Below are 56,605 nucleotides of genomic sequence, written 5' to 3' on the forward strand. Positions count from 1 at the left end.
ACCTGCGACCCTCTGTTCCCAAAACAGATGCGCTACCAGGCTGCGCCACTCCCCGCCTTCGCCACAGGCTCCGGCGGGCAAGCCCGCCATATCTGCCGAAAAAGCCGTCGCCCATTAGCCCGCTCTGTAACAGGGGGCAAGGACTGGCTTGCCAGTCGAAGCTCCCGCAGGGAGCGAAGGCTGGTGGGCCCGGAGGGACTCGAACCCCCAACCAAGCCGTTATGAGCGGCCGGCTCTACCATTGAGCTACAGGCCCCACCGGTTTTCGCGGCATCGCCCTGCCAAAGCGCGCGGCGCTTAGCAAGCGGGTTTCGGTATCAGGCAGGACCATTCCGTTCCGATGCCCGCGCCCGGTCCGCCGCAGCGATGATATCGCCCGCGCGTACGGCGGTCACGCCCTCGCGGGCGAACAGCTCGAACACCCCGTCCCACCAGGCGTAGAAGGCCTTCAGATCGTCTGCATCGCGCACATAGGGCGTATGTCCCGGGACCACAGACGGAGAATGATAGGACAGACCGATGATCGGCGCGCCATCGTCGATCAGCCGCCGGATCGCGTCCAGCGCCAGATCCAGCGGATAGTCCTCCGGCGTTAACGAAACGCGCTGCAACAGGCGCGTGCGCGCGAGGAAGGTGCGCCAGAGCGGCAATCGCTCGCCCCATGCGAACATCGGCATGCCAAAGCGGCGCAGCGGTCCCACAAAGGTCGAGGTGAGCGGTAGCTCCAGCAGTGTCCGCCCGGGTCCGGCCCAGAAGACATTGGCCCGAAAGCGCGAAAAGTCGGGACCGCCCTCGCCCGAATAGTCGAACAGGGCGCGCGCGGACGTATCGAGGCGGTATCCTTCGGCCTCGAGCAGCGCCGCGCTGTGTTCGCCGATACCGTAGCGGCCCGCGCGGTAGAGGATCGGCCGCTCACCAACCCGGTCAGCGATCCGCTCCGTCAGGCGCTTGAGCTTCTGGCGCTGCAGCTCGACCGGGAGATTTCCGGTGAAACTGGTCCGGCCGGACACTTCCTCCTCGAATGGCGGATTGACCCAGGGGTGAAGCTGGGTGCCGATCTCGCACCCGTCCTGCGCGTGCATCTCGGCGATAATCGCCGCGCTGCGATCGTTATCGACGATCGGATAGTCCACCATATAGGCCGGCAGCGCACCGGCTTCACGAAAGAAGCGCTGCGCGTCGGGCAACCCCTCCATCGCCGTCACCGCGACATTGTCGCGGCTCAGCGGCTGCTCCCAGTCGAATTCCTCCTCGGTATCGACGAAGATTACGTAATGCGGGCCGAAATCTTCGGGCAACGACGCATAGGCTCTCGGATCGGCCGGACGATCAATGCGTCCGACGCGGCGGTCGGGTCCGTCGCGCGCGACGCGCCTGCGATCTGCGTTATGCTTATCTGCCCCGTTCACCGGGCAAGGCGCTAGCATCATTTACCGGCAAGCGCAGGACAAATCTTCCGGGCTCCACATCGAGCCGGCCGTCCACCTCGTGCGCGATGTTGCGGACTAGCCGTAACGCGAAACCGAGACCGAGCGCCGGGGCGTCCGGCCAATCCCCGTCCGGCGAATAACCGGGGTCGAGTAGTTCGGACTCGGGCTGGCCGGTCAGTATCGCCGGCCGATCGAAGGCGATGGTCACGTCGCCATCCACGCCATCGCGTGTGCAGCGGATGCCGATTGTTTCGCCGGGCGCCGCAAGCCCGACCGTGGACGAAAGGAGACGCTCGACCATCCGCTCGATAGCGATCGAGTCCGCATCGAGAACCGGGAGCCCCTGTTCGATGCGTACCGCAAGATCGACATCGCGCGCGCGTGCCTGGCCGACATAGTCGTCGTGCAACCGCTGGAGAATCGCTGCGACATCGACACGCTCCACATCGAGCGCCAGGCGATCGGTCTCGGCCCGCGCCGCCGTATCGATATCGTCGATGGACTGCAGCAGGCGGCCAGCCTCACCCGCAATCTCTGCGGCCCGCTCGCGATACAGCGTCGCGACCGGCCCAAGCAATTGGCCGTCGATCATCTCCGCAAACCCGATAATCGCGTTAAGCGGCGTACGCAGCTCATGGATCAGCTGGCGCAGCGAGTCTGCTTGTATGTCGGTGCCGAACAGCCCGGCAGGTTCCGCTTCGCGGCTCGCAGGGTCCTCGTCGCGGCGGGGGCGCCGCGCCATTCCCCGATAGCCCGCGAACCGGCCGTCATCGTCGCCGAAGAAGGGTACGGCCGATATCCGCCAGGCGCCGGATGCCGGCCCCTCCCCCGCAACCACGAGACGCGCATCGCGAAACGGCGCGCGCTGCCGGAATGCGCCGGCAGCATGACCATCGACGCCAAAGTCCAGCGCGTCCGCACTGAATGCTATCGTCTGGCCGATCAGGGCCCCGCGCGGCGCGCCCTCGACCCAGCGGATCACCCCGTCAGGACCGGCTTCGAAACGAAACTCTACGACCGGATCGCCGGCCGCCGCCGTTTCATGGTCAGTGCCACGAGATTTCCGGAACGCCTCGATACGCTCGACCAACATGCGAATCTGCTCGACATTACCCGCAATCTCGTCGGTTTGCGGCGCGTCAGGAATTGCGTCGGCCGCATCGAGCTCGAGTATATCCGCTTCGTTCTCGTCCGCCGCGGCCTTCCGGCTTTCGAGGATCATATCCGATGCGCCGAACCGTTCGAGCGCTTCACGAACCGCGGGATCGAGGTCTCGCCGATGCCGCAATAGCGCGCGGGAACTGGCGCGCATTTGCGGCAACATCTCGATCAGATCGTGGGTATCGGTCGTCGCATGCAGGACGACCGGCCGCGCGATTTCCGCCTCTTCCTCGGCGAAGAGCGCGTAGAGCCAGGCCGGCAGCGTTCGCCCTGACAGCGATCGGGCGGTCTCGAGCCTGATCTCGGCCGGAACCTCCGCCTGCCATTCGTCCAGCTTGGAAAAGGCGTGGACATGATCAGGGTCGAGCGCGACATCCTCGCGCTGTGCCAGGATGTCGACCAACTGCCGCCACAGCGATATCCGGGCCGCCGGCGTGTCGGCCGGTTGCGCCATAACCGTGGCCAACATGTCGTCAAATCGCATCGAAATCCCCGCTTCGGGCGCCGCGAGCCGCCCTTGGTACAGGAGATTTCGATAGCCGGGCAAAATGGTTAACGAAACCCGGCTTTTCTTTCTGTGCGATACTGGCACAATTGCTTTTCCGGGACATATAATTATAAGGAATCGCAGTTCCACGAAGGATTTGACTATGAAGTCCGCCTCGCCCGCGCTTGACGATATCGATCGGCTGATCCTCGCGACCCTTCAGGAAGAAGGGCGCATAACCAATGTCGAACTGGCCCGCCGCGCGGGACTTACGGCGCCGCCCTGCTTGCGCCGCGTCCGCGCGCTCGAAGACAGCGGCGCGATCAAAAGCTATCACGCGCGTCTCGACGAGCGGACGCTCGGCTACGGTATCACCGTTTTCGCGATGGTGAGCCTCAAGAGCCAGGCGGAAGACGATCTGCGCGCCTTCGAGGAACGCGTCGCCGCGCTCCCGCTCGTACGCGAATGCCATATGCTGAACGGCGAAATCGATTTCATTCTCAAGATTGTCGCGCGCGACCTTCAGCATTTTCAAGGCTTTCTGACATCGAGCCTGACGACGATCCCCAACGTCGAGAGCGTCAAGACCTCGCTGACGATCCGCACCGCGAAGTCATTGCCGGGCGTTCCCGTCGATATGGCGGAATAGACGGCGCCGGGCCTATAACCGGCCTCGCGCGGATCACCCGCCTGTCGGGACGGCAGGCGTCGCGGTGGGCGGCGCGGCTTGCGGCAGGCTGGCATAGGCCCGCCAGAGACGCGCAACCGCCGCTCTCGCACCAGTGACCTGGTCGAGCGCAGCGCTCGCACCGGCACGATCGCCGGATCGCGCCAATGCGATGCCGAGGCGCAGTGCCGCCAATTCGGCATCGACCCCGCCCTTTTCGAGCGCCGCGCGATATAATGGCGCGGCCGCCGCATATTCGCCGAGCGACATATATCCGTCGGCCGCAGCCATTGCCGCCTCGCCCGTGGCCGCGCTCATCGCCGATTCAGCCCGGCCCGGCAGCGCGCTGCGCAGGCTCTGCGCGGCCCGCGTCGTCCCGCGGTCCAACGTCGCAATCTCAGCATTGCCGCCATCAAGCATGCTGATCGCCCGGCCTGCCTGTACGATCCGTTCGATCTCCGCCGGCAGTTCCCGGCCATGGGCGACCTGCGCATAATCGCGATAGTCGAATTCACCGGTCAATGCGCCCGCCGCGTCCTGGAGGCGCCACAGGTCGAGCGCGGCTTCCGGATCGGCAGAATAGGCCGCCCGGTGCTGCACGATCACGTCGCGCCAGTTGCGCTGGGTCGGATGTTCGGCGACCAGCGACTGGCCGAAAGCGACGACGCGCGCTGTATCATTGGCTTCCTGCGCGAAGTGGATCGCGCGGCGATACCATTCGGCCGGTATCGTCATGCCCGCCGTACGGTGGATCGCGAAAGCGCGTTCAACCAGCGCGATCGCACCGGCATGATCGCCGCGTTCGTCAGTGAGGCTCGCCAGTGCCACGAAAACGCGCGGATTGACCGTTCCGCGATCGATCGCCGCTTGCAAGTCCGCGCGCGCCGCCTCGACATTTTGCGCGTGGTACGAGATGCGCGCGCGATGATAGTAGAGTTCCGCGCTCTGCTCGGCCGATAACAGCGGGTTGGACAGCAGTGCGTTGATCGCCGCCACCTGTGCCGCCGTATTGAAGGTGCGATTGGCGACATCGAGCTGCAGCGTCGCGATTACATACCGGTCGCCATCGGTGCGCGCAGCCCCTGACGCCTGAGCGAGAAACCCGGAGGCCGCCGGAAAATTGCCCTGCGCGATCGCCACCTGCGCCTGCTCGGATGCCTGGCGCACGTCTCGCGTCAGATCGTAATCCAGCGCCGTCGTTTGAGCGAGCACCGGCGCAACGCCTCCGGCTATCATCCCCGCAACCGCCAGTGCCAACAGTCTTTTCACTACGCCCACCTCATTTTCCAACTTCCAAAAGCGCATAAAGAAATGGGGACGGCGATACCATGTCGCCGTCCCCAAATTTTTTCCGCCTGTCCTGCCTCTCGCCCTATTCGGCGCTCGCAGGCTCGGCAGTTGCCGGAGCTGCGGTCGCTCCAGCCTGCTCGTCCAGCCATTGCAGCCAGAAAGCCGCATGCGGTTCGCGGTCCCCGGTCACGGCCTCGAATTCGGCACGCGCCTGATCCATCTGGCCCATCGAATAGAGCAGCGCACCCTTGCGCAGATGTACGGTCCCGGCGTCGACACCGCCCTTTTCGAGAGCGATGTCATAGAGCTCGAGCGCTTTCGCGTTGTCCCCGTAAGACGCATAAGCATCCGCGGTGTTGAGTGCCACGCGTCCGGCCGCAGAACTGCGGGCCTGGGCTTCCGATTCCGCAAGTCCAGCCTGGTCGGCGGGGATCGACGATGCCAGCTCGCTTTCGATTTCCTGATTGGCCGGGATCGCGCCACCGGCGCGGGCAGCTTCATATACGCTCTGCGCCTCGCGCGGCAGACCGCGTAGAGCGGCGAGCCGCACATATTCGTTGACGAGATTGGCGTCCAAGCCATTCGTTGCCCGCATCAGGCGCAGCACGTCGAGATTGGCCTGCTCTTCGAGCCGCGCCGCTGTCTGCAGAACGCGGAGAACCTCGTTCCAATTCTGCGGCGACGGATGGGACTGCAACAAAGCGGTACCGAATTCCACGACGCGCGGCACGTCGTTGGTCTCATATGCATTGCGGAACGGCACCGTATGCCAGCTCGACGGAATTTCCTGACCGGCCGCTCGCAGCGCTTCAAACGCCGCGCTCGCGCTGGCATAGCCAGCGGGATCGTTATCGAGCCGGAAATTGGCAAGCGCGGATTGAATAAGCGCGTCCGCATTGTCGGGATCGTACCGCAGCACATTCTGATACGCTTCCAGCGCGCCGGCAAAATCTTCTGAGCTGTTCGCCGCATTGCCGATGGCCAGCCAATAGACGGGCCGCTGCTCGATGCCGACGCGGTTACTTTCGAGACCAAGCCGCAGACCCGGAATCTGCGCAGCCTGCACCTGTTCGGCGGTGCCGCCTGCATTCTGGATACGGGCCGCCATCTGCAGCATGAGCTGCCCGATGATGAATCGGTCATCATTGTTCTGAATCATGGGTACCGCGCCCTGCAGCTGCGACAGGAGCGCTGTATTATCCGGCGCCGCCTCTTCTGACTCGAGCGCCGTTTGCACGGCGACCACCACGGCGCGTACCTCGTCGGAAATCTCGCCCGGATCGAATTCTTCCGCTTCTTCGGCGGCCTGTATAGCCATGGCCGGCGCGGTTGCGACGATCGACGCGCCGCCGAATGCCAGCGCCGCAGCCAGACCCATTGTTGAAACCCGTATCATGAAAATTGCCTCTCTTTATTGAATTCTCGCGCTCCAAACGGACCGTTCGATAGCCTGCTACTAACGGATGAGCCGGAGAACAAGTTGCGTTGGATGGCGCGTTTATGGTGATTGGCGGCTGAACCTTGCTTGAATTGTTCGTTTTCAATGGGAAAGCCACCTTTGACGAGGGCGAAGCAAGCCGGTAACCGGACGCCATGCTAGCATTGATCTCCCCCGCAAAATCCCTCGACTTCGACAGCGAGATTCGGTCTCTGGATTCGACCGAAGCGCGGTTTCCTGACGAGACCCAGCGGCTCGTATCCGCGGCGTCGAACCTCACGAAGAAAAAACTCCAGCAAATCATGCCTGTATCGGACAAGCTCATCGAGCTGAATTACGGCCGGTTCAAGGATTTCTGGGATCAGCCCGAACGTGCGGCTATCTTCGCCTTTGCCGGCGACGTCTATACCGGTTTCGAAGCACGGTCTCTCGACGACGAGGGCATCCGATTCGCCCAGGATCATGTGCGCATCCTGTCAGGGCTCTACGGGCTGTTGCGACCGCTCGACGCCATTCGCCCCTATCGCCTTGAGATGGGCACCAAATGGGCGCCGCGCTACAAGAAACTCACGGATTTCTGGGGCGACAAGATCGCCGACCTGCTGGCCGAAGATCTGGAGGCGGACGGATCGGGCGTCATCATCAACCTCGCCAGCAACGAATATTGGGCGGCGGTCGAAAACTCGCAGACTGTGAAAGCGGCGCGCGTGATCACGATAGATTTCCGCGAGGACGGGCCGAACGGACTGCGCTTCAACAGTTTCGAAGCGAAGCGCGCCCGCGGCATGATGGCGCGCTACATTTGCGAGAATCGTCTCGAGGATCCGGAAGCGCTCAAGGATTTCGACAGCGACGGATATCGTTTCGTAAAGGACGGTTCTGACGAGAATAGCTGGCGCTTCGTCCGTCGATGACGGGCAGCGCAGTCGTCATCGGCGCGTCGGGCGGGATCGGGCGCGCCCTCTCCGACGTGTTGGCCGATGAGGGTCAATATGACTGCGTCGTCCGGCTGTCGCGTTCCGGTGCCGGCGATGGCCGAATAGATCTTGAAGATGAGACCAGCATCGCCGCCGCGGCGGAAAGCCTCGCCGATGCCCCTGCCCTGTCGCTGATCCTGGTCGCCACCGGCATTCTTCATGACGGACCGACCGGCCCCGAAAAATCGATGCGCGATCTGGACGCGGCTTGGCTCGCGCGAAATTTCGCCGTCAACGCGATCGGTCCTGCATTAGTCGCCAAACATTTCCTGCCACTCATGCCCAAGAACGGTCCGGCGACGTTCGCCGCGCTCTCGGCCCGTGTCGGCAGCATCTCGGATAATCGGCTCGGCGGCTGGTATGGCTACCGGGCGTCCAAAGCCGCACTCAACATGATGATCCGCAACCTGGCCATCGAGCATAAGCGCAAGAATGATCGCGCGATCATCGTCGGTCTGCATCCTGGCACGGTCGATACGCCGCTCAGCGAACCTTTTCAGGGCAACGTACCGGCGAAACAGTTGTTCGATCCCGAGCGTGCGGCGCTGCAGTTCCTCGACGTCCTGGACGGGTTGAAGCCCGCCGATAGCGGCCATATCTTTGCGTGGGATGGCGAGGAAATCGCCCCCTGATACCCCCTGCCGCAATTGTGGATAAATCGGGCTTTCCGCTCGCCTAATTCCCGCAGTTTTGCTAGGCTTTTCATAAATATTTCACAATGGAAAGTGACGCTTTGAGCGACGACCAGACGACCATGGCGAACCCGTCGGACATAAGCCCGATCAACATCGTCGACGAGATGAAGTCGAGCTATCTCGACTATGCAATGTCGGTGATCGTGGCGCGCGCCCTGCCCGACGTCCGCGACGGCCTCAAGCCCGTGCATCGCCGTATCCTCTATGCCTGCCAGGAAGGCGGTTTCGTCGCCGGCCGGCCCTATCGCAAATCGGCGAAGATCGTCGGCGATGTGATGGGCAATTATCACCCGCATGGCGACAGCGCGATCTACGACGCGCTCGCCCGGATGACGCAGGATTGGTCCCTGCGCGTCCCGCTCGTCGATGGCCAGGGCAATTTCGGTTCGATGGACCCCGATCCGCCCGCCTCGATGCGCTATACCGAGGCGCGGCTCAACAAGGTCGCGATGACCTTACTCGACGATCTCGATAAGGATACGGTCGACTTCATCCCGAACTATGACGGATCGACAACTGAGCCGCAGGTTCTTCCGGCGCGTTTTCCCAACATTCTCGTCAACGGCGCAGGTGGGATCGCGGTCGGCATGGCGACCAACATCCCGCCGCACAATCTCGGCGAGGTGCTCGACGCCTGCCGCGCCTTTATCGACAATCCGGCAATCACCAATGCCGAACTCATGGAGATCGTGCCGGCGCCCGATTTCCCGACTGCGCCGCTGATCCTCGGTCGTTCGGGCGCCCGTGCGGCCTATGAGACGGGCCGCGGTTCGATCCTGATGCGGGCCCGTCATGAGATCGAGGAAAAAGCCGGCGACAAGCGCGCCATCGTGCTGACCTCCATTCCTTTCCAGGTCGGCAAGTCCGGACTGGTCGAGAAGATCGCAGAGGCCGCAAAGGACGACCGGATTGAAGGCGTCTCCGATATCCGCGATGAATCGAACCGGGACGGCGTCCGCGTCGTGATCGAGCTGAAGAAAAGCGCGACGCCCGAAGTAGTGCTCAACCAGCTCTGGCGGCATACACCGGCGCAATCGAGTTTCCCGGCGAACATGCTCGCGATCCGTGGTGGGCGTCCTGAAACGCTGATGCTGCGGGACATCATTCAGGCCTTTATCCAGTTTCGCGAAGAGGTCATTACCCGGCGCTCCAAATATGAGTTGCTCAAGGCCCGCGAGCGCGCGCATCTGTTGCTCGGGCTCGTGGTGGCCGTCACCAATCTCGACGAAGTGGTCCGCATCATCCGGGGGTCGGCGAACCCAGCCGAGGCCCGCGCCGCACTGCTCGCGCGCGAATGGCCGATCGGCGAAATCCGCCCCTATATCCAGCTCGTCGAGGCGGTCGAGACGGCGATAGAGGGCGACACCTACAAGCTCTCCGATGCTCAGGTCCGCGCGATCCTTGAACTGCGGCTCCACCGCCTGACCGCGCTCGGCCGCGACGAAATCGGCGCGGAGCTGAAGGAACTGGCCGAAAAGATCGCCGAGCTGCTTGATATCCTAGGCGACCGGGCGAAGCTCTACGCGGTCATGCGCGCCGAGTTCGATGAAATCAGCGAACAATATGCCACCCCGCGCGTTTCCGAGATCACGGCCGGCGATTTCGATATCGAGGACGAGGACCTGATCGCCCGCGAAGAGATGGTCGTGACCGTCACCCATTCGGGCTATATCAAGCGCACGCCTCTGGCGACCTTCCGCGCGCAGCGGCGCGGCGGCAAGGGCCGGGCCGGCATGGCGACGAAGGAAGAGGATGTCGTCACGCGGCTCTTCGTAACCTCGACGCACACGCCTGTGCTCTTCTTCTCGAACAAGGGACAGGTCTATCGGATGAAGGTCTGGAAGCTGCCCGAGGGCGGCCCGCAAACCAAGGGCCGGCCGATGCAGAATCTGCTGCCGCTCGCCGAGGACGAGTTCATCCGGACCGTGCTCCCCTTGCCCGAAGACGAGGCCGAATGGTCGAGCCTGCACGTCATGTTCGCGACGGCGCAGGGCAGCGTCCGGCGCAATTCGATGGATGCGTTCGAGAACATCCCCTCCAACGGCAAGATCGCGATGCGCTTCGCCGAGGACAGCGACGACAAGCTGATCGGCGTGGCGCTGCTGCAGGAAAGCGACGATGTGCTGCTCGCCACGCGCAACGGCAAGGCGATCCGTTTCGCGGCGACCGATGTCCGCGCCTTTGCGAGCCGCACCGCGACCGGCGTGCGCGGCGTCACGCTGAAGGACGACGATGCGGTCATCTCGCTGTCGGTGATGGGCGCGACAGGCACCGAGATCGAGGAACGCGACGCCTATCTCAAGGCCGCGCCCTGGAAGGATAACGACAACGAACCCGAGCTGCCGCCCGAAACCATGGCGAAGATGATCGCGGCCGAGGAATTCATCCTCACGGTGTGCGCAAACGGCTATGGCAAGCGTTCCAGTGCGTACGAGTATCGCCTGACCAAGCGCGGCGGTCAGGGCGTCGTCAATATCGACAATATCAAGCGCAACGGCAAAGTCGTGGCGAGCTTCCCGGCCAGCAATGACAGTCAGGTCATGCTGATCACCGACCAAGGCAAGCTGATCCGGATGAACGTCAGCGATGTCCGCGTGATGGGCCGTAGCACGGCCGGCGTAACGCTGCTCGACGTGGCCAAGGGCGAAAAGGTCGTGGGCGTTGCCCTGATCGACGAAGAAGAAGGTCCGGAAGACGCGGCGGAGGAAGCCGTAGCGGCGGAGATGGACGGCGAAACGCCGAAAGACGGTGGCGATTAAGGTCACACCCTCCGGCCAAGCCTGCGGCGCCACCGTGACCGGCGTCGATCTCACCGCACCGCTATCCGACAGCAGCGTCGCCGATATCCGCGCTGCCTGGCTAGACCATCACGTCCTGAGCTTCCCGGACCAGAAACTGACGGACGACGATCTGGAGCGTTTCACGCTCTATTTCGGATCCTTTGGCAATGATCCGTTCATCGCGCCGATCCCGGGCCGCGAACATATTATCGCCGTGCAGCGCGATGCCGACGAAAGCGCCCCGCTGTTCGCGGAGAACTGGCATACCGACTGGAGCTTTCAGGAGCATCCGCCGGCCGGCACCTGCCTCTATGGCATCACCATTCCGCCATCGGGGGGCGACACGCTATTCGCCGACCAGCACGCCGCGCTCGATGCGATGCCGGACGAACTGCGCCAGAGGCTGGAAGGCAGGTACGCCGTCCATTCGGCGAGAAACGCCTATGCGCCCGAAGGCATGTACGGCGAGAAGGACGAAGCCCGTTCGATGGATATCCGCCCCTCGGAGGATGCCAAGAAAATCCGGCTCCACCCGATCATCCGCGAGCACCCCGAGACCGGGCGGCCCGGTATCTTCGGTACGGTCGGCTATATCGCGGGGATAGACGGCATGGAGCCGGCCGAAGCCCTGCCCCTGCTGATGGAACTGCACACCTGGCAGACGCAGGATCGATTCATCTATCGCCACCGGTGGGAACCGGACATGCTGGTGATGTGGGACAATCGCTCGGTGCTGCACAAAGCGACCGGCGGCTATGACGGCCATGACCGGTTACTCCACAGAACCACCATCGCCGCATATCGCCAATCCGCCTGATCGGCAGCTAGTCTGCCAAAAAGAACGGGGGAGAAGATCATGGGCAACATGATGGTCATCGGCAAGGTCATCGATATGCGGAGCCTGCTGGTCGCCGGACTCGCGGTGCTGTCGACATGGTTCTGCCTGCGCTACGGGATCACCGGCAATTTTCCGCTGACGCTTATCGCCACAGCCATCGTCTTTCCGATCGTCTTCGCTATCGGCCATGCCTTCAAGCGTCGGGAAAAGGCGCTCGACGACTACGGGATCATCAAGGCCCATGGCCGCGCGCTCTATTTCGCGGCGCGCGATTGGATGCCGAAGCGCGACGACTCCCTTTTACGCGATATCGAAAGGACGCTGGGCACGCTGCTCGTCGCGATCCGCGACATGCTGAAAAGCCCGGTCAGCGACTTGGAGCAATCGGAGAGGCGCGTGTACGCTGCCTTTTCCGAACTGTCCGAGTTCGTGAAAAGGCTGCGCGAAAACGGCCTGTCGGCAGGTGAATGCTCGCGCTGCAATCAGTTCGTCAGCAAGATGATAGTCTCGTTCGAGCAGATCAAACATATCTATCAGTATCGCACGCCGCGCACGCTGAACGCATTCAGCGATTTCTTCATCCTCGTCCTACCGGTGCTTTACGGCCCCTTCTTCGCCTATGAGGCCGAGAATTACTCCCTGCCAATCGTCTATGCGATGCCGATCCTGTTTTCGATCATCCTCGTCGGCCTCGCCAACATCCAGGATCATCTGGAGGATCCGTTCGATCAGATCGGCGAGGACGATGTGGCGATCAACGCCGAAAAGTTCGTCGCCCTGCTGAGCTGCGAAACCGAGGCCGCGCGGTCGTCGTGTACTGCCTAAGAAGGGCAAGCGTTATGGGGTGCGGTCTGCGGCCAGCGTTCGCACCACGCCGATCGCGATCATTGCCTGGCCGGTAAAATAAAGCGGCCAGATCAACAGGCCCGGAACCATGGATGTCGCCAGCGGCCCCAACCGCGCAAAAATGAGCAGGTCCGATATGACGAACAGGATCGCCCCGATACCGGTCAGGTAGCGCGAGAAACGGCTGAGCCAGGCCAGCGCCGACATGAAGGCCAGCGGGGTCGCGTATAGTGCGATATCGGTTGCCATGCTGCGGTCGGCCGGCAGCATCCAGGATATCCAGATTACGGCCGGCACCAGCAGTACCGCCAATGCCTTCTGGCTCAGGCTCGTCTCGGCCCGGCGATTGCGAAAGAAGAGCGTGATCGCGATCAAATGCCCGGCCATGAAGGCCATCCCGCCCTCCACGAAGCCGACAGCTTCCAGCACGACATCGCCGCTCGCGCCGAGCGCCATCACAAGTGCCAGCAACCAGCCGTCCAGGCTGCGCGCCTGCATCGCCGCCCAAATTGCCAGCAAGCCGACGCCGGCACCTTTCCAGGCGATCCGCAGGGCGGAGGGCTCCACGAATTGTGAAGCCAGATAGTAGCTCAGGCCCGCAAGCAGCCCGAGCAGCAGCACGACACTAGCGACACCGCCAGCCGGCGCGTCCTCCCTGTCTCCAACGGTTTCGGTCATCGGATCCCCGTTTGCATCGGCCAAGGCATTAGGACAGCCTTTCTGCCCGGGCAAATCGGCAATGGCGGCAATCGGGCATTTTTGCTATGGTGACGTCATCGATAAAGGGGCCGATGCGCCCGAACAGGGCAGCACTTCAAAGCATCTGCATCGCGTTGGCGGCCTCTACAGGGGCAGGAGACATTCGATGAACAGATTATTCGCCGCGACCGCCTTGGCGAGCTTTGCCGGGATCACGCAAAGCGCAGGCACAGCCCCTCTCCTCGCAAAGGAAGAGACCGCCTATTCCGCCGAGACGCTGGCGATGCTCGATCCGACGCGAACTGCGAGGGCGATATGCGGCTCGTCGCTCGGCAACGATGCGCTGCGGGCACGCCTGCTGCTGGCGTCCGCGCTGCAGGATGTCACGCCCGAGGACGCGATGCCGCTTTACGATAACGTGCCAGAATTCGGTTTGGCGCTCTCAACGGACAGCGAGGAGGCGCGCGCCTATTTCGACCAAGGCCTGATGATGCTCTACGGCTTCAACCATGCCGGGGCGATCCGCTCGTTCCAACAGGCACAGCGGCTCGATCCGAGCTGCGCGCTGTGCCACTGGGGCGAAGCGCTCGCTTACGGGCCGAATATTAACGCACCGATGGATGCCGGCACCAACGACACCGCACTCGCAGCGGTCGCGCGCGCTTCGGCGCTGCGCGATGCCGCATCGCCGCTCGAACAGGCCCTGATCGACGCTGTTGCCGTTCGCTACTCCGCGGAGGCGGACTCGGACCGGACTGCGCTCGACATCGCCTATTCGGACGCGATGTTTGGCGCTGCTGCTGCATTCCCGGACAATGACGAAGTCGCGGTGTTGGCGGCCGAAGCGGCGATGGACACGAGCCCCTGGGACTATTGGGAAGCGGACCGCACGGAACCGCGGCCCCGCATCGGCGATGCGATTGGCCTGATCGAAACGGTAATGGCGCGCAATCCCGGCCATCCCCAAGCCGGTCATCTCTACATTCATCTGATGGAGAATAATGTCGATCCGCGGCGCGCCGAGGCGGCGGCCGATCGGCTCACGCAGTTCATCGCGCCGTCCGCCGGCCATCTCGTGCATATGCCCGCGCATATCTACTACCGGATCGGGCGTTATGCCGATTCCATCCGTTCCAATATCGCGGCGACGCGGGCCGACGAGGCCTATCTGGCCAGTGCCGGCGACAACGGGATCTACCGCTACGGCTATTATCCGCACAATGTGCATTTCATCGTGACATCGGCGCAGATGTCCGGCGACATGGCGACGGCGATCCGCGAGGCGAACCGCCTATCCTATGTCGTGAGCCCCGACATCGCCGAGCAGCTCGCCTGGGTGCAGCCGGTCAATGCCGCGCCCTACCTTGCGATCGCGCAATTTGCCGATCCGGAGCGGGTATTGGAGTTCGATCGGTCCCAGACCCGCCTCCCCTATGTCGAAGCGATGCGGCTCTATGCTCGAGCGACGGCGCAGGCGCAGTTGCGCGACGAGGCCGGCTTCGAGCGCGAAATGGCGGCGCTGACAACGCTGGCGGAGGAAACGGATTGGTCGCCAATGGTCGACCAAGGCGTCCCGGCGACCGATCTGGTGCAGATCGCACAGCTCGTAGCCCGCGGCCGCTATGCCTATGCGACCAATGACCTCGACGAGGCTATTCGCCTGTACCGGGCGGCGATCGAGATCGAACGGACGCTGCCCTATACCGAGCCGCCCTATTGGTATTATCCGATCAGCCAGTCGCTGGGTGCGGCCTATTATCGCGCGGGTCGGTATGACGAAGCGCGGGCCGCGTTCCGCGCCGCCCTTGCCCAGGCGCCGGCCAACGGCTGGGCGCTTTACGGTCTCGCGCGGACGGAAAGGGCGCTAGGCCACGATCCGGAAGCGGCAGCGGCCGAAGCCGCGCTCGAACGAGCCTGGCTCGGCAGCCCGAACTGGCTGCGCATGGACCGGATTTAAAGAGACTATCCGCTTTTGGTGTCGCACAGGCCAAGAGCTGGCGCTATGAAGATAGGCAGCGCCGGATCGCTTTCCATTGCGCAATGCCGATAGGCAATTACATTCCAGAATCGAGATGCAGCTTTCAATAACATGCCGTAACGTGTGAGCTTCTGACGATGACCGATTACCAAATTCATATCATCGGCGGCGGGCTCGCCGGATCGGAGGCTGCCTGGCAGCTCGCCGAGCAGGGCGTAAAGGTGCGTCTGTCAGAAATGCGCGGCGCCGGCGACATGACGCCCGCGCATCAGACGGAAAGGCTGGCCGAACTCGTCTGCTCGAACAGTTTCCGCTCCGACGACGCGGAGCGGAACGCGGTCGGCCTGCTGCATCAGGAGATGCGCGATCTCGGATCGATCATCATGCGCTGCGGCGATGCACACAAAGTACCCGCCGGTTCTGCGCTCGCAGTGGATCGGGACGGTTTTTCCGATGCCGTAACCGACGCGCTGACGCAGCATCCCAATATCGAGATCGTGCGTGAGCGGATCGACAGCTTGCCGGAGAGCGGTCTCACGATCGTTGCGACGGGGCCGCTGACGGCGCTGTCGCTGGCCGAGAACATCGGCGCGGCAACCGGCACCGAGGCGCTCGCCTTTTTCGACGCGATCGCGCCGATCGTCCATCGGGACAGTATCGATATGGATATCGCCTGGATGGCGAGCCGATGGGACAAGGGCGATGGCGACGATTACATCAACTGCCCGCTGACCAAAGAGCAATATCTGGCTTTCCATCAGGGCTTGATCGACGGCGAAAAGACCGAGTTTCGCGACTGGGAAAAGGATACGCCCTATTTCGAGGGCTGCATGCCGATCGAGGTGATGGCGGAGCGCGGCGTCGATACGCTGCGCTACGGCCCGATGAAACCGGTGGGCCTCGACAATCCGCACAACGCCACGCCGGAACATCCCAAAGGCCGCTGGCCCTATGCCGTTGTGCAGCTCCGCCAGGACAATGCACTCGGCACGTTATGGAATATGGTCGGCTTTCAGACGAAGCTTAAGTACGGCGCGCAAGTCGAACTGTTCCGGACGATACCCGGCCTTGAGAAAGCCGAGTTTGCACGGCTCGGCGGCCTGCATCGCAACACGTTCATCAATGCCCCGAAGCTGCTCGATAGAGAGATGCGCCTTAAAAGCGCGCAGCATATCCGCTTTGCCGGACAGATTACAGGTTGCGAAGGCTATGTCGAAAGCGCCGCTATTGGTCTGATGGTCGGGCGGTTCGCAGCGGCCGAGTTGCGCGGAGAAACGCTCTCGCCGCCGCCGGCGGAAACTGCGCTTGGCGCATTGCTCGGTCACATCACCTGTGGGGCCGACGCACGCGATTATCAGCCGATGAATGTCAATTTCGGCCTGTTTCCACCGCTCGCGGACCGCGTTCACAAAAAACAGCGTAAGGAAGCGATTACCGCCCGCGCGCGAACCGCGATGGCCGAGTGGATCGGAAAGACGGAGCGCAAGGCCGCAGCCTAGTTCTCGGCGAGCCCTGCCTCGGCAACAACAAGCATCAGACCGCGCATCGTACAGAGCGGTACATTCCCGTCATCCTCCCAATATTCTTCGAGCGAGTGGGCGCGCATGCTGATCCCGCACCGGGTAATCGTCACCGCCGGAATGCCCATCGAGATCGGGATATTCGAATCGGTCGAAGAGGCAACCAAACGCGGCTCGATATCTTCGGCGAGCAGCAATGCCTGCGCCCGCTGGACGAGCGAGGAATTGGGATCGCCCTCCCCGGCCGGACGCTGTCCGATCTGTTCGATCTCCACGGTCAACAGCTCGCCGGTGCCCCGGACGGCATTCTCCGCCTCCAGTCCGTCGGCCATGGCCTGCTGAAAAGCCGCGTCCAGCGCGGCGATCTTTACCGGATCCCCCGAGCGCATATCGACTTCGAACCAGCTTTCGAACGGAATCGAATTTACCGACGTGCCACCGCCCGTCCGGCCGATATTGTAGCTCGACCGCGGCCCGTCCTGCGTGATCGGCCGGGCGGCATTTACGAACCGCGTAATCGCACGCGCCGCGGCGTGATGCGGATTGCCGTCGCCGAAATCGCCCCAACTATGCCCGCCAGGCCCGCGAAAAGTCACCCGGTAGCGGTTTGATCCGACCGCGCTGTTTACGAGGCGCGCATCGTCCCCGCCGTCTATCGCGACGAAGGAATTGGGATGATCGGCACCGTCGCGGAACAGATGGCGCACGCCACGCAGATCGCCGAGCCCTTCCTCACCGATATTGCCGACGAGGACGATATCGCCCTGGGTGCGGATATCGGCGGCCGCAATCGCCGAGGCGAATTGCAGCAACATGATCGCGCCGCGCGTATTGTCGCCGATGCCGGGCGCCGTGTAGCGGTTGCCGTCGATCTGCACCGTTACATCGGTTTCGGCCGGGAACACCGTATCGAGATGCGCGGCGACCATCACCGACGGTCCGCCGCCGATGCCGGTCCGTGTCGCCACCACATTACCAACCGCGTCGATCTCGACCTCGCCGAAACCGGTCGAGCGCATCATTTCCGCAAACGCTTCCGCGCGCACCGCCTCGCCGAAGGGCGGTGCGGGAATTTCGTTCAGCATCACCATATCGCGCAGACGCGCTTCGTGGGTGTCGCGGATATGAGCAAAGGCAGCGGTCAGCCGCGGATCTTCGCGCATCATGGCGATTTCAGCACTATAGTCGATCGCAGCGTGCGGCGCTGACTCCTGCGCGGCGACGAGCGAGCTCAATGGAAACGCGACAAGCGCGGCGGCGATTATCCTGATATGCATTTGGTGACTGTTTCGCCCAGAGCCCGCGCCGTCAACTCAACAATTGCAGCGCGATTGTGAAGAGGCGGATCGCCGCGGCCGCGTCGTCGCGAATTCTTCCGGAGTCAGCGTGCCCGAACCGTCGGCATCGGCCCCGGCAAAGCGTTCGCTCGTCCGTACCGCCCATTCCTCGAAGGTCAGATAATTATCGCCATTGGTATCGAGGCGGCGGAAGCTGTTCGTGCGGGTGCTCATCATCTCGGTGCGCGTGATACTGCCGTCCCGGTTCCGATCGTAGCGGCCGAACCTGCGCTGTTCGCGCGTCAGCTCGGTCGCTTCCGGTGGCGGGGGCCCCATGCCGGCCGGTTCGGGCGCATCCATCGGATCGGGCTCCTCCACAGCCGGCGGCGGCGGCGCGGGCGGCGGCGGTTCGTCCTGCTGCGCGACGGTTTCCCAGATGAACAGCCCGGCGGCGATCAGAAGCATCGCAGACACTGCGCCGGCAATATATCGCCCCATATCGCTGTCCTCCCGGCCGCGATTTCTAACGTCTTTCAACCGTCAGCAAAAGCGCCTTCACCGGCCCGTCAATCGGTGCCACGCCATTCGCGCGACGCGACCGGGCGATCCGATGCGCCGGCGCGTTGTGCGGACATCGCGTTTCGCGAGTGCCGCGAGAGCGCCTATCGGCCGCAACGGTCTCGGCCAGCGCCCGGGCTCAACAGCATCCAACAGCCGAGCCGACATCGAGCGTGCGAGTTCGGCGATTGCAGGATCGCTGATCCGATGCGCAAGATCGGCCAGCGCCCATGCCCGCCCTTCCTGATCCGACCCAGCCGGTGCATCACCAGCAAGCAATTCGGCCGAGAGAGTAAACAGACGCCCGCCGCGCTCGGCGGCAAATCGATTGAGTTCCGCCTCGCCGAGCGGTTCCTGCAGCAAGGCATGCCAACCCTCGGCCATCGCACCCCAGCTTCCGCCGTCGCTATCCGTCGCCGTGAGGGTGGCTTTCACCCGCTCCAACAGCGGTTCTGCGCGATCCTCCTGGGCAGCCGTCGTAAGCGCCTCGCGCCACCACAGCAGCCGCATTTCCCCGATGATCGGATCGGTGGTTCCGGCGACTATCGCACCAAAGCGCTCATCGACCAGCCACAGTGCACGCAGATGCTCGCGCGCCTCGCGTTGCGCGTAGCTGAGCGCCAGTTCGCGCTCGGGATCGACAAGACGGTCCATGATGCTCCGTTCCTAGGGCAGCGGCTGAACATGGCAAATATCGCGTTAACCCTGCCGAGTGAGGTGCGCTTAAGTTTGTCCGTTCATACCGTTTCCCAATGTAGGTGAATTGTGCCGAAAAGGCAGGGGAACATGATGCATAAGTGGTTGAGAACGAATGGGTCGCGCCGATTCGCGAACTCGGCTTCTTTTCTGTCGCGATTGCGGCGCGATACGCGCGGCAATACGCTCGCCATGGCCGCCGCCGCGCTCGTGCCGATTGCCGGCATGATCGGTTCGGGCCTCGATATGAGCCGAGCCTATATGGCGCAGGCAAAGCTGCAAAATGCTTGCGACGCGGCTGCATTGGCCGCACGGCGCGAAATGTCCGGCTCGGTTTTCGACAGTGACGTTCGGACCGAAGGCGAACGCTTTTTCGATTTCAACTTTCCATCGACAACCATGAATGCGCAAAATGTCACGCGCACCGTGGCGCAGAGCACAAGCGACGACACGATCGTCGAAGTGAGCGCCAGCGCGGATATTCCCACTTCCGTCATGGCGCTGTTCGGGCGGGATTCCATTTCGATCAGCGTGTCGTGCGAAGCGAACCAGGATTATGGCAACAACGATATCATGGTCGTGCTCGACGTTACGGGCTCGATGAACAGTGCCCCGAGCGGCGGCGGCGCGTCGAAGATCAGTCGCCTGCGGACGGGTGCGATGGGTCTCTACCGTGCACTCGCCGATACGCCGAACACGCGCACACGCTATGGCTTCGTCCCCTATTCGATGAATGTGAATGTGGGCGGCATCCTCAGAACCCGCGATATCTTGCGCACGACCTTCTACCCGCAGGATGAAGATGGCGATGGCGATGAGGAGTATGTCGGTGTCGACATCAACGAAACCGAATGGTTCGACGACGGCAGTAGCAGGGGCGAGCGCATTCGCGCGTGGCGCGAAAGCGGACAGGCTTGTGTCGAGGAACGGCCGACTATCGGCAATTCCTACAATGACGGCGATTTCGATATCGATCTGACGGTTACGCAGGACGATATCGACCAGATTGCGAGTGCCTGGAACGACGTCGACCGTCAATATGGCCGTTGGGATCCTGACGAAAACGAGTATGACGATGATGGCTGGTGCCCCTCGCCAGCTACGCGCCTTAGTACCTATGGCAATGAAACGGCCTTTCAGGACGCGGTCAACGACGCGACTGCGATCGTCGCCGGTAATACCTATCACGATCTCGGCCTGGTCTGGGCGGCGCGGCTATTATCGCCGACCGGCATCAACGCGTCGCGCAATCCGACCGAATGGAACGGCATCCCGGTAGCGCAGCACATCGTGTTCCTGACGGACGGCGACCTCGTGCCGACCAGCAGCAACTATAGCAGCTTCGGCAATTGGAACTTCAATCGTCGGTTGACCGGTAGCGGCGGTCAGGAAAGCCGTCACATCGCGCGCTTCCTGTCGGCGTGCAGCGCTGCCAAATCGATGGGCATGACCATCTGGATCATCGCCTTCGACAATGTCGATACCGACGAGGTCGAACCGTGCGCGACGAGTTCGGGCCACTTCTATGTAACCGATGGCACCGATCTCGAAGACGTGTTCGAGCGCATCGGCGCGGGCATCGGACGACTGAGGCTGACGCAATGACGCTCTCGAAAACCACTTCCCGCCGGTTCGCCAGCGATGAGCGGGGCATGGCGGCAACCGAGTTCGGTCTGCTCGTCGTGCCACTGATGATCGTGCTCCTGGGTGCGTTCGATCTCGGTTATCAGAGCTATGTCCGCGCGCAGCTGCAGGGCGTTCTCAACGATGTCGCCCGCACGGCGGTCGTCGAAAACCCGGACTTTAGCGCCTACGCCGGTTCGACGACCGAAGAACGGATCGAAAACGCTATCGAAGAGCGGGTGAACGATATCGCCCGCAATGCGACCTACACGATCGAGCAGACGAGTTTCTACGAGTTTTCGGGGGTCGGAAACGCCGAAAAGTTGCTCACGGATGTAAATGGTAACGATCAATATGATCCCGGGGACTGTTTCGAGGATATCAACGGAAACGGTTCGTTCGACCTCGATGCAGGCGCAACGGGTCAAGGCGGCGCGGACGATGTGGTGTTCTATGAAGTGACCGTCAGCATGCCTCGTATTGTGCCGATGGCCAATCTCATCGGCATGCCGGCAAATTATACGATCAATGCGCGCGCCGCCGTTCGCAATCAGCCCTATGACGACCAGGCGGTGCCGCCGACGGTGTGTACGTGATGACCAGCAGAAAATTCTTCAACCGACTCGCAGCCTATCGGCGGCTCAAGAAAGACAGCGAGGGCATTGCCCTTGTCGAGTTCGCCTTCTCGCTGCCGATCGTGCTCGCACTGGTTTTCGGCGGCCTCGAGACCGCGAACTATGCGCTCGCGCATCTGCGCGTCAGCCAGATCGCGATGACCGTCGCCGACAATGCGGGCCGCGTCGATACGACCATGGACGAGGCGAATGTCTACGAGGTCTTTGCCGGCGCCAACCTGGTCGGCGAGGCACTGGACTTCGAACAGAATGGGCGGATCGTCCTATCTTCCCTGCAGCCAAACAATCAGACTGGCTCGGACGAGGGCCAGATGATCAACTGGCAGCGTTGCTGGGGCCAGCTTACGACGGCTACGCCCGCATATGGCGAAGAAGATGACGGCCGGACCGACGATTCGCTTGAAGATGGGATGGGACCTGTGGGCAACCAGATCACTGCAGCGGACGGAACCGCCGTGATGTTCGTCGAGGTAACGTACAATTATCAGCCGCTCATTCCGAACCTCAATATCCTGGGCACGCGCCAGATCCGCTACGAAAGTGCGTTCAACGTGCGCGATCGGACCAATCAGGATATTTCGAACACGCAGGGACTCACAGTCAACAGCTGCTAACGGCCTGATCGGCCAAGTCGGCTAGCGATACGATACCTGCTTGGCGGCAGTCACGACCTTGTCCGCGTCCACGAGCGCCAGCTTTTCGAGATTGGCGGCATAGGGCATGGGCACGTCTTCATTCGTGACCCGCACAACCGGAGCGTCGAGATCGTCGAATCCCTCTTCCATGCAGATCGAGACGATCTCGGAAGCGATGGAACAGGTCGGCCAGCCTTCTTCCACGACAACCATGCGATTGGTCCTCGAAAGGCTCTCGAGCACAGCCGCCTTGTCGAGCGGGCGTAGCGTGCGCAGGTCGATCACGTCGGCTTCGATCCCTTCTTCCGCAAGCTTCTCGGCCGCCTGAAGCGCGATGCCGACGCCGATCGAATAGCTGACGATCGACACATCGTTGCCGGACCGCACTGTCCGCGCCTTGCCGATTGGCAGCGCGTAATCCTCCAGATCGGGCACCTCGAAACTCTGCCCGTAGAGCAGCTCGTTTTCGAGAAATACTACCGGGTCCATCGTCCGGATGGCGGACTTGAGTAGGCCCTTGGCGTCCGCCGCCGAATAGGGCGCGATCACGACAAGGCCCGGCACGCTCGCATACCAGGGGCCGTAATTCTGACTGTGTTGCGCGGCGACACGGCTGGCTGCGCCGTTGGGACCGCGAAACACGATCGGGCAGCGCATCTGGCCGCCCGACATATAGTTCGTTTTGCCGGCTGAATTGACGATATGATCGATTGCCTGCATCGCGAAGTTGAACGTCATGAACTCTACGATCGGGCGGAGACCGCCCATCGCCGCGCCCGTGCCAACGCCGGCGAAACCGTATTCGGTAATCGGCGTATCGATCACGCGCTTTGCACCGAATTCGTCGAGCAGCCCCTGCGTGACCTTGTACGCGCCCTGATACTCGGCGACCTCCTCGCCCATCACGAAGACGCGGTCGTCGGCCCGCATTTCCTCTGCCATCGCGTCGCGCAGCGCTTCGCGCACCGTAAGCGAGACCATCTCCGTGCCTTCCGGTATCTCCGGGTCGGACGGGCGCGCGCTCGCTTCGGGCTTCGCTGGGGGCGCTATTCCTTCGTCCACTGGCTCCTGCTGTTTTTCCTCAGCTTCCGCCGGTTCGGGAGCAGCTGGCGCCGTAGCCGCCTTGCTTTCCGACGGCGCCTCGACACTGTCCGCGTCTTCGCCTTCCTCCGCCAGCATGGCAATCACCGTGCCGACCTGCACGTCGTCCGTGCCCTCGGGCACCACGATCTTCGCCAGCACGCCCTCGTCGACGGCCTCGAACTCCATCGTCGCCTTGTCGGTCTCGATCTCGGCCATGATGTCGCCAGCGGCGATCTCATCGCCCTCGGACACCAGCCATTTGGTGAGAGTCCCCTCCTCCATGGTCGGCGACAGCGCAGGCATCTTCAATTCGATGGCCATCAATACTGCTCCACCAGAACGTCGGTGTAGAGCTCCTCGGGCTCCGGCTCTGGTGAGCTTTCGGCGAAATCGGCCGCCTCGGCGATGACCGCCTTGATCTCCTTGTCGGTCGCTTTCATCTCTTCCTCGGAGACTCCGGCCGCGGCCAGATCGCGCTTTACCGCTTCGATGGGATCAGACTTTTCGCGCACCGACTGCACTTCTTCGCGCGACCGGTATTTGGCCGGGTCGGACATCGAATGGCCCCTGTACCGATACGTCTTGAGCTCGAGCAGGATCGGCCCCTTCCCGCTCCGCACCCAGTCCAGTGCCACCGTCGCCGCGCCGCGCACTTCGAGCACGTCCATGCCGTTGATCTGCAGGCCCGGAATGCGGAAGCTTTCGCCGCGCCGATAGAGCTGGTCTTCCGCCGAAGACCGGTTGACGCTCGTGCCCATCGCATACTGGTTGTTCTCGATCACGAAGATGATCGGCAGCTTCCAGAGTTCGGCCATGTTGAACGCTTCGTAGACCTGCCCCTGGTTTGCCGCGCCGTCGCCGAAATAGGCGAGGCAGCAGCCGCCATCCTCCCGATATTTATGCGCAAAGGCGAGGCCCGTCCCGAGCGGCACTTGCGCGCCGACGATGCCGTGGCCGCCGTAAAAGCGATGCTCGACCGAAAACATGTGCATCGAACCGCCCTTGCCTTCGGCGATCCCGGCGGCGCGGCCGGTGAGCTCGGCCATGATCGTCTTCGGATCGAGGCCATAGGCGAGCATATGCCCGTGATCGCGATAGCCTGTGATCACGCTGTCCTTGTCCCCGTCGAGCGCGCTTTGCAGACCCACGGCGACCGCTTCCTGGCCGATATAAAGGTGGCAAAAACCGCCGATCAGACCAAGGCCGTATAGCTGGCCCGCCTTCTCCTCGAAGCGGCGGATGAGGAGCATCTGGCGATAATATTCGAGCAACTCGTCCTTTGTGGCCTTGTGCCGCTCGGGTTCTGCCGGCCGCTCCCTCTCGGGTGCGGCCTTGGCAGCGGGCTTGCGGGCAGTGGATTTCTTTGCCGGAGATTTGCGCGGGGCGCGTTTTTTGGAAGCGGGTGCCTTCGCCAAGGTCAGGACCTTCCCTGTTGCTGACTATGCTGTCGGATATGGCCGAGCGGCGGTGATTCCGCAACGCCGCCGTATCGGGAAAGTCAGTCGATGACGACGATATGTTCGTCTTCGCGGATCTGGCCCGTATTACGGCGGACAAGCTCGTCGGCGAGATCGGGATCGACGCTGTTCGGATTGAGCAGTTCGACCCGGTTGGCGAGCCGCTCCCGCTCTTCGTTGAGCTGGGCCAGCTCGACCTGCCGCTGGTCATGCAACCGTGCATAATCGCCCCACGCGAAAAGCCCATTGGGGCCGAGCAGCGCATAGCCCGCGAAGTTCGCAATCACGAGTATCGCCAGCGCCGGCGCGGCGGCCGACTTGAGGATGTTGGCGAGGGATCGCGTGCGCGTCATGCGATTCTTGAATCACATGCGACTCGTGGATTCAAGGGGGATTCGCAGATCGATTCGCTTTTGCGGCGAATGGAATCGGGCGAGCGATGAATGGATTCTACCGCAGGATATCGCGCCCCGCATAATGCGCGACGCCGCCCAGTTCCTCCTCGATGCGGATCAGTTGGTTATATTTAGCGAGCCGGTCCGAGCGGGCGAGGCTACCGGTTTTGATCTGACCGCAATTGGTCGCGACCGCGAGGTCGGCGATGGTTGCGTCCTCCGTTTCGCCTGAGCGGTGCGACATGACAGCAGTATAGTTCGCACGGTGCGCCATCTCGACGGCTTCGAGCGTTTCGGTCAGCGTACCGATCTGGTTGACCTTGACGAGCAGCGAATTGGCGAGGCCCTTTTCGATGCCCATCCCGAGGCGCTCGCTGTTCGTTACGAAGAGATCGTCGCCGACGAGCTGGACCGTATCGCCCACCGCATCGGTCAGCGCCTTCCAACCCTCGAAATCGTCCTCGGCCATGCCGTCCTCTATCGAGAGGATCGGATACTTGCCCGAAAGATCGGCGAGATAGTCCGCCATCTCGGCCGGCGAAAGCGTCTTGTCCTCGCCCGCCATCACATAGCTGCCATCCTTGAAAAACTCGGTCGCCGCGCAGTCCAGCGCGAGCATCACATTATCCCCGGGCGCATAGCCCGCTTTCTCCACCGAACGCAGAATGAAATCGAGCGCGTCGGTCGTCGAACCGATATTGGGCGCAAAACCGCCTTCGTCGCCGACGGCCGTGCTGTGCCCGGCATCGTGCAGTTCCTTCTTCAGAGTGTGGAAGATCTCCGCACCCCAACGCACGGCCTCCGCGATGCTGTCCGCACCGACGGGCATGACCATGAACTCCTGAAAATCGATCGGATTGTCGGCATGCTCACCGCCATTGATGATGTTCATCATCGGCACTGGCAGCGTCGCCGCGGATGTGCCACCGACATAGCGGTAAAGCGGCAGGCCGCGCGCTTCCGCTGCTGCCTTGGCAACCGCGAGACTCACCCCGAGAATGGCGTTCGCGCCGAGCCGCGCCTTGTTCGGTGTGCCGTCCAGCGCGATCATCGCATGATCGATAGCGAGCTGTTCCTCGGCATCGGCATCGCGCAGCATCTCGGCGATCTCGCCATTGACGGCCGCAACCGCCTTGGACACTCCTTTGCCCAGATAACGATCATTATCGCCATCTCGCTTTTCGTTCGCCTCGTAAGCGCCCGTCGAGGCGCCAGAGGGCACCGCGGCGCGGCCAAAGCTGCCGTCTTCCAGCGCGACATCCACCTCCACGGTCGGATTGCCGCGGCTGTCGAGGATTTCGCGGGCGCGGATATCGGCGATTGCAGTCATGGAGAAACCTTTTCGATTACGGGCTATTTACCGCAGACCCTCTATCCATGCTGCTTCGGCGACGCAAATGCTGTAAAGTGCGCGAAACCGGGAACATCATTGCGTTTTGTGCGCTTAATACACAGATAGGCATTTCGTTACGGAGGAAGAATGATGGCTAGCAAGAAAAGCGACCTGCCCGAGGGCACCGACGCGGTGATCGATGTGCCGGCTGAAGAAGCCGAAAAAGGCGCGGTGACCAAAGCGAAGGAGCGCATCAAGGACGAGGCGTCGAACCTGAAGACGCAAGCGACGCAGCAGGCCCGCGAATATGCGACCCAGGGCAAGGACAAGGCGACCGGCGCGATCAAGGACGTATCGGCGGCGATGGACGATGCCGCGAAATCCGTCGACGAGCGGCTGGGCGAGAATTACGGCGAATATGCTCGCATGGCCGCAGGTGCGGTTTCGAGCTTTGCGGAGAAGATCGAAGCGAAAGATGTCGACGACATGGTGCGCGATGTCGAGAATTTCGTCCGCCGCAGCCCGGCGATCGCGATCGGCATTGCGGCTGTGGCGGGGTTCGCCATCGCGCGGCTCGTTAAATCGGGTCTCGGAGATACGGACGAAGCATGAGCGATCACCACGCCGATGACGCGACATATCGGCAGGTCGTTGCCGGCCTGCTCGAGGATGGCGAGCAGTTCGCGAAGTCTCGGCTGAAGCTGTATCGCGCCATCGTGCTGTATCGCGTTGCGCAGGCGCGCAAGGCTACGGCGCTGATGGTGTTGGCGCTCCTGATCACGGCCGCGGCGCTGGTTGCGCTGCTGATGGCAGTTGTGCTCGCGCTGGCCGAGATCCTCGGACCATTGGCCGCGGGCATCGTTGTCTGCGCCGTGGGACTCATAATCGCCGGCCTGCTGATCTTCTGGGGTCTGCGGACATTCCCCGATCTCGACGAAAAGCTGTTCGACGACGATGAGTATGACGTCGCGCCGTCTTTGGCGGCAATGGACGACAGTGCCACCCCGGCGACAACGGACGAAAGCCGATGAGCGCACGCGACCGATTGGAGGAAGCGCGCCGCACGGAGCGCGAGGCACGGGCCAACTGGTTCCGTTCACTGGAGATCGCCCAGTCGCGTTTCGCACCGAGCGCGATCGCAAGAAATGCGGCCGAGAAAGTGAAAGACGGCGCAAGCAGCGCGGTCGGCGAAGTGACCAAAAGCGCGCGGAAGCGGCCGGGTACGATCCTGGCGATCGGCGCGGCTGTCGGATTGCTCTTGTATCGCAAGCCCATCGCATCCGCCGTCCGCGCGAAATTTTCGAAGAAGGACGCAACCGGCGAGGATTTTCGTTCGTTACCCGAACAAAGGCTGACGGAAGACATCTCCGAGGATGATCCGGCGCCGGTTACGATTATGACCGAGGAGGTTTGACCATGACCATCAAAGATACTGCGGCAAAGGCCAAAGAGACTGCAGCCAAAGCCGGCGAAACGGTCCGCGAATCCTATCGCGCGACCCGTGCCCGGGCCGAGGATGCTTATGAGAGCGCGGCGGCGCGCACCGGCGAACTGTACGCTTCAGCGCGTGAGCGCGCAGCTGGCGCCGGCCGGCGTACTGCCGATACAGTGGAGAGCAATCCGCTCGCCGCATTGGTCGGTGGGCTCGGCATCGGGATGCTGATCGGCGCATTGCTCCCGCGCACGCGCCGCGAGCAGGAATTGCTCGGCCCCTATGGTAGCGAGATCACGGGCCGCGCCCGCGAAGCCGCCGAAGCCGCCAAGGCGGTCGGACAAGAGAAGCTCGACGAACTGGGTTTCGTGAAAGACACCGCGCGGGAGACCGCACAGAAGGTGATGGACGAAGCCAAAGCCGCAGCGAGCGAAGCGAGTTCGGCCGCGGTGAAGAAAGCGCGCGGCGAGGGTTGACTGTCGGAGCCATTACCGGGCAGTTCAATCGCGGTTCAGCCATGATCGGCTAACTCTGCTAACGTGTTCCAACGACAGGGTTTTACGATGAAAATACTTAGCTTGCCCAAATTCGCTCTTGCTGGCGCCATGGCCGTTGCGGCCATCGGTACGCCCGCAGTAACGGCTCCGGCCAATGCTGCTGTAAGCCAGTCCAGCCCGTCGGCTTTTGTCGAGAGCCTGGCGGAAGATGGTCTCGCCGTTCTGCGCAGCGGCAGTTCCGCGGAGCGTCGCAGCCGTTTCCGTTCGCTGCTCGGCCAGCATTTTGCAGTCGAGGAAATCGGCGATCGCCTGATCCGGCGCTGGCGTGACGACATTACTGCAAGCCAGTATCGCGCCTATCAGCAGGCGCTCCCCGGCTTCATCATGGGTACCTATGCCGACCGGCTCTCCAACTATTCGCGCGCCGATGTCGAAGTGGTCAATACCCGACAGAATGGCAGCACCTATCTCGTACAGACGCGCATCACCAACCCGGGTTCGCGACCGGTGTCTGCGATCTGGTATCTGACGCGGTCCGGCGGGAGCTATCAGGTCTATAATATGCGAGTGGCGAATATTAACCTGACCCTCAACCAGGCACAGGATTTCGACAGCTATATCCGCCGCAACGGCTTTGATCGCCTCGTGCAGTTCATGGAGCGCCGGGGCGCATAATCGACCAGTTTAGACAATTTAGAAGGGCGGCGGTAGCAATATCGCCGCCTTTCGATTATGGGGCCCGGCCATGAGCGAAAACAAATTGCATCTGGTGTTCGGCGGCCGGGTTTCCGACCCGCGTACGCTCGATTTCAACGACTTCGGATCGATGGATCTGGTCGGCATTTATCCGAATTACGCGGAAGCCGAAGAGGCTTGGCGCGCGAACGCACAGCGTACGGTGGACGATGCGGAAATGAAATATGTGGTCGTGCATCTGCACCGGCTGCTGGAACCGGAAATCATCGAGCCTGCGAAAAAGTAAGCGCTAGGCGTCGCGATAGCGCCAGAGCAGCAGCGGGCGCGCTAGTACCAGTCCCGCGCCGAACCCGAAAATATGGGCCATGATCGCAATCTGCGCGGGCGAACCGAGCGTCGTCAGCCCGATCAGCAGCTGGATGACGATCCACGCCCCGGCCAGCGCCGCGACATGCCGCCATCCGCCGACACCGTTGCGCGGCTTGGAATAGAGCAGCGCATAGGCCCCGATGATGGCCGATACGGCACCGCTGGCGCCGATCATCGGCCCGGCACTGTCCGCATTGAACATATAGTGGCCTGCCGCGGCGACATATGCGCCCACGACGTACAAGCTCATCAGTCCACGCCCGCCCAGCGCCTGTTCGACGCCCTTGCCGCACACGAACATAAGCAGCATGTTGAACGCCAGATGCATGAGATCCGCGTGCAGCAGCGTCGCCGAAAGCGGCGTCAGGATCACGGGCAAAGCGCCCGGTATTTCGAAACCGTCCTCAAGCCGCAACGGGATGAAGCCGCCGAATCCGTACGCCCAGCGTTCCTGGCCGAGCGCGAGCACCAGAAACCAGCAAACTGCCGTAACGAGGATGATCTTGGTCGTCAGGGACGATTGAGCGAGACGGGTCTGCCAGTCCATGCCGATACGCGCTCGCTCCGCCGCCTTAAACGAACTCGATCTTTTCGATCAGGAAATATTTGTCGCCGGCTGGCACGGTGAATTCGACCTCATCGCCCTTGGAACGGCCGATCAGGGCGCGCGCGAGCGGCGAGCTGTAGGAAATCTTGCCGGACTTGGCGTCCGCTTCGATCTCGCCGACGATCTGATATTTGATCTTCTTGTCGTCCTCGTCGAGCAGATGGACGGTCGCACCGAACACAACCTTGTCACCCGAAAGCTCTTTCGGATCGATGACCTGGGCGCGCGTCAGCCGGTCTTCGTAATCGGCAATCGTCGCTTCGATCTGGCCCTGGCGCTCCTTGGCCGCATGATATTCGGCATTTTCCGAGAGATCGCCATGCGCGCGCGCTTCTTCGATCGCGTCGATCACTTCGGGGCGCTCCACCTCTTTGAGGCGCTTCACCTCGGCATTCAGCTTTTCATAGCCTTCCAGCAACATCGGCATCTTTTCTATCGTCGCCATTGCCTTACCTTTCGTCAAAAACCTGCCGTATGGCGGCCCTTCGGGGTCCGCCTGCTCTTTCCGCACAAATTGTCGGGATCAGCTTTCGGCAGTTGAATAATAGGCCTGTAATGGCCGTACTTCAAGTTCTGTCGTGCGCAACGCACCGATGGCACGCACGGCGGCCGCGCTTGCCGAGGCCGTTGTGAAATAGGGTATCTTGTTGGAAACCGCCGATTTTCGGATCGACGCGCTGTCTTTCAGCGACTGCCAACCCTCGGTCGTGTTGAAGATCAGGTCGATATCCCCATCGACGATCGCATCGACGATATGGGGCCGCCCCTGCGCCACTTTATTGATCCGCGTCGCCTCGACGCCGTTCTCCTGCAGGAAGGTCGCCGTCCCGCCCGTCGCGACGATCGAGAAGCCGTAATCGACGATATCGCGCACCGCCGGCAGGATATGCCCCTTGTCGCTGTCTTTCACCGAAACGAATACGCATCCCTCGCGCGGCAGGGTCGTGCCGCCGGCAAGCTGCGACTTTGCAAAGGCGATCGGAAAGTCGCCGTCGATCCCCATCACCTCGCCCGTCGATTTCATCTCCGGCGAAAGCACCGGATCGGTGCCTTGGAACCGGGCAAACGGAAACACTGCCTCTTTGACGGCTATATGGTCGATCGCGCGGTCGATCTCGGGTAGATCGGCGAGCTTTTCGCCAGCCATAACGCGCGCCGCGATCTTGGCGACCGGATGGCCGATCGCCTTGGCGACAAAGGGCACGGTGCGGCTCGCGCGCGGATTGACCTCGATCAGATAGACGTCCCCGTCCTTAACCGCGAACTGGATGTTCATGAGGCCGCGCACCTTAAGCGCCAGTGCCAGCGCCCCGGTCTGGCGTTCGATCTCGGCGATGATGTCGTCCGGCAGGCTATAAGGCGGCAGGCTGCACGCACTGTCGCCCGAATGGACGCCCGCCTCCTCGATATGCTGGAGCACCCCGGCAACGACCACGTCTTCGCCATCGGCAATCGCATCGACATCGACCTCGATCGCATCGCGCAGATACTGGTCGATCAGCACGGGACTGTCGCCCGATACCTGCACGGCCGTCTGGATATAGTCCTGCAACTGCGCATCGCTGTCGACGATCTCCATGGCGCGTCCGCCCAGCACATAGGAAGGCCGCATAAGCACCGGGTAGCCGATCCGCTGCGCCACGCTCAGCGCTTCTTCGGCGCTGCGTGCGATGCCGTTTTCCGGCTGTTTGAGGTCGAGCTCGGCGACGAGATCGGCGAAGCGCTCGCGGTCTTCGGCATGGTCGATGGCGTCGGGCGAGGTCCCGAGGATCGGAATGCCTGCCTCCTCCAGCGCCTGCGCGAGATTGAGCGGCGTCTGGCCACCGAACTGCACGATCACGCCGGCGAGTTCGCCCGTCGATTGCTCGACATGCAGGATTTCGAGCACATCCTCGACCGTCAGCGGCTCGAAATAGAGCCGGTCCGACGTATCGTAATCGGTCGACACCGTTTCCGGATTGCAGTTGATCATGATCGTCTCGAAGCCTTGGTCTTCGAGCGCGAAACAGGCGTGGCAGCAGCAATAGTCGAACTCGATCCCCTGCCCGATCCTGTTCGGCCCGCCGCCCAGGATCACGACCTTCTTCCGGTCGCTGGGCTGCGCCTCGCATTCGGGCTCGCCGAAGCTTGGCGCCTCATAGGTCGAATACATGTAGGGCGTCTTCGCTTCGAACTCAGCGGCGCAGGTATCGATCCGCTTGAACACGGGGCGCACGCCGAGCTTGTGCCGCAGCTCACGCACCTGGCTTTCGGTCACCGCGCCCGCCATCGCGTGCAGCGCCTCGCCGATCAGGCCGGGGCTATAGGCCGCCTTCTCCATCCCATCGCGGATATGGACGGAGGCCAGCGCCAGCCGGGCAAGCCGGTTATCGGAAAAGCCCATCGCCTTGAGCTTGCGCAGCCCCTCGGCATCGTTGGGCAGTCCATTCTCGATGACGCCCTGCTCTGCCTCGACGATCTCGGACAGGCGCGCGAGGAACCAGGGCTCGTACTTCGTGATCGCGTGTACTTCTTCGGCACTGAGCCCCTCGCGCAAGGCCTGCGCCGTCACCAGCAGCCGCGCGGGCGAGACTTCGGAGAGCGCCGCCTCGATCCGCGGCTTGGGCGCACCGACCAACTCGTCGACCCAGTTGAGGCCCACCAGTCCGGTTTCCAGCCCGCGCAACGCCTTTTGCAGGCTCTCGGTAAAGCTGCGGCCGATCGCCATGACCTCGCCGACCGATTTCATCGCCGTGCCCAGCACGGGCTCCGCGCCCTTGAACTTCTCGAAGGCGAAACGCGGGATCTTGGTTACGACATAGTCGATCGTCGGCTCGAAGCTCGCGGGCGTCACGCCTGTGATATCGTTGTCGATCTCGTCGAGCGTGTAGCCGACGGCGAGTTTCGCCGCGACCTTGGCGATCGGGAAACCTGTCGCCTTGGAGGCGAGCGCCGAACTACGCGAAACCCTCGGGTTCATCTCGATCACGACGAGACGGCCATCCTTGGGGTTCACCGCGAACTGCACGTTCGACCCGCCCGTCTCGACCCCGATCTCGCGCAGACAGGCGATCGATGCGTTGCGCATGATCTGATACTCTTTATCCGTCAGCGTCAGCGCGGGCGCGATGGTGATGCTGTCGCCCGTATGGACGCCCATCGGATCGACATTTTCGATCGAGCAAATGATGATGGCGTTGTCGTTCCTGTCGCGCACGACCTCCATCTCATATTCCTTCCACCCAAGCACCGATTCCTCGATCAGCACTTCGGTGGTCGGGCTGGCAGCGAGGCCGCCGCGCACGATTTCCTCGAATTCTTCGCGGTTATAGGCGATGCCGCCGCCCGTACCGCCCATGGTGAAGCTCGGGCGGATGATGGTGGGAAGCCCGACGAACTCCAGCCCCTTGAGCGCCTCGTCCATCGTATGGGCAATCATCGAGCGCGGGCTTTCAAGCCCGATCTTCGACATGGCCTCGCGGAAGCGGAGCCGGTCCTCGGCCTTGTCGATGGCGTCGGCATCCGCCCCGATCAGCTCGACGCCGTACTTCTCCAGCGTACCGTCCTCATGCAGCGCCAGTGCCGTGTTGAGCCCCGTCTGCCCGCCCATCGTCGGCAACACCGCGTCGGGCCGTTCCTTCTCGATGATCTTGGCAACGATCTCCGGCGTGATCGGCTCGACATAGGTCGCGTCCGCCAGCTCCGGGTCGGTCATGATCGTCGCCGGGTTCGAATTGACGAGAATGATCCGATAGCCATCTTCCTTGAGCGCCTTGACCGCCTGCGTCCCCGAATAATCGAACTCGCACGCCTGGCCGATAATGATCGGGCCGGCGCCGATGATAAGTATGGAGGAGATGTCGGTGCGGCGAGGCATCTATTGCTCAACCTCTTCGGTCGGACGCACATCGTTGCCAATGAACCCCAAACTTATGTTGTGCTGGTCCAGCCGGTTAACCGACATCACACTCATAACGCATGAAAGATGATGGTGTGACTCATCGGTTATTTCTGTCAGCAAAGCGAAGTACCCAATGTTTAATGTATATGACGTTGCGTTCAGGACTCGTAGGATCGCACCTTGCTCCAAACCGCAATGCTGTTCCGCGTCGGCAGCAAATGTTTGAAGACCAATATCAGGGTCGAATACAGGCATACTCTCGAGTAACTGCCTATCACGCAGCCAATCCGCGCTATCGCGTTGGACATCTTGCATGATGGCCTCGGCAACATATCCGTTGAACGCACTAGACTGTCCCGTATCGGCGAACTGAACATCATAGCCGGAAAGCGTCGTTGCCTCGTGGACGCACATTGAAAACTCTTCATCGGGGACTTCGTCTAGAGTCCCGATAGTGACAGTGTCCAAACCAAGAAAATCGTCGTAACGAATCTGCACTTTGTCGGCAGGCAAGCCGCATTCTGCGAGGGCCTCTATGGTCTGTTCATAAGACGGGACTGGCGGCAAATCCATTAACCCAACATCCCCAAAAACTTCGCCAAAAGATAGGCGTTGTCCTGCGGCCCGGGGCCCGCTTCGGTATGGTACGGCACGCCGACCGCAAAACAGCCCTCCCCGCCCGATCGGCGGGAAAGGCTGTTCGCGTCCGGAAATTCGGCCGGGCTTAGACGCCCATGGATTGCTGGATGACTTCCTGCGTGCATTGCTGCGCGCGGGCGGTGATCGCTTCGTTGGCTTCGGCGATTGTGGAATCGTCCGTGATCCCCTCCGTCACGCATTCGCAAAACGCATCCGCGTCGACCGATGCCGGCAGCGCTTCGGCCTGGCGGTCGCATTCCGCCTGCGCCTGTTCGCGCACCGGCGTGCTGTCGCACGCCACAACGCCGATGGCTGCCAATATTACCAAATACCGCATGATATTCCCCCTCTTCTTCAGATATATAGCGGCCGATAAGAGGCCGCTTCGATACACCCGAATCGACCTTGGCATATCTTTCCGCCGGGTGCGAGGGGGGCAGCGGACGTGCGGCCGGGAGAGCGATCATCCGAGCTGGTCCACGAACTTCGCGAACAGATAGGCGCTGTCCTGCGGCCCGGGGCTGGCCTCGGGATGATATTGCACGCTGAACGCCGGCCGGTCTTCGAGTTCCAGCCCGCACAGGCTGCCATCGAACAGGCTGACATGCGTTGCTTTCACCCCATCGGGCAGCGTGTCGATATCGACGGCAAAGCCATGGTTCATGCTCGTGATCTCGACGCGGCCGTCTTCGAGCCGCTTGACCGGATGGTTGGCGCCGCGATGGCCCTGGTGCATTTTCACCGTCTTCGCGCCCATCGCCAGCCCCAGCATCTGGTGGCCGAGGCAGATGCCGAACAGCGGCTTGCCGGTGTCGAGGAGCTGCTTGATGACCGGCACCGCATATTCGCCCGTCGCCGCCGGATCGCCCGGGCCGTTGGCGAGGAAGATGCCGTCGGGTTCGTGGCGCATCACATCCTCGTAGGACGCTTCGCCCGGCACGACCGTCACCCGCGCGCCGGCATTCACGAGATGGCGCAGGATATTGCGCTTGGCCCCATAATCGATGGCGACCACATGCGGGCGGACGGGATCGTCGCCCTGCCCTTCCGCATAGCCTTGGCCGAGCGTCCAGAGCCCGTCGCGCCATTCATATTGCTGCGTCGTACTGACCGTCTTGGCGAGGTCCATGCCTTCCAGCCCCGGCCAGTCCGCCGCCTTGGCCTTGAGCGCGTCGAGATCGAATTCGCCGCTCGCGCTATGCGCGATCACGCCGTTGGGCGCGCCCTGCAGCCGGATCAGCCGAGTCAGCGCGCGCGTATCGACGCCCGACAGTCCGATCCGGCCGTTGACCTTCAGCCACTGGTCGTAATGCTGGCTCGATCGGAAATTGCTGGGGTCGGTGACATCCTCGCGGACGATGCAGCCCAGCGCATGCGGATTGCCCGCTTCCTCGTCCTCGGCATTGGTGCCGACATTGCCGATATGCGGGAAGGTGAAGGTGATGATCTGCCCGGCATAGGACGGATCGGTCATGCTTTCCTGATAGCCGGTCATCGCCGTGTTGAAGCAGACCTCACCGACCGCCTCGCCTTCCGCGCCGAAGCCGCTGCCCCAGATGCAGGTGCCGTCCGCCAAAACCAATACGCCCGTCGCTCCTTCGGGCGTGCTGGTGGCTGTGGCGTTCGCCATGGCGGGTTGTCCTATGTCGTCGAGTCTGCAGGCCGCGCAAACGGCTGTCAGCTAGGCGGGCCACTTGCGCGGGTCAATGGCTGTTCAAGTGCTTTATCCCCAGCTAGGTAACCGGCGGCGAATTGCAAAGGAAGAGACGATGCTGCGCGACGATATCAAGGCGGCCCAGGTAGCGGCGATGAAGGCGAAAGACAGCGGGCGAACGGCCGCGCTGCGCCTCATTCTCTCCAAGGTGAAGGACCGCGATATCGAGCTGCGCACCGAAGGCGGCGCCAAGGATGACGACGCCATGGTGGTCGAGGTCCTGCAGAAGATGGTGAAGCAGCGGCGCGAGTCGATCTCAATGTACGAAGATGGCGGACGACAGGAACTGGCCGATGCCGAAAAGGCCGAGGTCGCCGTCATCGAAGAATTTTTGCCCGCGATGAAAAGCGAAGAGGAAAGTGCCGCGATCATCGACGCGCTGATTGCCGAGCTCGGCGCGCAAGGCCCTCAGGACATGGGCAAAGTCATGGGGCAGCTGAAAGCGCGCCATGGCGGCGAAATCGATATGGGTGCGGCGAGCGGACTGGTGAAAGCACGGCTGATCGGCGGCTAGCGGGTTGACGCGACGGAACCGCGCGCCGACATGCCGCGTTGACTTCCCCACACTCGAGCAATCCGAACCAGGATATTTATGCGTCGCGCCCTTCCGATTCTGCCCTTTGCCCTTGTTATCGCCGCCTGTTCGGGCGCACCTGTCGAAGAGCCGGCCGATCCCGCCGAAGACACCACTTTGAGCGAGCCGATGAACATCATCGCGCCGACCGACTTCGCGTCGCTGACGCTGGGCGGCACGATACAGGGGCCGCTTGGGCCGGAAGTGGAAGCGTCGCTCGTCGTCGACGGCGTGGCGATCGGCGACATCGCGAGCCGCGTGCAATGCCCCGAAGGCATCGATCCGTGCAATCCCGACGATGCCGAGCCGGGCACGATTTACACTTACATATACGAAATCCGCCCGGGCTTTGACGGACCGAACGACCCGCCCTTCGAAATGCCTGAGGAAGTGCGTCCGGTAGAGAGCGCTTCGAGCTTCGCCCTCGCCTTTCCGGCGCACGGTTTCACTGGCGTCGCCGGTTACGCCGTGTACGACGCCGAAGAAGTGCTCGCCGAGGGCTTCAACGCCTCGATCAGCTGCGTCGACAACCGGATCATCTGGAGCTTCCCGGAAGAATCGGGCTGGAGCACGGGGGAGACGATTACCTTTTTCTGGCAGACGACGCAGCCGCCGAGCGGCCCGGACGGCGAATATCGCTTCGTCGCCGACGAGATGGAAGCGACCGGCCCCGGACCGATGCCAACCGTCGGCGGAGAGATCGCGGCGGTATGTGAAACATCCCCAGCCGGGTGATTGAAATTCGCGCGCAATCGGGGTAGCAGGATTATAATAGGGGTATGTCCCTTTCGCCTGCCTTTCTCGACGAACTGCGCATGCGTACGACGCTTTCAAGCGTCATTTCCAGACATACCAAACTCCAGAAAGCCGGCCGCGAGTGGAAGGCGTGTTGCCCCTTTCACAAGGAAAAGACGCCCTCCTTCACCGTCAACGACGAGAAGGGCTTCTATCATTGCTTCGGCTGCGGCGCGCATGGCGATGCGATCAGCTTCCTGACCGAAACGCGCGGGCTGCCGTTCATCGACGCCGTAAAGGAACTTGCGGAAAATGCGGGCATGCAGATGCCCGCACCCGATCCACGGGCCCGCGAGCGGCAGGAGAAATCGGCGTCGCTGCGTGACGTCATGGAAGCGGCCGCCAACTGGTATGTCGAGCAGCTCAATAGCCCCGCAGGCGCGGAAACGGGGGCTTATCTCGACCAGCGCGGCATCACGCAGGAAACGCGGCGCGCCTTCGGTCTCGGCTTCGCGCCCGACGCGCGCGGCAAGCTGGAAGACGCTCTCAAACAATTTCCGCGCGACATGCTGATCGAGGCGGGGCTCATCGCCGTGCCGGACGATGGACGATCGCCCTACGACCGGTTTCGCAGCCGGCTGATGTTCCCGATCCGCGATCCGCGCGGCCGGGTCATCGCATTCAGCGGGCGCATCATCGGCGACGGCAAGCCCAAATATCTGAACTCGCCCGATACGCCGCTCTTCGACAAGGGCCGCACTATCTACAATTTCGACCGGGCTTCGCCCGCCGCGCGCGACGCCAAGCGGATCATTGTCGTCGAAGGCCAGATGGACGTGATCGCGCTCGACCAGGCCGGTTTCGGCGAGGCTGTCGCGCCGCTCGGCACGGCCGTGACCGAGCACCAGCTTGCGCTGCTCTGGCGGATCGACGAGGCGCCGATCTTCTGTTTCGACGGCGATGCGGCGGGCCAGAAGGCCGCGATGCGCGCCGTCGACCGCGCGATGCCGGCGATCCGTCCGGACCGGACGCTAACCTTCGTCCAACTGCCCGCGGGCCAGGACCCCGACGATATCATCCGGTCGGGTGGCACCGATATGTTGCGCGAACAGTTCGCCCGGCCCCTCGGTCTCGATGCGTTCCTATGGCGATATGAAGCCCGGCAAATCGATCCGAAAAGCCCTACTGCGCGAGCTAAACTCAAGACCCGCATGGATGCGCTTGCAAACGCGATTGGCGATCCGGCTATGCGGCAGGAATTCGGCCGCGAATTCCGCCAGCGCTTCTGGGACACCTTCGGCTGGAAAAAGAAGGAAGTCGATTTCGTCCGCGACGCCATGGCGGCGACTGCCGGGCGCAATCGCCTGCAAGGGCTCGATATCTATGTCCGCGCCATCCTGCTCGGCCTGTCCCGCTATCCCGCTGTCGTAAAATCGCGCGCCGACCAGATCCAAGCGCTGGTGATCGCCGAGCCGCTATTGGCGCGGTGGCGCGATCTCCTCGTTGGCGCGGCTTTCGAGCGCCCGGACCTTGATGAAGACATGATCGAAACCATATTGGCGAATGCGGAGTTGGAATCGGCGGAAAAGCGGCATTCCTGGCGTGATCTGGGCTTTTCCTTCTTCTACAGGAAGACGGAAACGGATGTCGCGATACGGGATCTCGAGGCTGCCATCGAAACCATCGCCCGGAGCCAAGAACTCGATCAGAATCTGGAAGCGGTCCGCGCCAATCTGGAACAGGCGGCGGATTCCGAGGATTTCGAGGGCGTCTGGAACAGGGAGTCGGAACGGCGCAAGCAGTTGATGGCGGAAAAGCAACGCTTGCACGACGAGTTGGAATCATTAGGGGAAGCCGCAGCGTAGCGGCGAAAGCACAAGGTTTTACATGGCTAAAGCAAAAACGGCGGCAAAAGACGATACCGACGCACCGGTGATCGATCTCAACCAGGCTTCGATCAAGAAGCTCATCACCAAGGCAAAGAAGCGCGGCTACCTCACCTATGACGAGCTGAACGAGGCGCTGCCGCAGGATCAGATGGATTCCGACCAGATCGAGGACGCGATGTCCGCGCTCTCGGAGATGGGCATCAACCTCGTTGAGAATGAAGATGCCGGCGAGGAAGAGGCCGCGGAAGCCAAGTCCGCGCCGAAGGCCGTCGACGGCTCCGACAAGAAAGTCGTCGAGACGCCGGCCAAGAAGACGACCGGCGACCGGACGGACGACCCGGTGCGCATGTATCTGCGCGAAATGGGCGCCGTCGAACTGCTGAGCCGCGAGGGCGAGATCGCCATCGCCAAGCGTATCGAAGCCGGCCGCGACATGATGATCATGGGGCTGTGCGAAAGCCCGATCACCTTCAACGCGATCATCGAATGGTCGGACGCGCTGAACAACGAAGAAATGCAGCTGCGCGAGATTCTCGATCTCGAGGCGATGCTCACCAAGGGCCCGTCGCTCGAAGACGTCGAGAATGACGACGATAGCGGCGAAATCTCCGAAAAAACCGCCGGCGTTTCCATCAAGGAAGACGACGACGATTATGACGAAGACGAAGATGACGGCGACGACGAGGATGGCGACGACGATACCGATGCCGCCACCGCGAAGCGCCGGCGCGAGGAAGAGGAAGACGACGACAATCAGCTCTCGCTCGCGCAGATGGAAGAGGCGCTGAAGCCGGACGCGCTCGAACGCTTTGCCAAGATCACCAAGCTGTACCGGACATTCTCGAAGATTCAGGAGCGGCGTCTCGAGGCGCTGGGTTCATCCAAGGATTTCCCGAAAGCGCAAGAGACGCGCTACCAGAATCTGCGCGAAGAGCTGACCGCCGAAGTCGAAAGCGTCCAGTTCCACGCGACCAAGATCGAATATCTCGTCGATCAGCTCTACAGCTATAATCGCCGGCTGACCGCGCTTGGCGGTCAGATGCTGCGGCTGGCCGAGCGCCACAAGGTGCCGCGCAAATCCTTCCTCGAACATTATATGGGGCGCGAGCTCGAAGATGGCTGGCTCAAAAAGGTCGCTAAGATCGACGCGAAGTGGAAGAAATTCGCGGACAAGGAAGGCGAGGCCGTCGATCGCATCCGCACCGAGATCGCCGAAATCAGCCAGGCGACCGGAACGTCGCTCTCCGAGTTCCGCCGGATCGTCAACATGGTCCAGAAGGCCGAGCGCGAAGCGCGGATCGCCAAGAAGGAAATGGTAGAGGCGAACCTGCGCCTCGTGATCTCGATCGCCAAGAAATACACGAACCGTGGCCTGCAATTCCTCGACCTTATCCAGGAGGGCAATATCGGCCTGATGAAGGCGGTCGATAAGTTCGAATATCGCCGCGGATACAAGTTTTCGACCTATGCGACGTGGTGGATCCGCCAGGCGATCACGCGGAGCATTGCCGATCAGGCGCGCACGATCCGCATCCCTGTCCATATGATTGAGACGATCAACAAGCTTGTGCGCACGAGCCGCCAGTTCCTCCACGAGCAGGGCCGCGAGGCGACACCCGAGGAGATGGCCGAACGCCTCTCCATGCCGCTCGAAAAGGTGCGTAAGGTGATGAAGATCGCCAAGGAGCCGATTTCGCTGGAGACCCCGATCGGCGACGAGGAGGATTCGCATCTCGGCGATTTCATCGAGGACAAGAATGCGATCATCCCGGTCGACGCAGCGATCCAGTCGAACCTCAAGGAGACGGTGACGCGTGTGCTCGCCTCACTCACGCCGCGCGAGGAACGCGTGCTCCGGATGCGCTTCGGCATCGGCATGAACACCGATCACACGCTCGAAGAAGTCGGCCAGCAGTTCAGCGTGACCCGCGAACGCATCCGCCAAATCGAAGCGAAGGCGCTCCGCAAGCTCAAGCATCCGAGCCGCAGCCGCAAGATGCGGAGCTTCTTGGACCAGTAGGGCGTCGCCGCGAGCTAGTCGAACAGCATACCAAGATTATCGAAGAAGACGCGGGATATCCGATGCGAGTCATGCTCGCGCCGGAATGCCACGAAGTCCGTCGTGATCGCCCGATGGTCGAAATCGAGAAGCGCGTTCTCAAGGGCGTTCGGATCGCTGTTGTCGTATACCGTGATTCCGTAATGACGGAGACGCTGAAAAGCCGGTTCGTTCGGCGCGATTACCGGGCAGTCGAAGGACAGCGCCAGCATCGCCGCCCCTGAGTTCAGCTGCTCGCCCGAGTAAGGCAGTACAGTCGCGTCTGCCGCGCGAAAATAAATCTGGATATCGTCATCCGGCACCTTGCTCGGAAAATAGCGGATTGCCGGATCACGCGCGGCAACGGCCGATATATCGGCGACATAGTCTTTGTCCGACGGAAAGCCCGCAATCACCAACCGCAGGTCGTCGCATGCCCGTTCGCGCGCCGCGCGGAAAGCGGCGATAAGCCGGCTGATACCCTTGTACCGCTGGATCGATCCGAAAAAGAGCAATATTCGCGCGCCGGGATCGAAACCGATCCATTCGCGGGCTTCGGCGCGCTCAACATGATCGGCATAGGCGCCGACATAATGGGGATGAACAACTTTGAAATGGCGACCGATCTTCACGTCATAGGTGTCTTGAAGCTCGCTCGCATGATCACCGTCTAACAGGTGCACGGCATCGAACTCCGTCAGTATGCGCTTGCGCAGCTCGATTTCGACATCATGATAGGCCGAACGGTGCGGTTTGAGATTGTGCGCGCTCCATACGAATTTTGCGCCGGTCCGCGCCCGGAAACGGTCGAAGAGCGCGAAAGCCGTATCGATATTGTTCTGCAGTTCCTCCGCGCTTTGCACGCTGTTACGCAACGGACCGAACCAATGCGCATTGAATACCACATCGCCCGGCCAGAAGACCTCGTCGAGCTCAGCCAGTTTGGAAATGCGCTCGACAGCAAAACCACTGTCCGGCGCGCAACGATAGAGTAGCGACTGGAACTTGTTCATCCGTGCAGCCGGCCAGCAAACCACCAGTCGCGGATTGCCGTGATGTGCCGGGTCCGCCGCGATTTCACTGTATTTGCGCGCGAGCGATTCTTCGCGCGTAGACGGCAGATTGAACAAGGCGGGCACAGCACTCATCTGCGTTTTTCACGTCCTGCATGTCGCGCGCGAGCGGAGGCGTAGACTGCATCGTAAAGCTTGATATTGCGCTCCCAGCGCCTCTTATCCTCAACCCATTGCCGAGCGTTCGCGACCCGCTGCGCGCAACCGTCCGGATCGGCCATGGCCCCACGAATGACGTCGGCGAGGTCGTCCGCATTTCCGGTTTTGAAGTATAGTCCACGTTCTTCGTCGCCAAGCAGTTCGCGCGCAACCGGACGGTCGGACATTATGATCGGACGGCGCATGGCCATCGCCTCGATTGGTTTCATCGGTGTCACATGGTCCGCCGCATAATCGGGGAAGCGGGGAACGACAAAAAGATCGATCGCGGCATAAGCGGCAGCGATGCGCTCATGATCGATTTGACCGGTAAACGTCACGGCGCCGGCGATATCGAGTTGCTGCACCAGTTTCTCAATGTCTTCCCGATACCCGCCATCGCCGACTATCAGCAGATGCAAGTCAGATCGATCCGCTACGAGCCGCGCCATGGCCTCGCACAAAACCGGATGACCCTCCCGCCGCGAAATATTCGAAACATAGCCGATGACGGTTTTTGTGCCGAGTTGATAGTCCCGGCGGAATTGCTCGACCGCGTTCGGGTCGACCTCTTCCAGGAACCGCTGATCCACGGAATTCGGCACGATGAATATCCGCTCGCGCTCAATCCCACGTTGTACAAGCTGTTCGACCATGGCGTCGGAAATCGTGACGACGGCGTCGGCAGCCGCCATGCAGCGATTTTCCTGCGCCATGCGCCGCTGCGTCATCTCGGTGTCCTCGATTCCGTCGAAATGGGCGGTCCAGGTATGCTCATGGAAGGATCTGACTTCGTATATGAAGGGCAAATCATGACTGCGCGCGAGGGCAAGCCCCTTCAGCGCATTCTCATAGCCGCGAAAACCCGATGCGGCGTGGATCAGCGAAACTCTCTCGCGCGCGCAGATGCCATCGAGCAGATGCGCCTCGAATGTAACCATCACGTCATGCGGAATGCGCTTCCGCTCGAGTGTAGAAAGATGGCAGAAATGAATGGGAACGCCGTCTCGAACGACGCGGAACCGACCATCCCGGCCATCGTTAGCCGCCGCGATTTCATCCGGAAGGCGCGCCGGCGATACCGCGACGACGGGCCGCAACCCCATCTCTCGCTGGTGCTGCACGATCGACCGGTTTCGGACCGCCCCGCCTGTCGATTCGAGCGGATAGATCGTCTTGAACAGGTGCAGGATGCACTTCGGGTCGGTGTCGCCAAGTGGCCTGTCCGGCAGCAGAGGCAGCCAGTCGGTATCGAGTTCGGCAAGCTGGCCGCGTTTCAGGCGCAACGCAATGCCGGTATGGACGCTGTTTTCCCGCAATTGCAGCGCCTCGGCGAGCCGAACCTGAACGTCGACTTCGCCGAACCGCGTAAAATCACGCAAGAGGCTGCGCAGTTTCTTCGCCTCGAGACCAGACAGCGCATCAACCGACATATCGCGGGCGACGTCATGCGTAATCATTTCCGAGACGGGCGCCGGTTCAGGTTCCGGCCGCTGGCTTCCGTCCTGTTCCGCGAGGCTCATACTGGTTTTGCTTTTGCGGAAATCCCGCCATTGCCGCACCAGCGATACTGGCAACAGGACAAACCGCAGTGGATTTCGCAGCGCCTTTTGCAGTTCCTTGCCGAAACGATAGGCCAACTGGTTCATAACGCCTTGACGGGCGGCCTCGATTTCACCGGCCGTCGCCTTCACCCGGCCCTTCTCGTGTCGGCGAATTTCACGGCGCGCCTCTGCAAGCTCGCTTTCGAGCCGGTCCACCCGCTCGAGCAATGCGCGCGAAATGCCATCGGATCCGCCATCCCGTGGCGGCGGAACTTCGGAATCTTCGAGGGCCATCGCTTTTGCAGCGCTCGGCGATGCCTGTAACTTTGTCAAGCAATAGGTCCGGCCCGAAACACTGCGAGAATGCGGCCTTAACCTCCGTCAACTCCAGCCTAACGCGATATAAACCCGGTCTTTACGCACGCCGATTATGAAAGGGCCCGCTCGGGATGAATGACGGCGGCAATGCCCGCATTTGATGGAGATCGATTATGAAAATTGGCGCGGTCGCACCGGCTGATCAATCCAGCGCTGGGCAATCCCTGCCGTCCATGATCGACACGGATGGCTCGGCCGCGCACGACTATGTGACGAGCGCTGAATTGAACGATGGACCGGAGGCCGCACGGAACCTCGCCGATGCCGTTCATTATCTCGGGATCCTGCATGGGCAGCATCCCGGCGTCGTCGAACTCGCATCGATGAAGACCGCCCTACCCGACGCCCGCGCCTGGCTCGATCAAGCCGAGCAGGGTTTCACACGCGAACGTCTCTATCTCTCGCAGCTTGCGGTGGCCGCCGGACCGCTGCCGAGCACGCCCGGCCACGACAAGAGCGAGGCCGCGGCGCTGAGCCAGCGCCACGCGATCGAGACGCTGGCGCGGTCCGAACGCGCCGGTTGCGCACTCGGCGCGGCAATGGCGCTCGTATTGGACTGGCAGGCGATCCGCGAGATTCTGGCAACCGCCGCGGCAAAACTGGAGGTCGAAACGCCGCTTTCCGCCCTGCCCGAACAGTCCGAAACGCTGGCGCTCGCAGAGCGGGTTGCAACCGACGCGACCATCAACCGCGCGATGACGTTCGGCGCACAGCAGATGCTCGCCCAGCATCGCGGGCTGTGGAACCTGCTCGAAGCGCGCGAAGCGGCGCGCGACATCTGGTAACGGCCGCATCGGCCCGCCGCACAATCGAAAACGGGCGCAAACGGTTGCAACCGGCCACCCTTCCGCCTATCCCTAGCTGATTGACGTTAACGGAAAGGCCCGCTTTCGGGCCTCTTTCATTGCAATTGGAAGGATCGCGCGTGCGTTTTGACGGAACCAAGGACTATGTCGCCACCGACGATTTGAAGGTGGCCGTGAACGCGGCCGTCACCCTGCGTCGCCCATTGCTTGTCAAAGGCGAACCCGGCACGGGCAAGACGGTCCTCGCGCATGAAATCGCCAAAGCGATCGACGCGCCGCTGATCGAATGGAACATCAAATCTACGACCAAGGCGCAGCAGGGCCTGTACGAATATGATGCCGTTGCGCGCCTGCGCGACGGCCAGCTCGGCGACGAGCGCGTCCACGACATTTCCAATTACATCAAAAAGGGCAAGCTCTGGGAGGCCTTCACGTCGCCCGAACTGCCCGTGCTCCTGATCGACGAAATCGACAAGGCCGATATCGAGTTTCCGAACGACCTGCTCCAGGAACTCGATCGGATGCAATTCTACGTCTACGAGACGAAAGAGGAGATCGTCGCCAAGGAACGGCCGATCGTCGTCATCACCTCGAACAACGAGAAGGAACTGCCCGACGCCTTCCTGCGCCGCTGCTTCTTCCATTACATCAAGTTTCCCGATCGCGAGACGATGCAGGAGATCATCGACGTCCATTTCCCGGACATCCAGAAGATGCTCGTCAGCAAGGCGATGGATATCTTCTACGAAGTCCGCGATGTGCCGGGCCTCAAGAAGAAACCGAGCACGAGCGAGCTGCTCGACTGGCTGAAGCTGCTCCTCCATGAGGATATGCCGCTCGAAGTCCTGACGTCACGCGACCCGAAAAAACTGATCCCGCCCCTCCACGGCGCATTGCTGAAGAATGAGCAGGACGTGATGCTGTTCGAACGGCTGGCGTTTATGAGCCGGCGCGAGGGGAATTAGGTTTTTCGGCCGTGATAAAGCCAGCATAATTGTCCGGTAATTATTACATATTGCTACTATACTTGACATATTGACGTGAAAACACGACATCACGCCCTGAACTTCAGGGAGTGATTCGATGTTCAACGTCAGTGGAGGGACTGCGCTGCTTTTCCTGATCGGCTACGGGCTGCATGCTCTTGCCCTACTCATGCTGGACGGGACAGTGTCGCTGCCCGTCCAAGAATTCGTAGCCGTCGGCCTCGCACTGCTGGGCTTGCTTATGGCCGTTGCGGCAATCTGGCTCGATCTGAACCGGCTAGATGAAGTGCAACGCCGCTTTGCCCTCAACGCCTGCGGCATCAGTTTCGCCATCACGGCGACCATATCCTACGTCAGTGATCTGCCGGCAGCCCAACCGATTATCGGCGACGCTTCGCTCTGGGCGGTCGCCATTGCGGTCTGGCTAATCAGTTTCGGAGTATTCCAATGGCGCGCCCGCTAGACAACCGCATCCGCGTCCTGCGCGCGGAGAAAAAGCTCTCCCAGGCTGCGTTGGCCGAAATGTGTGGCGTTTCGCGTCAGGCGATCAACACGATCGAGAATGGCCGACATGACCCCAGTATCAGCCTCGCCTTTCGCATCGCCGATGCGCTTGAGCGGGAAATCCAGGAAGTCTTCATCCATGACAATGCTTAGAATAGCTTTCGCTGCAGCGCTGTCGCTCTCGATGTGCAGCCAGGTTGCGGCAAGCGCGATATCGGCCGAAACATCCAGCAGCGCTATCGTCCAAAATGTCGAGATACATGCGGAAGGTGCAACGCTTGCCGCAACGCTCACTATTCCTGGCGGCCAAGGCCCTTTTCCAGCCGCGATTTTACTGTCTGTCGCCGGACCCAATGATCGCGATCAAAGCGTCGGACCGCATAGAGGGTATCGCAATCTCGCCCAGTATCTGGCGCAGCACGGGATCGCCTCTATCCGCATGGACGACCGCGGCGCCGGGGAATCGGGCGGCGATTATTTTGCAGCATCTTGGGAAACTCTTGCTGGCGATGCAGCCGCTGCACATGACCTGCTCTGCGGATATCCTGAAATAGAATGTAACCGGATCGGCTATATCGGTATGAGCCAGGGCGGCGCTGTCGGAGCGATGGCGAGCCGACTGCGGCCTGACAGCGCCTTTGTGGTTCTTCTGTCCGCCCCGGGACTGGACGGCATTGCCGCTCTCCATAGCCAACTTGAAGCCACTATCCGCCTGCAAAATATCGATGAAACAACCGCTAATGGCTTCCGAGCATTGTTCGACCAATATGTCGGGATCGTCTCGCACGATGCAGCCGACCGGCGAGAACGCCTGCTGGCTTTTCTCGAAGGACCGGGCCGCGCGCTGATCCCGCCCTACGGATTCGTGCCGCGCGAAAACGACGCCTTGGCGGATATGCTGCTTGGCGCGTGGTACCAGTCCAATCTCTCGTTCGACCCGGCGGAGGTCTATGGCCAGCTCGACGTCCCCGTCCTCGCTATCGGCGGCACGCGCGATCCGGTTGCGCCGCCGACCAGTCATCTCGCTCGGATCCAGGGAATCCTGGATGCTGCCCCGGCCTCGGACGTAACCATAGAAACGCTCGAAAACGGCAATCACCTGCTACAGGTCTCCGAAACGGGTCTTCCCGGCGAATATGCGACGCTTGAGCATGCAATTGCGCCCGAAATATTGCAGCTGATATCGCGCTGGATCGTCGAACGGACGGAAGACTGACGCGCGCTAGTGCAGTACCAGCCCGCCGTCAGCGATTAGCGACTGGCCGGTTATGTAGCTCGCACCGTCCGACGCTAGGAACAGGACGATCGGCGCCATTTCGTCGGGCGTGCCCATCCGGCGCATCGGGATGGTGCGGATGAGTTTCGCCTTGAACTCCGCGTTTTCGTCCAGCCCTGACGTCATCCGCGTCTCGATGAAGCCGGGCGCGACCATATTGGCGCGTACGCCGCGTTTCGCGCCGTGATCGGCCTGGGCACGCGTGATGCCGAGTACCGCCGCCTTGCTCGTCGTGTAGGCCGGGGCGTTGGGGATGCTGAGGAAGGACGCGCAGGAGCCGATATTCACGATATTCCCGCCGCTCTTCTCGAGCAGCGGAAACAGGCGGGTCGTGATATCGTGGATGGACATCAGATTGACCTCGAGCACGCGGCGGAAGGTATCCATCTCGAACTCCGTCGCTCCGCCGCCCATCCCGGCATTGTTCACAAGCACATCGAGTTGCTCGATCCCGTCGCATAGCGCGGCGCGCTGGGCATCGTCGCTGACATCGCACTGGATATAGTGGAAGGCGGAAAGATCGTCTTCATAATCGGATGCCGACGCGCGCGTACCGGTGATCGTGACCGTGGCGCCTGCGTCGGAAAATGCTTTGGCCGTCTCATAGCCGATGCCCTGGCTCCCGCCCGTCACCAGCACATGTTTTCCGCCAAAATCGTTCATCTCGCTCTCCTGTTCGTGCGCCGCCGCTTTCCTACACGGTTTCGATCTGTCATAGTTGCCGTTAACGGAAAGTCGATGGCAGTGTCCGGAAAAGACGTTGCCCCGATACCCCGGTCCTGTGTCAACCAGTGTCAACCTGATTGGCGCTGACCAGACGACGTACGATAGGATTGCCCATGTTTTTCTCCTTTGTCGACGAACTGCGTACCGCCGGCATCCCGGCCAGCTTGAAAGAGCATCTCACGCTGCTCGACGCTCTCGACAAGGATGTGATCGAGCGGCGGCCCGAGGATTTCTATTTCTTGGCCCGCGCGACCTTCGTGAAGGACGAGGGTCTGCTCGACCGGTTCGACCAGGTGTTCGCGAAAGTCTTCAAGGGCATTGAGACGACCTATGGCGAGGATGCGGTCGAACTGCCCGAAGACTGGCTCAAAGCCGTTGCCGAAAAATATCTCTCCGAAGAGGAAATGGCCGAGATCGAAAAGCTCGGTTCCTGGGAAGAGATTATGGAGACGCTCAAAGAGCGGCTCGAGGAACAGCAGAAACGCCATGAAGGCGGCAACAAGTGGATCGGCACGGGCGGCACCTCGCCCTACGGGAATAGCGGCTACAATCCCGAGGGCGTTCGGATCGGCGGCAAGGCCAAACATGGCAAGGCGGTAAAAGTCTGGGAAAAGCGCGAGTTCCAGAATCTCGATTCGACGAAAGAGCTCGGCACCCGCAACATCAAGGTCGCGCTGCGGCGCCTGCGCAAATTTGCACGCGACGGGGCGCAGGACGAGCTCGATATTAAGAGCACGATCGACGGCACGGCGCGCAAGGGCTGGCTCGACATCCATATGCGCGCCGAACGCAGGAACGCGATCAAGGTGCTGCTCTTCCTCGATGTCGGCGGCTCGATGGATCCGCATATCAAGCTTTGCGAAGAGCTGTTCAGCGCGGCGACCAGCGAGTTCAAGAATCTCGAATTCTTCTACTTCCACAATTGCCCGTACGAAGGGCTGTGGAAGGATAACCGGCGGCGGTTTTCCGAGCGCACGCCCACCTGGGACGTGCTTCACAAATACGGCCATGACTACAAGCTCGTCTTCGTCGGTGACGCCTCTATGAGCCCCTATGAGATCACCCATCCCGGCGGTTCGGTCGAGCATTTCAACGAGGAAGCCGGCGCGGTCTGGATGCACCGGCTGACCAACACCTATCCGGCCGCCGCCTGGCTCAACCCGGTACCCGAAGCGCAATGGGGCTATTCACAGAGCACCAAGGTAATCCGCGAACTGATGAACGACCGAATGTATCCGCTGACGCTCGACGGCCTCGACGATGCGATGCGGGAACTGACGCGGAAGCACGGGAATTAGTGGCGGGACCGCGCGCCATGGGGCTGATTGTCTCGGCCGGCGCGGCGATCGGCGGATTGGTGGCGGGCAATCTGGTTTTCCCGCCCGAGCCGGGCCAGACCGCAGCAGATGCCTTGCCCTTCACGCTCATCGGCGCGTTTCTGATACTCTGGCCAATCCACGCGCTGCTCATGCGGAAAATGACGAGCGTTCCGACAAGATATGCGGCGCTGATTCTGTGCGGCATTGTCGCGGGTGGATTGTTGCTGGGGCTGACACTGGCGATCGCCGGCGTCTCCCATCCCAAGGCGCTCGATCTCGCGCTGATCGGCGCCAGCTATGGCGGACTGACCGCGATCTTCTGGGCAGCGCTCCATTGGGCACTTTCACGCTTCACCGACAAGACCGCGCAACGATCGCGGGGCAGCGCCTGACATGGCGCGCCGAACGCCACCGCTGCAAAACCGGCCGCATGTCGAGCCGCATCTTGTGCACCGCGTCGGCTGGCTCCGCGCCGCCGTGCTGGGTGCCAATGACGGGATCGTCTCGACCGCCAGCCTGATCGTCGGCATTGCCGCCGCGGCAACGAGCCGGGAAGGCATAATTGTCGGCGGGGTCGCGGCCCTGGTCGCAGGTGCGATGTCGATGGCGGCAGGCGAATATGTATCCGTCAGCTCGCAAGCCGACACTGAAAAAGCGGATCTCAAGCGCGAGCGGCGAGAGCTTGAGGAGCAGCCCTCTGCTGAACTCCACGAACTCGCCAACATCTACAGGAAGCGCGGCCTCGATCCCGAAACCGCGCACGCCGTCGCGCGCCAGTTGACCGAGCATGACGCGCTCGCTGCTCATGCCCGTGACGAACTCGGTATCTCGGACATGGCGCGCGCGCGGCCCGTGCAGGCGGCGCTGGCGTCTGCAGCCGCGTTCGCAACGGGCGCGGCGCTGCCACTGGCGGTGGCGTTGATCGCACCGCTCGAATCGCTGATCGGCTGGGTCGCGGTGGCCACTCTGCTCGCCCTGGCGCTGCTTGGCGTTACCAGCGCGCGGGCCGGGGGTGCGAAGATCGGTATCGCGACGGCGCGCATCGTCTTTTGGGGCGCGCTGGCCATGGCGGTGACGGCAGGCATCGGCGCGCTCGTCGGGACGGCGGTCTGATTGAAAGGAAAAACCATCGTCGACGAATCAAGCGCAGCGAAGGAAAAGGCCAGCAAGACCTATGACGCGGCGGCGGATCACTTCGAAGCGGCCCCGCTCGCCTTCTGGTCACGGATCGGCGAGACGACGGTCGCTAAAATAGATCTCGCGTCGGGCGCGGAGGTTCTCGATGTCGGATGCGGCAATGGCGCATCCGCCCTGCCGGCCGCTACCGCTGTCGGGCCTTCAGGCCGCGTAATCGGGATCGACCTGTCCACCCGGCTGCTCGATCAGGGGCGCCGGCGAGCGGCGACTGCGGGGCTTGCCAATATCGAGTTCCGGGCCGCCGATATGACCGCGCTCGACTATCCCGACGCGCGTTTCGACGCGGTAATCAGCGTCTTTTCGATCTTCTTCGTACCCGACATGGAGGGGCTCGTCGGCGAACTATGGCGGATGGTCCGCCCCGGCGGCCGGCTCGCCGTGACCACCTGGGGTCCCGATATCTTCGAACCGGCCTACTCCCATTGGCTCGACACGCTGAAACGCGAAGCGCCGCATCTCCACAGCGCTTTCAACCCGTGGGACAGGATCACCGATGTCGAATCGGTCCGTCAGCTGATGCGCGACGGCGGCACCACCGAACCGGACGTTGTGGCCGAGGAAAGCGTGCAGGAACTCGAACGTCCCGAAGACTGGTGGGCGATAGCCATGGGGTCGGGCCTGCGCTGGGCGATCGACCAGATGGGGCCTGAGAAGGCGGACATCGTCCGCAGGGACAATCTCGACTGGATTGCGCGGCAGGGCGTCGATGCGCTTGCGACGAACGCGATCTACGCCGTCGCGCGTAAGCCTTCGAACGGCGATCAATAGCGCCGAAACGCGCCGGAAACCGCCCCCCACGCGTCTTCGTCGGCCCGGCTCAACGCATCGAGATCGCCCGGCTCCGCTTCGCCGTCGTCCACCCATTCCCGCAGCAGCGGACTGCCACTGATCACGTCGATCGCCAATACGTCCTCGGTATATTCATAGGCGAAATCCTTGCCACGCCAGAGTTCGTAATCCGGATAGAGCCGCCGGATCGCCTTGAATGCCAGTGCCTGGAGCCGCCATGGCTTGAAAGCGTCGTGATCGTACCCAGCCCCTTCCGCATGGATATGAACGCCATGGCAGAGTTCGCCGACATGCTTGTGGAAGGTTGGCTGGAACCAGATTTCGCGCAAGCTGCAGCCCGCCAGCCAGTCCGGCGCGAGCTGTTCCATCTCGGCGAGCACATCGCGGGCGTTGATGTCCGGCGCGCCGAAAATCTCCAACGGGCGCGTCGTCCCCCTCCCCTCGCTCAGCGTCGTGCCCTCCAGCATCACGGTGCCGGCATAGGCGCGGGCCATGTTGAGGTTCGCGGCGTTCGGGCTCGGGTTGATCCAGATACGCTTGTTGAGCGGCCAGCCAAAACCAGGCGCGCTGCCCGGCGTCCAGCCCTCCATCTCGATCACGCGATAGTCGACGTCGATCCCGAAATGATCGATGAACCAGCGCCCCATCTCGCCCATCGTCAGCCCGTGCCGCATCGGCATCGGCCCCGCCCCGACGAAACTCTCCCAGCCGTCCCGCAGCGTAAGCCCCTCGACCGGACGGCCGGCGGGATTGGGACGGTCGAGCACGCAGACTGGCTTGCCATGCTCTGCCGCCGCTTCGAGCATGTAGCGCAGCGTCGTGATGAAGGTGTAGATGCGGCAGCCCAGATCCTGCAGGTCGATCAGCACCGTATCGAACGTACCCATCGACTGCCCGGTCGGACGCCGAACCTCGCCGTACAGGCTGAACACGGGGATGCCGTAGACCGGATCGGTATCGTCCTCGGTCTCCACCATATTGTCCTGCTTGTCGCCCTTGATCCCATGCTGGGGCCCGAACGCGGCGGTGACGTCGAGACCGGCGGCGATCAGCGCATCGAGACTGTGCGTGAGGTCCGCCGTGACGGACGCCGGGTGCGCGAGCAGCGCCACCCGCTGCCCTTCCAGCGGCTTGCGGAGCTCTGCGTCTTCAAGAAGGCGATCGATACCGAATTTCATGTGTCGTCTGGTGGCGGCAGTTCGAGCGTAAAGCAATCGGGATGATGGAAATCCGGTTTGCCCGGCGGATGGGCGAGCGCCCAGTAGGATTTGGTGCCGTCGGTTTCTTCGATGATCGCTGAAAGACCAATTCGCCAATTAGACTCGATAGGCAAGCCAATCGCAGCAAGAGCACTCGATCTTAGTGATCGGTCAGTCCAACTCGTTTCAATCTGGCTTACTATCGAACCTTTGCTAGGTGTCGGGTTGCGATAGCCGGCCAAGAAGTATGATGCCCATTTGTTCGAAGGCGTGAAATTCAGTTCACAATACGAATACCCCTGTGGAACAATCGCGAAGACCTCAAAACAAGTCGAATGCCAAAGCTCGTCTGCCTCCTCCAATGGCCCGTCGTTTCCCAGTTCAATCAAGTCAACTTTGCCTTCGAGATTGAATGACACTTCGATTAAGCTTGCTTCTGTCCGTTCAATTTTAGCTGACAAAGATCGAACAGGATTAACCGGATTATCCGGATGCGGGATCAGCTCTGCGACAATGCTACCCAACCTGCCATCCCCATGCTAACGGCCCGCTCATCATGACCGAATACCGATCCGATCTGCTGCGCCTACTCGAAGAACGCGGCCATATCCACCAGCTGACCGACGCTGAGGGGTTGGACGCGCTCGCGGCCAAACAAGTCGTGACCGGTTATGTCGGCTTCGACCCGACGGCGCCTTCGCTCCATGTCGGCAATCTCGCTTCGATAATGCTGCTCCGCCGCGTGCAGCAGGCCGGACACCGGCCGATCGTGATCATGGGCGGCGGTACGGCGAAAATCGGCGATCCGTCGGGCAAAGACGATGTCCGCCAGCTGCTGACGGACGAGAAGCTCGCCACGAACATCGCCTCGATCCATGATTCCTTCGCCAAGATCCTGCGCTTCGACGATAGCGAAACGGGCGCACTGTTGATCGACAATGACGAGTGGCTGTCCGGGCTGGGCTATATCGAGTTTCTGCGTGAAGTCGGCCAGCATTTCACGATCAACCGGATGCTGACATTCGACAGCGTCAGGCTGCGTCTCGACCGTGAACAGCCGCTGACCTTTCTCGAATTCAACTATATGATCCTGCAGGCCTATGATTTCCTGAAACTCGCGCGCGATCATGGTTGCCAGCTCCAACTCGGCGGCAGCGACCAGTGGGGCAATATCGTCAACGGTATCGAACTGGCCCGGCGGATCGACGGCACGGAGTTGTTCGGCGTCACCGCGCCGCTGATCACGACAGCAGACGGTAAGAAGATGGGCAAGTCCGTATCCGGCGCCGTCTGGCTCAATGAGGAGCAACTGCCCAGCTTCGATTTCTGGCAGTACTGGCGTAACACGGACGATCGCGATGTCGGCCGCTTCCTGCGCTTGTTCACCGATGTACCGCTCGACGAGATCGCTCGGCTCGAAGCGTTGGAAGGCGCGGAAATCAATGCCGCGAAGACGCTGCTTGCCAATGAGGTGACCGCCATGGTGCGCGGCAAAGACGCAGCCGAGGCGGCCGAAGCAACTGCTGAGACAACCTTTGGCGCAGGTGGTGTCGGCGAGGATCTGCCCAAATTAGCGGTTCCTTCGGGCGAAATCGCCTTGCTCGACGCGATGGTAGAGCTCGGGCTCGTTGCGTCGAAGGGTGAGGCCAAGCGCATGGTCAAAGGCGGGGGCGCGCGGGTCGATGGCGAGCAGGTCGGCGATCTGGGTGCTACGGTCAGCGTCGGCGACGCGCCCGTGCGCATATCCGCTGGCAAGAAGAAGCACGGCGTGTTGACGCGCGGCTAGGCGGCTTCGCGCTCCCGTTCGATCATGCGATCGAGCCAACGGAACGTTGCGAAATAAACGGCGAGACCGGCAAGTACGTTCGTGATCGCGATCGCTGCATACACACCGGTCGTCGCGAACAGCAGCGTCGCTATGCCCGCGAGCGGTACATAGAGCAGCGCGGTACGGATGAGATACAGGCCAAGGCCCAGTATCGGCCGGCCGAGGGCGTTGAACGCTCCGGCCGCGACGATCGTGACGCCATAGCCCGCCAAGGTCACCGGTACGATCCAGAGATACAGGCGCGCCTCCTCCGTGACGGTCGCGGAATCGCTGAACTGCGCCGATAGCGGATCGGCTGCGAATGCAAATACCGCCGCGGTGATGACGCCCCAGCCAACGCAGATCATCATGGCGAAGCGAATGGCCTCGCGCACCCGGTCGAACTTGCCCGCGCCCCAATTCTGGCCCGCGAGCGGGCCGATCGATCCCGACAATGCCAGCATCGGGATCGACGCGAAGGATTCAAGCCGCGTCGCGACACCGAAGCCCGCGACCGTTTCCGCGCCATAGACCGCGAGCATCGCCGTTACGATAGATATGCCGATCGGATTGACGGCATTGCCGAGCGCCGCGGGCAGCCCGATCCGCAAAATCTCACGCCAGCTGTCCAGCATGTCAGCGAGCTTCGGCAGCACGAAGTCCAGTATCTGATCGCGAAAGACCAGCACGGGTATGGCGACCAAAGGCATGACTATGCGGCCGGCGACAAGCGCCCAGGCGGCGCCTTCCATGCCCATGGCCGGTATCCCGAAACCGCCGAAAATGAAAAGCGGGTCGAGCAGCATATTGACCACGGCCGAGCCGATCATCAGCCCGCTCGGAACCAGCGCATCGCCATTGGCCCGCAAGATGTTGTTCGCAACCTGCGCAAGCACCAGCACAGGGAAGCTGAGATACCAGATCGTCATATAGGTTTCGATCAGGTCGAGAATGCGGCCTTCCGCGCCGACCAGCGAGAATAGAGGCCGGATGGTCAGATAGCCGACCGCCGCAACCGCGATGCTCAGCAGAAGTGCCAGCACCAGACTGTCCGTCGCGAGGCGTTTCGTGCGGCGGCGGTCCTTGCGGCCGATCGACCGCGATAGCACCGATCCCGTGCCCGCGGACAGGCCGATGGCCAGGCTGGTGATCGCGAAAGATACGGGAAAGGCGAAGCTGATTGCCGCCAGCGGCTCGGTGCCGAGCTGGCCGAGAAAATAGGCGTCGACGATGCCTACCGCGATAAGCGCGATGATGCCGAATACGAGCGGACCGGCCAGACGTATCAATTGATA

Annotated in this window: 55 protein-coding genes and 1 tRNA gene (1 of these 56 cut by a window edge); 31 read left to right on the forward strand and 25 right to left on the reverse strand. The window is 62.0% G+C overall.

The window, feature by feature from the left end; all coding sequences use genetic code 11:
• Positions 1-181 precede the first annotated feature (181 nt).
• The 3 genes from ACTS1Z_RS08190 to ACTS1Z_RS08200 all read right to left on the reverse strand — a co-directional run bounded on the left by ACTS1Z_RS08190 (position 182) and on the right by ACTS1Z_RS08200 (position 3,075).
• Positions 182-256, reverse strand: a tRNA-Ile gene (locus ACTS1Z_RS08190).
• 61 nt (positions 257-317) lie between these two features.
• Entirely contained in the window at positions 318-1,298 is a 981-nt protein-coding gene (locus ACTS1Z_RS08195) for a polysaccharide deacetylase family protein (RefSeq protein ID WP_442623963.1), read from the reverse strand.
• Between the two features lie 94 nt (positions 1,299-1,392).
• Positions 1,393-3,075: a histidine kinase dimerization/phospho-acceptor domain-containing protein gene (locus ACTS1Z_RS08200; protein ID WP_442623964.1), complete on the reverse strand. Its 1,683-nt coding sequence runs from the start codon at positions 3,073-3,075 to the stop codon at positions 1,393-1,395.
• Positions 3,076-3,241: 166 nt separating this feature from the next.
• On the opposite strand from ACTS1Z_RS08200, the gene ACTS1Z_RS08205 reads away from it, so the two are divergent.
• Complete coding sequence (locus ACTS1Z_RS08205) at positions 3,242-3,727, forward strand: Lrp/AsnC family transcriptional regulator (RefSeq protein ID WP_442623965.1); 486 nt, start codon at positions 3,242-3,244, stop codon at positions 3,725-3,727.
• A gap of 33 nt (positions 3,728-3,760) precedes the next feature.
• Here the strand turns inward: ACTS1Z_RS08205 and ACTS1Z_RS08210 are convergent, their stop codons facing one another.
• Together ACTS1Z_RS08210 and ACTS1Z_RS08215 are read right to left on the reverse strand one after the other, a co-directional pair.
• Positions 3,761-5,014, reverse strand: coding sequence for a tetratricopeptide repeat protein (locus ACTS1Z_RS08210; protein ID WP_442623966.1), 1,254 nt, complete (start codon positions 5,012-5,014; stop codon positions 3,761-3,763).
• A 103-nt stretch (positions 5,015-5,117) separates the two neighbouring features.
• Positions 5,118-6,431, reverse strand: a complete 1,314-nt coding sequence (locus ACTS1Z_RS08215) for a hypothetical protein (protein ID WP_442623967.1) — start codon at positions 6,429-6,431, stop codon at positions 5,118-5,120.
• Between the two features lie 197 nt (positions 6,432-6,628).
• Between ACTS1Z_RS08215 and yaaA the strand changes: the two genes are divergently transcribed.
• From yaaA to ACTS1Z_RS08240, 5 genes are all read left to right on the forward strand, one after another.
• Positions 6,629-7,387 carry a peroxide stress protein YaaA gene (gene yaaA / locus ACTS1Z_RS08220; protein WP_442623968.1) on the forward strand — a complete coding sequence of 253 codons (759 nt, stop codon included), beginning with the start codon at positions 6,629-6,631 and terminating at the stop codon, positions 7,385-7,387.
• On the forward strand, positions 7,384-8,082 hold the full coding sequence (locus ACTS1Z_RS08225; protein WP_442623969.1) for an SDR family NAD(P)-dependent oxidoreductase: 699 nt from the start codon (positions 7,384-7,386) through the stop codon (positions 8,080-8,082). The genes yaaA and ACTS1Z_RS08225 overlap by 4 nt, the downstream gene beginning before the upstream one ends.
• 122 nt (positions 8,083-8,204) lie before the next feature.
• Entirely contained in the window at positions 8,205-10,904 is a 2,700-nt protein-coding gene (gene gyrA / locus ACTS1Z_RS08230; RefSeq protein WP_442624027.1) for a DNA gyrase subunit A, read from the forward strand.
• A complete protein-coding gene (locus tag ACTS1Z_RS08235) occupies positions 10,894-11,742 on the forward strand; it encodes a TauD/TfdA dioxygenase family protein (RefSeq protein ID WP_442623970.1) in 849 nt (282 codons plus the stop codon). The genes gyrA and ACTS1Z_RS08235 overlap by 11 nt, the downstream gene beginning before the upstream one ends.
• Before the next feature lie 39 nt (positions 11,743-11,781).
• The gene (locus tag ACTS1Z_RS08240) at positions 11,782-12,588 is read left to right on the forward strand and encodes a hypothetical protein (protein WP_442623971.1); all 807 of its coding nucleotides are present in this window, start codon (positions 11,782-11,784) and stop codon (positions 12,586-12,588) included.
• A gap of 12 nt (positions 12,589-12,600) precedes the next feature.
• On the opposite strand, the gene ACTS1Z_RS08245 is transcribed toward ACTS1Z_RS08240, so the two are convergent.
• Positions 12,601-13,287 (reverse strand): lysoplasmalogenase family protein, encoded by a 687-nt coding sequence (locus ACTS1Z_RS08245; protein ID WP_442623972.1) that lies wholly within the window; start codon positions 13,285-13,287, stop codon positions 12,601-12,603.
• A gap of 187 nt (positions 13,288-13,474) precedes the next feature.
• Here ACTS1Z_RS08245 and ACTS1Z_RS08250 point away from each other — a divergent pair, with 187 nt between their 5' ends.
• Entirely contained in the window at positions 13,475-15,265 is a 1,791-nt protein-coding gene (locus ACTS1Z_RS08250; protein ID WP_442623973.1) for a tetratricopeptide repeat protein, read from the forward strand.
• A gap of 158 nt (positions 15,266-15,423) precedes the next feature.
• Entirely contained in the window at positions 15,424-16,785 is a 1,362-nt protein-coding gene (gene trmFO, locus ACTS1Z_RS08255; RefSeq protein ID WP_442623974.1) for a methylenetetrahydrofolate--tRNA-(uracil(54)-C(5))-methyltransferase (FADH(2)-oxidizing) TrmFO, read from the forward strand.
• On the opposite strand, the gene ACTS1Z_RS08260 is transcribed toward trmFO, so the two are convergent.
• From ACTS1Z_RS08260 to ACTS1Z_RS08270, 3 genes are read right to left on the reverse strand one after another with little or no spacing between them, the layout of a single operon-like run.
• A complete protein-coding gene (locus ACTS1Z_RS08260; protein ID WP_442623975.1) occupies positions 16,782-18,083 on the reverse strand; it encodes a M20/M25/M40 family metallo-hydrolase in 1,302 nt (433 codons plus the stop codon). The genes trmFO and ACTS1Z_RS08260 overlap by 4 nt on opposite strands.
• A gap of 36 nt (positions 18,084-18,119) precedes the next feature.
• A complete protein-coding gene (locus ACTS1Z_RS08265) occupies positions 18,120-18,581 on the reverse strand; it encodes an EF-hand domain-containing protein (protein WP_442623976.1) in 462 nt (153 codons plus the stop codon).
• 57 nt (positions 18,582-18,638) lie between these two features.
• Positions 18,639-19,295 carry a squalene/phytoene synthase family protein gene (locus ACTS1Z_RS08270; protein WP_442623977.1) on the reverse strand — a complete coding sequence of 219 codons (657 nt, stop codon included), beginning with the start codon at positions 19,293-19,295 and terminating at the stop codon, positions 18,639-18,641.
• Positions 19,296-19,496: 201 nt separating this feature from the next.
• On the opposite strand from ACTS1Z_RS08270, the gene ACTS1Z_RS08275 reads away from it, so the two are divergent.
• From ACTS1Z_RS08275 to ACTS1Z_RS08285, 3 genes are read left to right on the forward strand one after another with little or no spacing between them, the layout of a single operon-like run.
• Entirely contained in the window at positions 19,497-20,942 is a 1,446-nt protein-coding gene (locus ACTS1Z_RS08275) for a TadE/TadG family type IV pilus assembly protein (RefSeq protein WP_442623978.1), read from the forward strand.
• Positions 20,939-21,556, forward strand: coding sequence for a TadE/TadG family type IV pilus assembly protein (locus tag ACTS1Z_RS08280; RefSeq protein ID WP_442623979.1), 618 nt, complete (start codon positions 20,939-20,941; stop codon positions 21,554-21,556). Before ACTS1Z_RS08275 ends, ACTS1Z_RS08280 begins: the two co-directional genes overlap by 4 nt.
• Entirely contained in the window at positions 21,556-22,209 is a 654-nt protein-coding gene (locus tag ACTS1Z_RS08285) for a TadE/TadG family type IV pilus assembly protein (RefSeq protein ID WP_442623980.1), read from the forward strand. The genes ACTS1Z_RS08280 and ACTS1Z_RS08285 overlap by 1 nt, the downstream gene beginning before the upstream one ends.
• A gap of 21 nt (positions 22,210-22,230) precedes the next feature.
• Here ACTS1Z_RS08285 and ACTS1Z_RS08290 read toward each other — a convergent pair whose 3' ends face one another.
• The 4 genes from ACTS1Z_RS08290 to eno all read right to left on the reverse strand — a co-directional run bounded on the left by ACTS1Z_RS08290 (position 22,231) and on the right by eno (position 26,495).
• Positions 22,231-23,634 (reverse strand): pyruvate dehydrogenase complex E1 component subunit beta, encoded by a 1,404-nt coding sequence (locus ACTS1Z_RS08290; protein WP_442623981.1) that lies wholly within the window; start codon positions 23,632-23,634, stop codon positions 22,231-22,233.
• Positions 23,634-24,728 carry a pyruvate dehydrogenase (acetyl-transferring) E1 component subunit alpha gene (gene pdhA / locus ACTS1Z_RS08295; RefSeq protein ID WP_442623982.1) on the reverse strand — a complete coding sequence of 365 codons (1,095 nt, stop codon included), beginning with the start codon at positions 24,726-24,728 and terminating at the stop codon, positions 23,634-23,636. The genes ACTS1Z_RS08290 and pdhA overlap by 1 nt, the downstream gene beginning before the upstream one ends.
• 83 nt (positions 24,729-24,811) lie before the next feature.
• On the reverse strand, positions 24,812-25,123 hold the full coding sequence (locus ACTS1Z_RS08300; RefSeq protein ID WP_442623983.1) for an FtsB family cell division protein: 312 nt from the start codon (positions 25,121-25,123) through the stop codon (positions 24,812-24,814).
• A gap of 97 nt (positions 25,124-25,220) precedes the next feature.
• Complete coding sequence (gene eno / locus ACTS1Z_RS08305; protein WP_442623984.1) at positions 25,221-26,495, reverse strand: phosphopyruvate hydratase; 1,275 nt, start codon at positions 26,493-26,495, stop codon at positions 25,221-25,223.
• A 153-nt stretch (positions 26,496-26,648) separates the two neighbouring features.
• Here eno and ACTS1Z_RS08310 point away from each other — a divergent pair, with 153 nt between their 5' ends.
• The 6 genes from ACTS1Z_RS08310 (at position 26,649) to ACTS1Z_RS08335 (ending at position 29,409) form a co-directional block, all read left to right on the forward strand.
• On the forward strand, positions 26,649-27,110 hold the full coding sequence (locus ACTS1Z_RS08310) for a hypothetical protein (protein WP_442623985.1): 462 nt from the start codon (positions 26,649-26,651) through the stop codon (positions 27,108-27,110).
• Complete coding sequence (locus ACTS1Z_RS08315; RefSeq protein WP_442623986.1) at positions 27,107-27,529, forward strand: phage holin family protein; 423 nt, start codon at positions 27,107-27,109, stop codon at positions 27,527-27,529. The genes ACTS1Z_RS08310 and ACTS1Z_RS08315 overlap by 4 nt, the downstream gene beginning before the upstream one ends.
• On the forward strand, positions 27,526-27,912 hold the full coding sequence (locus ACTS1Z_RS08320) for a hypothetical protein (RefSeq protein ID WP_442623987.1): 387 nt from the start codon (positions 27,526-27,528) through the stop codon (positions 27,910-27,912). The genes ACTS1Z_RS08315 and ACTS1Z_RS08320 overlap by 4 nt, the downstream gene beginning before the upstream one ends.
• Positions 27,913-27,914: 2 nt before the next feature.
• Positions 27,915-28,406, forward strand: a complete 492-nt coding sequence (locus ACTS1Z_RS08325) for a hypothetical protein (RefSeq protein ID WP_442623988.1) — start codon at positions 27,915-27,917, stop codon at positions 28,404-28,406.
• Between the two features lie 87 nt (positions 28,407-28,493).
• Complete coding sequence (locus ACTS1Z_RS08330) at positions 28,494-29,102, forward strand: MlaC/ttg2D family ABC transporter substrate-binding protein (RefSeq protein WP_442623989.1); 609 nt, start codon at positions 28,494-28,496, stop codon at positions 29,100-29,102.
• Between the two features lie 70 nt (positions 29,103-29,172).
• Positions 29,173-29,409: a DUF4170 domain-containing protein gene (locus ACTS1Z_RS08335; protein ID WP_442623990.1), complete on the forward strand. Its 237-nt coding sequence runs from the start codon at positions 29,173-29,175 to the stop codon at positions 29,407-29,409.
• Positions 29,410-29,412: 3 nt separating this feature from the next.
• Here the strand turns inward: ACTS1Z_RS08335 and ACTS1Z_RS08340 are convergent, their stop codons facing one another.
• The 6 genes from ACTS1Z_RS08340 to carA all read right to left on the reverse strand — a co-directional run bounded on the left by ACTS1Z_RS08340 (position 29,413) and on the right by carA (position 36,248).
• A complete protein-coding gene (locus ACTS1Z_RS08340) occupies positions 29,413-30,039 on the reverse strand; it encodes a rhomboid family intramembrane serine protease (RefSeq protein WP_442623991.1) in 627 nt (208 codons plus the stop codon).
• Positions 30,040-30,064: 25 nt separating this feature from the next.
• Entirely contained in the window at positions 30,065-30,544 is a 480-nt protein-coding gene (gene greA, locus ACTS1Z_RS08345) for a transcription elongation factor GreA (RefSeq protein WP_442623992.1), read from the reverse strand.
• A 78-nt stretch (positions 30,545-30,622) separates the two neighbouring features.
• Positions 30,623-33,955, reverse strand: coding sequence for a carbamoyl-phosphate synthase large subunit (gene carB / locus ACTS1Z_RS08350; protein ID WP_442623993.1), 3,333 nt, complete (start codon positions 33,953-33,955; stop codon positions 30,623-30,625).
• Positions 33,956-34,552 carry a hypothetical protein gene (locus tag ACTS1Z_RS08355; RefSeq protein WP_442623994.1) on the reverse strand — a complete coding sequence of 199 codons (597 nt, stop codon included), beginning with the start codon at positions 34,550-34,552 and terminating at the stop codon, positions 33,956-33,958.
• Positions 34,553-34,703: 151 nt separating this feature from the next.
• Positions 34,704-34,955, reverse strand: a complete 252-nt coding sequence (locus tag ACTS1Z_RS08360; protein WP_442623995.1) for a hypothetical protein — start codon at positions 34,953-34,955, stop codon at positions 34,704-34,706.
• A 126-nt stretch (positions 34,956-35,081) separates the two neighbouring features.
• Positions 35,082-36,248 carry a glutamine-hydrolyzing carbamoyl-phosphate synthase small subunit gene (carA, locus tag ACTS1Z_RS08365; RefSeq protein ID WP_442623996.1) on the reverse strand — a complete coding sequence of 389 codons (1,167 nt, stop codon included), beginning with the start codon at positions 36,246-36,248 and terminating at the stop codon, positions 35,082-35,084.
• A 139-nt stretch (positions 36,249-36,387) separates the two neighbouring features.
• Here carA and ACTS1Z_RS08370 point away from each other — a divergent pair, with 139 nt between their 5' ends.
• From ACTS1Z_RS08370 to rpoD, 4 genes are all read left to right on the forward strand, one after another.
• Entirely contained in the window at positions 36,388-36,846 is a 459-nt protein-coding gene (locus ACTS1Z_RS08370) for a GatB/YqeY domain-containing protein (RefSeq protein WP_442623997.1), read from the forward strand.
• Between the two features lie 78 nt (positions 36,847-36,924).
• The gene (locus ACTS1Z_RS08375) at positions 36,925-37,641 is read left to right on the forward strand and encodes a hypothetical protein (protein ID WP_442623998.1); all 717 of its coding nucleotides are present in this window, start codon (positions 36,925-36,927) and stop codon (positions 37,639-37,641) included.
• A 44-nt stretch (positions 37,642-37,685) separates the two neighbouring features.
• Positions 37,686-39,506, forward strand: a complete 1,821-nt coding sequence (dnaG, locus tag ACTS1Z_RS08380) for a DNA primase (protein ID WP_442623999.1) — start codon at positions 37,686-37,688, stop codon at positions 39,504-39,506.
• Positions 39,507-39,528: 22 nt separating this feature from the next.
• Positions 39,529-41,550 (forward strand): RNA polymerase sigma factor RpoD, encoded by a 2,022-nt coding sequence (rpoD, locus tag ACTS1Z_RS08385; RefSeq protein WP_442624000.1) that lies wholly within the window; start codon positions 39,529-39,531, stop codon positions 41,548-41,550.
• Positions 41,551-41,564: 14 nt separating this feature from the next.
• Here rpoD and ACTS1Z_RS08390 read toward each other — a convergent pair whose 3' ends face one another.
• Together ACTS1Z_RS08390 and ACTS1Z_RS08395 are read right to left on the reverse strand one after the other, a co-directional pair.
• Positions 41,565-42,716, reverse strand: a complete 1,152-nt coding sequence (locus ACTS1Z_RS08390) for a glycosyltransferase (protein ID WP_442624001.1) — start codon at positions 42,714-42,716, stop codon at positions 41,565-41,567.
• The gene (locus ACTS1Z_RS08395; RefSeq protein ID WP_442624002.1) at positions 42,713-44,539 is read right to left on the reverse strand and encodes a glycosyltransferase family 4 protein; all 1,827 of its coding nucleotides are present in this window, start codon (positions 44,537-44,539) and stop codon (positions 42,713-42,715) included. Before ACTS1Z_RS08395 ends, ACTS1Z_RS08390 begins: the two co-directional genes overlap by 4 nt.
• 275 nt (positions 44,540-44,814) lie before the next feature.
• Between ACTS1Z_RS08395 and ACTS1Z_RS08400 the strand changes: the two genes are divergently transcribed.
• The 5 genes from ACTS1Z_RS08400 to ACTS1Z_RS08420 all read left to right on the forward strand — a co-directional run bounded on the left by ACTS1Z_RS08400 (position 44,815) and on the right by ACTS1Z_RS08420 (position 48,213).
• Entirely contained in the window at positions 44,815-45,486 is a 672-nt protein-coding gene (locus ACTS1Z_RS08400; protein ID WP_442624003.1) for a DUF6975 family protein, read from the forward strand.
• A gap of 140 nt (positions 45,487-45,626) precedes the next feature.
• Positions 45,627-46,472, forward strand: a complete 846-nt coding sequence (locus ACTS1Z_RS08405) for an AAA family ATPase (protein ID WP_442624004.1) — start codon at positions 45,627-45,629, stop codon at positions 46,470-46,472.
• 118 nt (positions 46,473-46,590) lie between these two features.
• Positions 46,591-46,956, forward strand: a complete 366-nt coding sequence (locus ACTS1Z_RS08410) for a hypothetical protein (RefSeq protein ID WP_442624005.1) — start codon at positions 46,591-46,593, stop codon at positions 46,954-46,956.
• 59 nt (positions 46,957-47,015) lie between these two features.
• A complete protein-coding gene (locus ACTS1Z_RS08415) occupies positions 47,016-47,150 on the forward strand; it encodes a helix-turn-helix transcriptional regulator (RefSeq protein ID WP_442624028.1) in 135 nt (44 codons plus the stop codon).
• 31 nt (positions 47,151-47,181) lie between these two features.
• The gene (locus ACTS1Z_RS08420; protein WP_442624029.1) at positions 47,182-48,213 is read left to right on the forward strand and encodes an alpha/beta hydrolase family protein; all 1,032 of its coding nucleotides are present in this window, start codon (positions 47,182-47,184) and stop codon (positions 48,211-48,213) included.
• A gap of 6 nt (positions 48,214-48,219) precedes the next feature.
• On the opposite strand, the gene ACTS1Z_RS08425 is transcribed toward ACTS1Z_RS08420, so the two are convergent.
• A complete protein-coding gene (locus ACTS1Z_RS08425) occupies positions 48,220-48,936 on the reverse strand; it encodes an SDR family NAD(P)-dependent oxidoreductase (RefSeq protein WP_442624006.1) in 717 nt (238 codons plus the stop codon).
• Positions 48,937-49,112: 176 nt separating this feature from the next.
• Here ACTS1Z_RS08425 and ACTS1Z_RS08430 point away from each other — a divergent pair, with 176 nt between their 5' ends.
• The 4 genes from ACTS1Z_RS08430 to ACTS1Z_RS08445 are packed head-to-tail and all read left to right on the forward strand — an operon-like array spanning position 49,113 to position 52,283.
• Positions 49,113-50,297, forward strand: coding sequence for a vWA domain-containing protein (locus tag ACTS1Z_RS08430; protein ID WP_442624007.1), 1,185 nt, complete (start codon positions 49,113-49,115; stop codon positions 50,295-50,297).
• 17 nt (positions 50,298-50,314) lie between these two features.
• Positions 50,315-50,710, forward strand: coding sequence for a hypothetical protein (locus tag ACTS1Z_RS08435; RefSeq protein ID WP_442624008.1), 396 nt, complete (start codon positions 50,315-50,317; stop codon positions 50,708-50,710).
• Position 50,711: 1 nt separating this feature from the next.
• Complete coding sequence (locus ACTS1Z_RS08440; RefSeq protein WP_442624009.1) at positions 50,712-51,431, forward strand: VIT1/CCC1 transporter family protein; 720 nt, start codon at positions 50,712-50,714, stop codon at positions 51,429-51,431.
• A complete protein-coding gene (locus ACTS1Z_RS08445; RefSeq protein WP_442624010.1) occupies positions 51,432-52,283 on the forward strand; it encodes a class I SAM-dependent methyltransferase in 852 nt (283 codons plus the stop codon).
• Here ACTS1Z_RS08445 and ACTS1Z_RS08450 read toward each other — a convergent pair.
• On the reverse strand, positions 52,277-53,482 hold the full coding sequence (locus ACTS1Z_RS08450; RefSeq protein WP_442624011.1) for an exo-beta-N-acetylmuramidase NamZ family protein: 1,206 nt from the start codon (positions 53,480-53,482) through the stop codon (positions 52,277-52,279). The genes ACTS1Z_RS08445 and ACTS1Z_RS08450 overlap by 7 nt on opposite strands.
• Positions 53,479-54,027: a DOMON-like domain-containing protein gene (locus tag ACTS1Z_RS08455; RefSeq protein WP_442624012.1), complete on the reverse strand. Its 549-nt coding sequence runs from the start codon at positions 54,025-54,027 to the stop codon at positions 53,479-53,481. Before ACTS1Z_RS08455 ends, ACTS1Z_RS08450 begins: the two co-directional genes overlap by 4 nt.
• A 32-nt stretch (positions 54,028-54,059) precedes the next feature.
• Here ACTS1Z_RS08455 and tyrS point away from each other — a divergent pair, with 32 nt between their 5' ends.
• Positions 54,060-55,289, forward strand: a complete 1,230-nt coding sequence (gene tyrS, locus ACTS1Z_RS08460; protein WP_442624013.1) for a tyrosine--tRNA ligase — start codon at positions 54,060-54,062, stop codon at positions 55,287-55,289.
• Here tyrS and ACTS1Z_RS08465 read toward each other — a convergent pair.
• A protein-coding gene (locus tag ACTS1Z_RS08465; protein WP_442624014.1) for an MATE family efflux transporter crosses the window boundary here: on the reverse strand, positions 55,286-56,605 show its 3' portion. Its footprint extends 39 nt past the window's final position; only the last 1,320 of its 1,359 coding nucleotides appear in the window; its start codon lies beyond the right edge, outside the window; the stop codon is at positions 55,286-55,288. The two genes, tyrS and ACTS1Z_RS08465, sit on opposite strands and share 4 nt — an antisense overlap.

This window comes from Parasphingopyxis sp. (assembly GCF_052168295.1).
Taxonomy (GTDB): Bacteria; Pseudomonadota; Alphaproteobacteria; order Sphingomonadales; family Sphingomonadaceae; genus Parasphingopyxis.

Bases quoted from the DNA above. Each gene is read 5' to 3' on its own strand.
- ACTS1Z_RS08315 (WP_442623986.1), top strand. From the start codon at position 27,107: ATGAGCGATCACCACGCCGATGACGCGACATATCGGCAGGTCGTTGCC.
- yaaA (WP_442623968.1), top strand. From the start codon at position 6,629: ATGCTAGCATTGATCTCCCCCGCAAAATCCCTCGACTTCGACAGCGAG.
- ACTS1Z_RS08430 (WP_442624007.1), top strand. From the start codon at position 49,113: ATGTTTTTCTCCTTTGTCGACGAACTGCGTACCGCCGGCATCCCGGCC.
- gyrA (WP_442624027.1), top strand. From the start codon at position 8,205: ATGGCGAACCCGTCGGACATAAGCCCGATCAACATCGTCGACGAGATG.
- ACTS1Z_RS08450 (WP_442624011.1), bottom strand. From the start codon at position 53,482: ATGAAATTCGGTATCGATCGCCTTCTTGAAGACGCAGAGCTCCGCAAG.
- ACTS1Z_RS08215 (WP_442623967.1), bottom strand. From the start codon at position 6,431: ATGATACGGGTTTCAACAATGGGTCTGGCTGCGGCGCTGGCATTCGGC.
- ACTS1Z_RS08285 (WP_442623980.1), top strand. From the start codon at position 21,556: ATGACCAGCAGAAAATTCTTCAACCGACTCGCAGCCTATCGGCGGCTC.
- ACTS1Z_RS08280 (WP_442623979.1), top strand. From the start codon at position 20,939: ATGACGCTCTCGAAAACCACTTCCCGCCGGTTCGCCAGCGATGAGCGG.
- ACTS1Z_RS08205 (WP_442623965.1), top strand. From the start codon at position 3,242: ATGAAGTCCGCCTCGCCCGCGCTTGACGATATCGATCGGCTGATCCTC.
- ACTS1Z_RS08440 (WP_442624009.1), top strand. From the start codon at position 50,712: ATGGCGCGCCGAACGCCACCGCTGCAAAACCGGCCGCATGTCGAGCCG.
- ACTS1Z_RS08250 (WP_442623973.1), top strand. From the start codon at position 13,475: ATGAACAGATTATTCGCCGCGACCGCCTTGGCGAGCTTTGCCGGGATC.
- ACTS1Z_RS08245 (WP_442623972.1), bottom strand. From the start codon at position 13,287: ATGACCGAAACCGTTGGAGACAGGGAGGACGCGCCGGCTGGCGGTGTC.
- greA (WP_442623992.1), bottom strand. From the start codon at position 30,544: ATGGCGACGATAGAAAAGATGCCGATGTTGCTGGAAGGCTATGAAAAG.
- ACTS1Z_RS08270 (WP_442623977.1), bottom strand. From the start codon at position 19,295: ATGGACCGTCTTGTCGATCCCGAGCGCGAACTGGCGCTCAGCTACGCG.
- ACTS1Z_RS08340 (WP_442623991.1), bottom strand. From the start codon at position 30,039: ATGGACTGGCAGACCCGTCTCGCTCAATCGTCCCTGACGACCAAGATC.
- rpoD (WP_442624000.1), top strand. From the start codon at position 39,529: ATGGCTAAAGCAAAAACGGCGGCAAAAGACGATACCGACGCACCGGTG.
- eno (WP_442623984.1), bottom strand. From the start codon at position 26,495: ATGACTGCAATCGCCGATATCCGCGCCCGCGAAATCCTCGACAGCCGC.
- ACTS1Z_RS08330 (WP_442623989.1), top strand. From the start codon at position 28,494: ATGAAAATACTTAGCTTGCCCAAATTCGCTCTTGCTGGCGCCATGGCC.
- ACTS1Z_RS08360 (WP_442623995.1), bottom strand. From the start codon at position 34,955: ATGCGGTATTTGGTAATATTGGCAGCCATCGGCGTTGTGGCGTGCGAC.
- ACTS1Z_RS08260 (WP_442623975.1), bottom strand. From the start codon at position 18,083: ATGCATATCAGGATAATCGCCGCCGCGCTTGTCGCGTTTCCATTGAGC.
- ACTS1Z_RS08415 (WP_442624028.1), top strand. From the start codon at position 47,016: ATGTGTGGCGTTTCGCGTCAGGCGATCAACACGATCGAGAATGGCCGA.
- tyrS (WP_442624013.1), top strand. From the start codon at position 54,060: ATGACCGAATACCGATCCGATCTGCTGCGCCTACTCGAAGAACGCGGC.
- ACTS1Z_RS08400 (WP_442624003.1), top strand. From the start codon at position 44,815: ATGAAAATTGGCGCGGTCGCACCGGCTGATCAATCCAGCGCTGGGCAA.
- carB (WP_442623993.1), bottom strand. From the start codon at position 33,955: ATGCCTCGCCGCACCGACATCTCCTCCATACTTATCATCGGCGCCGGC.
- carA (WP_442623996.1), bottom strand. From the start codon at position 36,248: ATGGCGAACGCCACAGCCACCAGCACGCCCGAAGGAGCGACGGGCGTA.
- ACTS1Z_RS08240 (WP_442623971.1), top strand. From the start codon at position 11,782: ATGGGCAACATGATGGTCATCGGCAAGGTCATCGATATGCGGAGCCTG.
- ACTS1Z_RS08320 (WP_442623987.1), top strand. From the start codon at position 27,526: ATGAGCGCACGCGACCGATTGGAGGAAGCGCGCCGCACGGAGCGCGAG.
- ACTS1Z_RS08425 (WP_442624006.1), bottom strand. From the start codon at position 48,936: ATGAACGATTTTGGCGGAAAACATGTGCTGGTGACGGGCGGGAGCCAG.
- ACTS1Z_RS08435 (WP_442624008.1), top strand. From the start codon at position 50,315: ATGGGGCTGATTGTCTCGGCCGGCGCGGCGATCGGCGGATTGGTGGCG.
- ACTS1Z_RS08355 (WP_442623994.1), bottom strand. From the start codon at position 34,552: ATGGATTTGCCGCCAGTCCCGTCTTATGAACAGACCATAGAGGCCCTC.
- ACTS1Z_RS08290 (WP_442623981.1), bottom strand. From the start codon at position 23,634: ATGGCCATCGAATTGAAGATGCCTGCGCTGTCGCCGACCATGGAGGAG.
- ACTS1Z_RS08310 (WP_442623985.1), top strand. From the start codon at position 26,649: ATGGCTAGCAAGAAAAGCGACCTGCCCGAGGGCACCGACGCGGTGATC.
- ACTS1Z_RS08410 (WP_442624005.1), top strand. From the start codon at position 46,591: ATGTTCAACGTCAGTGGAGGGACTGCGCTGCTTTTCCTGATCGGCTAC.
- ACTS1Z_RS08370 (WP_442623997.1), top strand. From the start codon at position 36,388: ATGCTGCGCGACGATATCAAGGCGGCCCAGGTAGCGGCGATGAAGGCG.
- ACTS1Z_RS08300 (WP_442623983.1), bottom strand. From the start codon at position 25,123: ATGACGCGCACGCGATCCCTCGCCAACATCCTCAAGTCGGCCGCCGCG.
- ACTS1Z_RS08325 (WP_442623988.1), top strand. From the start codon at position 27,915: ATGACCATCAAAGATACTGCGGCAAAGGCCAAAGAGACTGCAGCCAAA.
- ACTS1Z_RS08225 (WP_442623969.1), top strand. From the start codon at position 7,384: ATGACGGGCAGCGCAGTCGTCATCGGCGCGTCGGGCGGGATCGGGCGC.
- ACTS1Z_RS08420 (WP_442624029.1), top strand. From the start codon at position 47,182: ATGTGCAGCCAGGTTGCGGCAAGCGCGATATCGGCCGAAACATCCAGC.
- ACTS1Z_RS08335 (WP_442623990.1), top strand. From the start codon at position 29,173: ATGAGCGAAAACAAATTGCATCTGGTGTTCGGCGGCCGGGTTTCCGAC.
- ACTS1Z_RS08265 (WP_442623976.1), bottom strand. From the start codon at position 18,581: ATGGGGCGATATATTGCCGGCGCAGTGTCTGCGATGCTTCTGATCGCC.
- dnaG (WP_442623999.1), top strand. From the start codon at position 37,686: ATGTCCCTTTCGCCTGCCTTTCTCGACGAACTGCGCATGCGTACGACG.
- ACTS1Z_RS08390 (WP_442624001.1), bottom strand. From the start codon at position 42,716: ATGAGTGCTGTGCCCGCCTTGTTCAATCTGCCGTCTACGCGCGAAGAA.
- trmFO (WP_442623974.1), top strand. From the start codon at position 15,424: ATGACCGATTACCAAATTCATATCATCGGCGGCGGGCTCGCCGGATCG.
- ACTS1Z_RS08375 (WP_442623998.1), top strand. From the start codon at position 36,925: ATGCGTCGCGCCCTTCCGATTCTGCCCTTTGCCCTTGTTATCGCCGCC.
- ACTS1Z_RS08200 (WP_442623964.1), bottom strand. From the start codon at position 3,075: ATGCGATTTGACGACATGTTGGCCACGGTTATGGCGCAACCGGCCGAC.